Raw genomic sequence first — 53,916 nt, 5'->3', positions numbered from 1 at the left:
GGGGAGGGCGACGGCCCGCCAAAAAAGCAGGAAAACCCCAATAAAACACCCCCCCAAGGGGAGGGTGGGGGTGCCCGCGCCCCCGACGGCAGCCCGGCCGCCTCGCCACAACAGCCCATTTTCCACGACAGCCCATTTTCCACGACAGCCCATTTGCCACGGCTACCAGCCATACCAGATGTACCAGATGGCTAGTCATTCCCGATCCACCCCGCAATCACGCCATCGACTGCCTGCAACCCGCAAAAGCCCCTGCCTGAGCCAACGCGGTCAAAAAGCTGGGAAGGGACTTGCCCCCTCTCCGGTTTTTGCCCGGCCTGGTTTGATGCAATCCTCTTGAATACTTGCCTGATCCTGCGAACTTTCAAGAGTGGAGACTTTTTCTGATAGATAGGCCTTGCGCGTTGGTCTAGAGTTCGACAATAAGCGGCCATCGCAACCTCCTAATTAAAAAGGCCGCACCTACCGTCGATCAGCAGGTGAGCCCCGCCATGGAATTACGTATTAACCAAAAGGCCTATCAGGTCGATGCCGACGCGGACACGCCATTATTGTGGGTGATTCGCGATGACCTGGGCCTGACCGGCACCAAGTACGGTTGCGGCCTGGCCCAGTGCGGCGCCTGTTCGGTGCTGGTGGATGGCAATGTGGTGCGTTCGTGCGTGACGCCAGTGGCCGGCGTGGTCGGGCGTGAGATCACCACCATCGAGGCCATTGAGGCCGATGAGGTGGGCAAACGCGTGGTCAGCGCCTGGGTCGAGCACCAGGTAGCGCAGTGCGGTTATTGCCAGTCCGGGCAGGTGATGGCGGCCACCGCGCTGCTCAAGCACACCCCCGCGCCCACAAATGCACAGATCGACGCGGCGATGGTCAACCTGTGCCGCTGCGGCACCTATAACGCCATCCATGCCGCCATGCATGACCTGGCCGCCGGGAAGGAGACCGCCTGATGAATACGCCTGTCGAAATCCCCGGCGTAGTCTTGGGCGACCCGGTCAACCTGTCGCGCCGACGCTTCCTGGCCAGTACCGCCGTGGGCGCGCTGGTTATCGGTTTTGGCCTGCCGCTGGGTGCGGCCAGGGTGCAGGCGGCTGCCGGCACCGCCGCTGAACGCGGCACCCAGGTGCCGGCATTCCTGGAGATCCGCCCGGACGGCACAATCCGCTTGCTCAGCCCCTTTATGGAAGGCGGCCAAGGCACCCACACTGCCATGGCGCAGATAGTCGGCGAAGAGCTGGATGCCGACCCGGCCACCTTCATGGTCGAAGCCGCACCGCCTGGCGACGCTTACGTGGTGATGGAAAACGGCATGCGCATTACCGGCGGCAGCATGTCGGTGCGCATGAGCTACCCAACCATGCGCCGCCTCGGCGCCCTGGCCCGCGCCATGTTGCTGCAGGCCGGTGCCGAACAGCTCGGTGCGCCTCTGAGTGAGCTGACCACCCAACCTGGTCGCGTGGTGCACGCCGCGTCCGGCCGCTCCCTGGGCTACGGTGAGTTGGCCGGCCGCGCCCTCGATATGCCGGTGCCCGACCCTGCCACCATTACCCTGCGTGATCCCAGCCAGTTCCGCTGGATCGGCAAGCCGGTAAAACGCGTGGACGCCTACGACAAATCCACCGGCAAGGCGCTATACAGCATTGACCTGAAAGTCGACGACATGCTCCACGCCGCCGTGCAGCACGCGCCGCGCCTGGGCCTGACCGTGGGCAGCCTGCGCAACCAGCCGCAAGTGGAGGCCATGAAGGGCGTGCACTCGGTGCATGTGCTGCCCGGCGCAGTGGCCGTGGTGGCCGAACGCTGGTGGCATGCCAAGCGTGCGGTAGAGGCCATCCAGGTCGACTGGCAGGAACCGACCGCCGATTCCAAAGTGCGTGCGATGCCCGCAGACTTCTCCAGCGACAAGTACCGTGACTTCCTCGCGGCCCAGCAAGGCCCGGCGCGTGACGACGAAAACGAGGGCGATGTGGCCGCCGCGCTGAAAAACGCCAAGACCACGGTCGAAGCCACCTACCACAACCAGTACGTCAACCATGCGCAGTTGGAGCCGCCGTCGGCCTTGGCGCGCTTCAACCCGGACGGCTCGCTGGACATCTGGCTGCCCAACCAGGCGCCCGACATGTTCCGCGCCGACATCGCCAAGCGCACCGGCCTGGCGCTGGAACAAATCACCCTGCACTCACCGTTGCTGGGCGGCTTTTTCGGCCGGCATTTTCTCTACGACTCGGCCAGCCCCTACCCGCAAGCCATCGCATTGGCCAAGGCGGTGGGCCGTCCGGTCAAGCTGATCTGGAGCCGTGAAGAAGAATTCCTGCGAGATGTGTTGCGCCCGGTGGCAGTGGTCAAGTTCCGCGCCGCCCTCGACGCCGACGGCCTGCCGGTGGCGATCGAAGCGGTGAGCGCCACCGAAGGCCCTACCGAAGCGATTGCGGGCAAACAGGGCGAGAAACTCGACCCCACGGCCCTCGAAGGGCTTTCAGGCAAAAGCTACGCGATCCCTAACAAACGTATCGCGCAGATCTACGTCAAAGGCCCGGCGATGCTCGGCTACTGGCGCTCGGTGGGCAATTCGCTGAACGATTTTTTCTACGAAGCGTTCCTCGATGAGCTGGCGGACAAAGGCGGCCGCGATCCGTATGAGCTGCGTTTGCACCTGCTGCGCGACAACCCGCGCCTGACCACCTTGCTCAAGGCGGTCGGCGAGTTGTCCGGTGGCTGGAAGCGTGGCCCCTACACCGCCGAAGACGGCAGCCGCCGCGCGCGCGGCGTGGCCATGGCCTCGCCGTTCGGCTCCCACGCGGCGGTGATCGCCGAAGTGTCGATTGAACAGGGCCAGGTCAAGGTGCATGAAATCTGGGAGGCCATCGACCCCGGCAGCATCGTCAACCCGGCGATTGTCGAGGCGCAGGTCAATGGCGCCGTCGCGCTCGGGTTATCGCAGACGTTGCTGGAAGAAGCGGTGTACGTGGACGGCAAGCCACGGGCGCGCAACTACGACCTTTACCCGATCCTGCCGCCCTCGCGGATGGCCAAGGTGCACGTAAAGATTGTCGAGAGTGGCGAAAAAATGGGCGGTATCGGTGAGCCTCCGCTCCCGGCAGTGGCGCCAGCGGTGGCCAATGCGGTGGCGCAGTTGACCGGCCAGCGGATTCGCAGCCTGCCATTAAGCCGACACACCTTCAGCTAACCGAGCGAGACTGCCCATGAACAACCGTCGATTCGCAAGAACCGCAGGCTGGCTGGTGCTGCCCTGCCTGGTCGCAGCCGGTGTGCTGGCCTGGTATGTCACGCGCCAGCCCGCGTCCCCTTTTGAACAAGCGCAAACCGCCAGCGCCGACGCGGCGCTGATCAGCCGTGGTGAGTACGTCGCGCGCCTCAGTGACTGCGTGGCCTGCCACAGCCTGCCGGGCAAGGCACCCTTCGCCGGCGGCCTGGAAATGGCCACGCCGCTGGGGGCGATCCACGCCACCAACATCACCCCCGACCCGTTGACCGGTATAGGCGCCTACAGCCTGGCCGACTTCGACCGCGCGGTGCGCCATGGCGTGGCACCCGGCGGCCGCCGACTGTACCCGGCCATGCCCTACCCGTCCTACGTCAAGCTGAGCGACGACGACATCCGGGCGATGTACGCGTTTTTCATGAAGGGCGTGCAACCTTCCAACCAGGCGAATATCCCCAGCGATATTCCCTGGCCGCTCAATATGCGCTGGCCCATCGCCCTGTGGAATGGCGTGTTCGCGCCCACCACCCCCTACGCCGCCAAACCCGCCCAGGACGCGCTGTGGAATCGCGGCGCTTACATCGTTCAGGGCCCGGGTCACTGCGGCAGCTGCCACACGCCGCGCGGCCTGGCCTTCAACGAGAAAGCCCTGGACGAGTCCGGCGCGCCGTTCCTTGCTGGCGCGTTGCTCGACGGCTGGTACGCACCGAGCCTGCGCCAGGACCCCAACACCGGGCTGGGCCGCTGGAGCGAGCCAGAGATCGTGCAGTTCCTCAAGACCGGGCGTAACAAACATGCGGTGGTCTACGGTTCGATGACCGAAGCGTTCAACAACTCCACCCAGTTCATGGCCGACGACGACCTGGCCGCCATCGCCCGCTACCTCAAGTCACTGCCCGGCGACCCGCAACGCGACGGTACGCCGTGGCAGTACGTCACGGCAGATACGCGTCAGGATATCCCCGGCGCCCACACCTACGCGACGCGCTGTGCGTCCTGCCACGGCGCCGACGGCAAAGGCCAGCCCGAATGGATGCCACCGCTGGCCGGCGCGACCTCGGCCCTGGCCAAGGAAAGCGCCTCGGCGATCAACATCACCCTCAACGGCTCACAACGCATCGTCGCTGCCGGCGTACCGGATGCCTACCGCATGCCGGCGTTTCGCGAGCAACTGTCCGACGCCCAGATCGCCGAGGTCCTGACCTACATGCGCAGCACCTGGGGCAACCAGGGCGGCGCCGTGGACGCCAAGGCGGTGGCCAAGCTGCGCGAGCATACCGACCCGGCCAGCAGCAGCCCGATCATCCTGCACATGCGCTGACCGGCCAGCAGGCTGATAGTGACGAGCGGGCTTGCCCGCGTTGGGTCGCGAAACGGCCCCATTTTTTGTTTAAAGAATGGGACTGCTACGCAGTCCAACGCGGGCAAGCCCGCTCGCCACACAAGCCCGCTCGCCACAACGGCGGGTTTGTTCCAGCCAGCCGACTTCGTCTGACAATCAAAACGGAATCCCACTACACAATGGATTAGCCATTACGCACGGAAACACGTTGGCAGCCTCGGCAAGATAGAGACCCAACTGACGGAGCGGAATATGGCACATCCACACAACCTCTATACATGGCTGGCGTCCTGGCTGAATGACGGTTCCTTTAAGCGCTTTTTTATACATATAAAATATGCATAACGAAAACGTTCAGGATTCAGTATCACGAGGCAAAAAACATCGCTAATCAGCACAAGCACAGAGGCGTAAGCCTGGCCGACGCGGAACCGGTGTTCTACGACGAAGCTGCGCTGACGATACGGGACCACGATCACGATGAAGAACGCTGGGTGACGATGGGCACGGACGCCAAGGGGCGAGTCCTGGTAGTCGCGTATACCTACCGTGACCCGAATTTCGTGCGCATTATCAGTGCCAGACTCGCATCCAAAAATGAACGGCGCCAGTATCTGGAGGCTTGAACCATGAAAGAAGAATTCGATTTCACCCACGGTAAGCGCGGGGCAATTGCTAACAAAAACGGCAAGACCCGCATCACTATCATGCTTGACGATGCGGTGATCGACGCCGCCCGCGAACGTGCGCAAAGCGCCGGCACGGGCTACCAAACTGTGATCAATAACCTGTTGCGTCAGGCATTGATTTCGCCAGAGGCACACGCTCTAGCGCCAGCGCCAAAGAAGCAGGCTAAAACCTTGCACGTCATTAACGCTGGCATCAGCCACTCTGAGGTTGAAGCACTGGAGCAGCAACTTATCGCTGTCGCTGGCGAATTGAATCGAGTGCTGGGCACGTCCAAACCGACCAAACCCAGAACCAAGGCTACGTAATAGGCCGACTCCGCTGTCGGCCCCTCTTTCAACGCCCACCGAACGAATAGGCGCTCCGGCGAGCCTACCCGACCTTGATCACCACCTTGCCAAACGCGCCTCGGGCCAGGTGCTCATAGGCTTGGACGGCCTGATCGAACGTATACACGTGATCAATCACCGGTCGAATCCGGTGTTCATCGAGAAACGCGTTCATGCGGTCGAAGGCGGTGCGCGGGGCTACGGCGATGCCGCGGATCGTGGTTTGGCGGAAGATCATCGGCATCAGGTTCAGGGCCGAGGTCTGGCCGGTCAGGAAGCCGATCTGGGCGATCCGCCCGCCCACCTTGGTGGCTGCGATGGACTGGTTGATCCCGTCACCACCGGCCACGTCGAGCAAGACATCCACGCCTTGGCCATCGGTGAGCTTGAGCACCTGCTCGGCCCATTCGGGGTGGGTGCGGTAATTGACGCCGGCGACGGCTCCCAGTTGCATCAAGGCTTGCAGGTTGGCATCACGGCTGGACGTGACGATGACCCGGGCACCCAGCGCCGTGGCGATCTGCGCAGCAAACACCGACACGCCGCCTGACCCTTGCACCAGCACGGTCTGGCCGGCCTGGACCTGGCCGTAATCCACCAAGGCATACCAGGCCGTCAGTGCGGCAATCGGCAGCGTCGATGCCTCTTCGTCCGACAGCGTGTCGGGCGCGCGCACGGCGCTGTCCTGGTGGATGATCATGTACTCGGCGAGGCCGCCTGGCAGTGGCGAACCAAAGCAATAGTCGGGCTCATCGGGGCCGGGCATGCCGTCCAGCCAACGCGAATACAGATGGGAGTTGACCCGTTCGCCGATCGCAAAGCGCGTGACGCCAGCACCGACGGCCACCACCGTGCCTGCCATATCGCTCACCGGGATCAGCGGCTTGGGCACGCGGTGTGGTTCGTAGATCCCGTCCACAATCGCCTTGTCGCGATAGTTGAGCGACACCGCGCCCACCTTGACCAGCAGCTCACCCGCCTGGGGTACGGGGGTTGCCACCTCGGCCTGCACCAGGTTGTCCAAGCCGAAATCCTGTAAAAGCCATGCTTTCATTGTCTGTCTCCAGGGCGGCCGGCAGCATCAGTACCACCGGCGAAGAACCCAGTGTCGTGGGATCGCCGGGTGGGATAAATGCGCACAATCGGTCAAGATTGTTACCCTGACAGGCAATAATCACCTTTATGGAGCAGCGGATGGAGCTTTTACAGTCGATGCAGGTGTTCGCCAAACTCGCCGAGCTGGGCAGTTTTACCAAGGTCGCCGATGCCCTGCAGACCGGGCGACCGCACGTCACGCGCACCATCCAGGAGCTGGAGGCGTCATTGGGCGTGCGCCTGTTCCAGCGCACCACCCGCAAGGTGCAGCTGACGGCGGAGGGTGAACGTTTTTACGAGCGCGTGAAGGCCATTCTGGCAACCATCGCCGACGCCACGACGATGTTCGAGCGCAGCGGCGCGACGCTGCGCGGCAGGCTGCGCGTGGATATCCCCACGGCATTTGCGCAGCGCAGCTTCATGGAAAGCCTGCGCACCTTTACCGTTGCGTATCCCGATATCGAGCTGGTCCTGGGCGTGACGGATCGCACGGTCGACCTGGTCGCCGAGGGCATTGATTGCGCGTTGCGCATCGGCGAGCTGCCGGATTCAAGCATGGTTGCGCGTGAAATAGGCAGCGCCACGATGGTCACCTGCGCCGCCGCCGACTACCTGGCCGCGTGGGGAGTACCGGACACCGTGGAAAGCCTGGCCAGGCATCGCGGGGTCAATTTCCTCTCGGGGCACAACAAGCGGCCTTTGCCCTGGCATTTTTTGGTTGACGGTGAAGACCAACCTTACGTGCCCAGCGTTGGCATCAGCGTGAACGAATCCAACGCCTACGTGCAGTGTGGGGTTGCCGGCTTCGGCATTATTCAGGCCCCCGGCATCACCGTTGAGACCTTGCTGGCCAACGGCGATTTGGTGGAGGTGTTAGGCGACTTTCGACCGCGCCCGCGCCTGGTGTCGGTGCTGTACCCCAGCCGAACCCACCTTGCGCCGCAGGTCGGGGCATTTGTGGAGTGGCTGAAGGCGCATTTCCCACGGCTGCATCCTGCGTGGTTCAGTGCCCGTCAGCCGTAATTGCTCAGTACGTTCGCACCTGGCACCCCTAACGTGAGGGCATGGCTGACCCAGCCCTCCCCTGTTGTGCCGAGGCGCAGAGCGTTTACAGGTCGTAGCGCACCGCCATACCCAAGGTGCGTGGCGCACCGGCGTCGATGATTTCGTCATCGCGGTTGTTGGTGACGTAGTGCTTGTTGAAGGCATTTTTCACGAAGCCCGACACCGCGACATTCTGGGTCACTTTGTATTCGCTGCTGAAGTTGGCCAGCACGTAGTTGTCACTGCGGCGCTCGCCGGTAACCTTGCCGGCGCCATTGAACTCGTAGGCCGACGGTGCCGCGCTTTGGTACGTGACGTCGGTGTTGAAGGTCAGGCGATCATTGAAGCGATAAAGGCCGCCAACCGATGCCTTGTACTTGGGCGCGTAGTAGAACGCCTGGCCACTGCGGTCCTCGCCATTGCCTGCGACAAAATCCTTGTACTTGCCATCGGTAACGGCGCCCCCAAGGGTCAGCGTCAGTTGCTCGCTGAGGTCTTTCTCGAGGAAGACTTCCAGGCCCTTGATGTCGCTGCGCCCGGCGTTGTACACGTTGATGACATTGCTGTTGGCTTGCCGCACGCTGACCTGCTGGTCTTTCCAGTCGGTGTAATACAGGTTGGCGCGTGCACGCAGGGTGTCGTCGAAGAATGAGCCACGGTACGACAGCTCATAGGTGGTGGTGTATTCCGGGTCATACGCCTCGTGGCCACTGCCGGAGCGTACGTTGACGCCGCCGCCGCGATAACCTTTTTGCACCATGAAGCCCAGGTACTGGCCGGTGGCGAGTTCGTAGTTGAGACCCAGCTTGGGCAACAAGGCTGCAAACGACTTTTTGACCTTTGCCGGCTCGGAGATATCGTCCTGTTTGATGTCGGTGTCGTTGCTCTCATGGTCGTAGCGCAGGCCGGTGATCAGGGTCCAGCGCGGGGCAAAGGTCCAGTCGACCTCACCGAACAGCGCCTTGTTTTCAATGGTCGTGTCGCCTTTGACCGTCGCCGCCAGTACGTCGTCGAACAACAAGCGGTCGTGGAAATTGTTGGTGTTGTGGCCGTAGTAGACGCCCGCGAAGCTCTTCACGGTGTCCGAGGTGTAATTGAGACGCAGCTCCTGGCTGAACAAGTTGCCATCCTGTTTGCGCCGGATCACTTCATTGTCGACAGCGTTCTGGTCGAAGTCGAGGCGGTTGGTGTAGTCCGAGCGCGTGTTGGCGGTCAGGCTGGTGATCGACCATTGGTCATCAAGGCGGTAGTCGACCTTGGCGCTCACGGTGTCCTGGCTGAGGTTGTCGAACGCCTGGGTGTTGGAGGACACCTTGTAGTAACGCACTTTGTCGGGGGTGCGGATCACCGAGTTGTCGCCCTGGCGGTGTTCGTTGTGGGCGTAGGTCAGCAGCACATCAAGATCGTCGTTGGGCAGGATCAGCAACTTGCCGCGCGCGTTGCTGGTGCGATGGGGGTTGGCGTCTTTGTCGAGCGCGATGTTGTCGATGTAGCCGTCGCCATCCTGATAATCCAGGGCGATGCGCCCGGCTATCTTGTCGTCGACGATGGAGCCACCACCGGCCACCGCCGCGCCTTTTTCACCGTAGTTGCCCACATTGGTTTGCGCCGAAAAACTCGGTGTGAACGTCGGGTTGCGGGTCTGGATCACCACCGCGCCGGCCAGGGAATTGCGCCCCTGGGTGGTGGATTGTGGGCCGAGGAAGACTTCGGCCTGCTCCACATCCCACAGGGTGGTCGGGCTCAGGGTAAGGCTGCGGTTGGGCTGCACAGCGCCATCCACATACACCGACACGGCGCCATTGAGGGTGGCCGGGCCCTGGTCGTCGAAACCGGAAACCGGCACGCCGCGAATGCCCCAGTTTTCGTTACCGGCCTGGCTGTACACACCGGGCGTGCGGGCGAAAACATCCACCAGGCTGTGGTCGGCCTTGTCGCGCAGCTGCTGCTCGGTCACCACCACCACACTGGACTGGGTCTGCTCCAGGCTGCGGTTGATTTTTTCCCCGCTGACTGTGATCGGAGCGATTTCCAGGGTGTCCGCTTCGGCCGCCCAGGCACCGCCCGCCACACACACCACCGAGCCTACCGCCAGTGCAATTGTATTCTTTTTGAAATTCACGCCCCGTGCCCCTGTCCCGATCATTATTGTTTTTGCGGCAGGCTCAAAGCAGCCAAACGCCGGCGTGGCGGAGTCTAAGCGATAGGTAACAAGAAGTGAATGCAATTGATAACGGATGTCATTGGAGACAAAACGCATTGATGTATCCGATTGAATACAGATGAGCCGATGAAGCAGCGCGTCATATTGCGCGCGGCAATCCTGAGCATTGCTGAATTCAACTCACAAGATCATGGGGTCTCGACCGGCTAATCCTTGGAGGTCTCCTGGCCTAAAGTGACGGATTGCCCTTCCAGGAGAACTCCCAATGACAGATGTCACCGTAGTCATCGGCGCCGGCTCGATCGGCCAGGCCATCGCTCGACGCGTCAGCGCGGGCAAACACGTGCTGCTCGCGGACCTGCGCCAAGAAACCGCACACGCCGCCGCACAAGTATTGAGGGATGCAGGGTTTGAGGTCACCACGGCAACCGTGGATGTGTCGTCGCGCGCGTCGGTACAGGCACTCGTCACACAGGCTGCGAGCATCGGCGCGATTACCGGTGTGATCCACGCCGCCGGGGTTTCGCCCTCCCAGGCACCTCCCGCCACGATTCTGCGGGTCGACCTGTACGGGACTGCCCTGGTGCTCGAGCTGTTTGGCGAGGTCATCGCCGCAGGTGGCTCGGCAATCGTCATCGCTTCGCAGTCTGGCCACCGCTTGCCGGCGCTGACGGCCGAACAAAACACAGCCTTGGCGTTGACCCCCACCGAGGACCTGCTGGCGTTGCCGATGCTGCAGCCGGACCGCGTGACTGATCCGCTGAACGCCTACCAGCTGTCCAAACGCGGCAACTCGCTGCGCGTGGCGGCGCAGGCGGTGCGCTGGGGCAAGCGCGGTGCGCGCGTCAACACGATCAGCCCCGGGATTATCTTCACGCCCCTGGCCCGGGACGAACTCAACGGCCCGCGTGGCGATGGCTACCGCCGCATGATCGAATCCTGCGCCGCCAAGCGCGGCGGTACGCCCGATGAAGTGGGCGCCGTCGCAGCCCTGCTGATGGGGCCCGAAGGCGGTTTCATCACGGGTAGCGATTTCCTCATGGACGGCGGCGTCACCGCTCAGTACTGGTACGGCGACGACCAGTAAGGCGCGCCTCAGGCGTCGTGCACCCAGTCGCGCAACGCCTGGGCAAACATGCGCAAGGCCATCGGCGGGTGCCGGTTGGCCGGGTAGTACAGACACGCGCCGGCATAGGTCGGGCCCCATTCCGGCAACAGGTGCACCAGGCGCCCATCGCGCAGATGCTCTTGCACCTGATGCTCAGGCACCCAGGCGATGCCCACGCCGGCCAACGCGGCCTCTGTCATCAGGTTGATGTTGTCCATGGTCAGGGGCCCGTCGACGTCGATACTGGCGGAGCGCCCCTCATGCTCCAGGTCCCAGCGGAACAAGGTGCCGCTGGCAAAGCGAAACCGGATGCATCGATGCGCCTTGAGGTCATGCGGCACCACCGGCGCCGGGTGCCGGCGCAGGTACGCGGGCGACGCGACGGCCGCAAAGCGCACATCGGGGCCGAAACGCACGGCGATCATGTCGCGCGGCACATCGTCAAACAGGCGGATGCCTGCATCGAAGCCGTCAGCGACGATATCGACCAGCCGGCTATCGGCCACGCACTCGATGTGGATTTGCGGGTTGTCCTGCAAAAACTGCGGCATGACATGGCGGATCAACAGCGTGAAGGAAGACTCCGAGGCGCTGAGGCGGATCAGCCCCGACGGTGTGTTGCGCTCCGACGTGACATCGTTGACCGCGCACTCCAGCTCACCCAACAGCGGCTGCACGCGCAAAAACAACTGCTCACCCGCTTCGGTCAGGGCGACCGAGCGTGTGGTGCGATTGAACAAACGCAGCTCCAGCCGCGACTCAAGCCCGCGCATCGAGTGGCTCAGGGCCGAGGCCGAAACCCCGAGCACCCTGGCGGCGCCACTGAAGCTGCGCTGTTCGGCGATGGCGACAAAAGCGGTCAACTCGGGAAGGCCGGCACGGATCATTGGTGAGTTACCTTGAGCTGCCCATGAGTAGGGCGATCGATTATTGAATCAAGCACATGAATCTCAAGTGTACCTTTCCAACCCCGACATTGCCTTCCCTGCCCCTCACCCGGCTCAGCTCACGTTGCGCCCTTCAACCGGGTAGCCCGGGTCGGTGAAACCGTGGGTCGACGCGTGGCCCGGCACCACCAGGCTGTCGACCAGTTGTTCGTCCTCCGGCCCCAACTCCAGGCCCAACGCGTGCAGGTAGCTGTCCCAATGCGCCTCGGTGCGCGGCCCGGCGATGGCCGCGCTGACCCGCTGGTTTTTCAACACCCAGGCGATGGCAAAGGCCACGGAGGTGGTACCGCGCTCGGCCGCATGCTGGGCGATGGTCTACGCGATCTTGAGCGACTCGGGACGCCATTCCGTCTGCTGGATGCGCGCGTCACCGCGCCCTGCGCGGGTGTCAGCCGGCGGCGGTGCGTCCACCGGGTATTTGCCGCTGAGTACACCCCGGGCCAGCGGGCTGTAGGGCACCACGCCAATGCCGTAGTGGCCTGCGACAGGCAGTTGCTCGACCTCGGCGATGCGATTGACGATGTTGTACAACGGCTGGCTGACGGTCGGCCGCTGGATCCCCAGCGCGTCGGCGATGCGCACCATCTCGGCGATTTTCCAACCGTGGAAATTCGAAACGCCGTAATAACGGATCTTGCCTTGGCGGATCAAGTCGTCGATGGCGCGCAAGCCCTCTTCCATCGGCGCATCACTCAAGGTGCGGTGGAAATACAGGATGTCGAGGTAGTCACTGCCCAGGCGTTTCAAGCTGGCGTCGACAGTCTGCATGATCCATTTGCGCGACTGGCCCTGTTGATTCGGGCCGGCGTCGGCTGCCGTCGGGTAGCCGAATTTGGTCGCCACCACCCAGTTGTCACGTTGAGCCGCAATGGCGCGGCCGACCACGGCTTCGGAACGACCGCCGTGATACGCATCGGCGGTGTCGATGAAGTTGATGCCCGCGGCACCCGCCTTGTCGATGATGCGCTTGGCCGTTGCTTCGTCCGTCTCGCCGCCGAACATCATGGCGCCCAGACACAACGGCGATACCTTGAGGGCGCTGCGGCCCAGATAACGATAATTCATCAGTCACCCTCGAATGCGTTGAAAAGATCAGTTGATCCTAGCCGCCTTCGAATGAGTGATTAAGCCGCGAAAAAGGGATACGGCCATGAACTCAACTCATGAATGGCTCAGCCCTTGTAGCGCAGTGCGTCCACCACCAGTGCCAGCGCGCGTGACGATTGGCGGCGGCTCGGGTAGTAGATGTGCATACCCGGGAAGGTCGGGAACCACGCCTCCAGCACCCAGCACAGGCGGCCAGCGGCGACGTGCGCGGTCACCAGGTCTTCGGGCAGGTAGGCCACGCCGCAGCCATCCAGCGCAGCGGCGAGCATCGGGTAAGTGCCATTGAACGTCAGTTGGCCCTGCACCCGAACCTGCAGCGCGTGATCACCGTTGGCCAGTTCCCACGGGTAGCAACCGCCATGGGTGGGCAGCCTCAGGTTGATGCAGTTATGCGCCGCCAGGTCATCCGGCACCTGCGGCGCGGGGTGCGTTTGCAGGTACGCCGGCGACGCGACCATGGCCATGCGCAGGTCGGGGCCGACCCGCACGGCGATCATGTCCTGGGCAACCTGGTTGCCCAGGCGCACGCCGATGTCATAACGCTCGGCGACGATATCGGTCAGGCCGTAGTCGGTGGTGATCTCGATGTTGATGTCCGGGTACCGCGGCATGAAGTCCGCCAGGCGCGGCCACAACAGTGCGTTCGCGGCATAGTCGGTTGCCGAGATGCGCAGGGTGCCGCGCGGCGAATCGCGCAGTTCGACCACTTGGGCAAGGTCGGCCTCGATCTCTTCAAAGCGTGGCGCCAACTTGTTGAACAACTGCTCGCCGGCGTCGGTAGGCGCGACGCTGCGGGTGGTGCGCGTCAACAAGCGCACCCCGAGTCGCGTCTCCAGCGCCCGGATGGTGTGGCTCAGCGCCGACTGCGAAACACCCAGTTGGGCAGCGGCGCGAGTAAAGCTGCGTTCCCGCGCGACCGCCACAAATGCCAACAGGTCGCCGTAACCTTCGCGCGCCATTGATGAGCCTCATTCATAAAGTGATCGAGGTACAGCCTATCGCACATCAGCACGAAGGTGTCATGGCAACGCCTGTGTGGCTCAGATCGTTACGGCGCGACGGTGACATCCGCTTGGCCGCTCTGCGCCAATGCACGATGAATAAAGCCTTGGGCTTTTTTGCGTTGGACAAACCCACGCACATACGCCGCCCCGGCATCATGGCCACGCGCAACGGCCATCGCCTGGCGAATCGCGGTGAAGGCATCGGGCAATACCCGATAACGCGAGCCTGCATCGGCGACCTTCTGCAATGGCTGGCGTACACCTGCCGCTGCATCAAGGCTGTGCTCGATAAACAGGTCCACCGCGCCTGCCGATGTGTCGGCGCGCTCCAACTGCGCGTTGCGCAAGGTTCGCGTGAGGAACAGGTCGTATGCCGCGCCCTTGCCTACGGCCAGTTTCACGCCTGCTTGATCGAGATCGGCAACCGTTTGGTAAGGCGAATCCTGTTCGACCAGGTAAGTGCCTTCGATGATCACGTAAGGTTCGCTGAAAGCGAGCTGGGCTTCACGCACCGGCTCGATCGCTAGGAACGCGACACTCCACACGCCCTCCTCCAACGCAGCGAAGACCTTGCCCGCCGCATCATAGGTACGCATCTGCAACGGCACGCCCAATTCCTCGGCAAGTGCCTTGGCCAGCGCCACGGACACCCCTTGCGGGCTCCCATCCGGCGCCAGCTGGGCGAGTACCGGGTTACCCAAGTTGATCGCCGCGCGCAGTACGCCGTCGGGCGCCAGGTCTGCCAATACGGCAGGCAAGACAGTCGTCATCAGTCACTCCAATACAGGTTGGGGCCTGCCAGATTGGCAGGGCCTGAAAAACAATCAAGCCACTTGGCGATTGAACTGAGCAGAAGGTGTGGGGTGCACCCTCATAAAATGCTCGGGACGACGGACTTCTCCGGCGCCCCGTTTTATGATGTCGGGCGGCTTCAGCCTTGCATCCGCGTTCGGACTTGATACGGAGATCCCATGTCCTTTGTTCCAGCCTTTACCGATTTTCTGTTGGCTCACCTGTCAGGCCTAAGGATTTTCATATGCGTGGCATGCTCCTCATCTGATAGCTGGAAGCCGCAACTGATATAAAATGCGGCGCCGCTTGCGGTATCAGTGGCAAGACGCACAACACGAAAGTGCCCGGCGGCGTAGTCCAAAAGCTGGTTTACCAGGGATCTTCCTAGGTTCTGCCCCCTGAATGCTCCTGAGACATACACCCTGCGTAACCTGCCGACGCCTGCCTGACCATAGGGGTCAATTGAAAGGCCCCCAACGCCCACCAAAGAACCGTCCAAAAAGGCGGCCATGAGGCATTCGCCCGGCGCATCGAAGCGATTCGCCCCTGTATTCCATTCGGTGATCAGACGCGTGAGAAAATTAAATCCCTGAGCGATTGCCTCGTCTTCCAGCGCCAGAATCTGCTGGGGAAGCGCGGTGACTTGCGTGATTTCGACCTGTCGCACTCGATGTCCTTGAGCTGCACGTGGTTGGGTTGGTAGCGAGTCCGATGGAATCGATGCGGACCATCGCAGCATAGCCGTGGGCACGAGTACGACCCCTTCTTCATTAACGTCCAAGGAACGACGCTATTCGGGATACCGCGTCATCTAATGGCAGGAGATAGAAAACCAAGTTTCGATTGCAGCACTGATCCCAAGTCGAAATACGCGATAGGGTTGGCTGGTCTGTATGAGATCAACGGCTGTTTATGGAGGATCGTGATCGTGTCACCACCGAGCCGATTTTGAGGGGTGCACTCAGCAGTCTGATCAATGCAAAACCGAGTCAACGACTAGTTTCCACCGCCTAAGACTAATTTTTCTCCAGCATTGACGCTCATTGTCATCAATGCTCTTTGAGCATATCTTGTAGAAAACTTATACAAGGTTAGCCTCATTGTACAAGAACAAGGATTGGCCGCTGACGCTTTATTTTGACGGCCATTGCCCACTCTGCGCTCGAGAAATCAAACTGCTCAGTACGCGAGCGGCGCCGGATCGCCTTCTATTTGTCGATATCCGCCATGAAGCCTTCGACGCAAAATCGTTGGGTTTCACGCTCGTGCAAATGGAGTCATCACTGCACGCCAGGTTCGACGATGGAACCTGGGTAACCGGGTTGGATGCAACACTCTGCAGTTGGCGAGCAGCGGGCCTCGGTATCTGGGCGGCTCCGTTATCATGGCGGTTAACCAGGCCATTTCTAAATCTTGGCTATAGACTTTTTTGCCGCTGGCGTTCGCATTTGGGATGGCTGCCCCATCCTGACGGTAGCGCTCGCTGCCGCGCTGAGCGCTGTGCAATACCAGATACCAAACGCGCCACAAGCAGCAACGCGTCGCCTCCCGGAGGTATTGATGAACAACGCTAGCCGCCTGCGCCTGGTCCTGGGTGATCAGCTGTCGTTCGATCTCGCCTCACTGCAGGGCCTGGATAACGAATGCGATACCGTGCTTATGGTTGAGGTGATGGAGGAAGCCAGCCATGTTCCTCATCATCCGCAAAAAATCACCCTGATCTTCAGTGCCATGCGCCACTTTGCCGAGGCATTACAGGCGCGGGGAGCCCGTGTGCAGTACGTGAAGCTTGATGACCCAGAGAACACCGGGTCGGTGCCGAGCGAATTAGAGCGCTGGCACGCGCGCTTGCAACCCGATGGAGTACACATCACCGAATGCGGCGACTGGCGCTTAGAGCAATCGCTGAAGAACTGCGGCTTAGCGATACAGTGGCATTCCGATAGCCGCTTCCTCTGCTCACGCGCCGAGTTTTCCAAATGGGCGCTAGGCAAAAAACAGTTGCGCATGGAGTTCTTCTACCGCGAGATGCGCCGTAAGAGTGGGTTACTGCTCAATGGCGACGGAAGCCCGGTAGGCGGCGCCTGGAACTTCGATGCGGAAAACCGCAAGGCTTTACCCAAGCAAGTAAGGCCTCCTTCACCCGCGCGCTTTACGCCTACCGCAATCACACGAGATGTTCTTCCGTTGGTTGCTAAAAAATTCACCAGCCACTATGGCTCTCTCGACACATTCGACTACCCGGTTACCCACGCCGAAGCTCAAGCTCTCTGGGATTACTTCCTCGACTGGGGCCTCGCAGCCTTTGGCGACTATCAGGACGCCATGGCCAGCGACGAGCCGTTTCTGTTTCATGCCAGGATAAGTGCCGCGCTGAATATCGGCCTGCTGGATCTTCGTCAACTATGCAGTGATGTGGAGTCGGCGTACCTGTCCGGCAACGTTGCACTCAACGCTGCGGAAGGCTTTATCCGACAGCTTATCGGATGGAGGGAGTATGTCAGGGGGGTTTACTGGTTGAAGATGCCTGACTATGCGCATGGCAATGCATTCGGTAATACGCGGCCACTGCCAGAGTTCTACTGGACGGGCGAGACACAGATGAACTGCATGCGCCAAGCCATCAACCAGAGCCTGGAGTACGCTTATGCTCACCATATCCAACGCCTGATGGTGACGGGAAATTTTGCCTTGCTGGCAGGTATCGCGCCGAGTCAAATATGTGAGTGGTACCTGGCAATCTACATGGACGCGTTCGACTGGGTGGAGCTGCCCAATACACTGGGCATGGTCATGCATGCCGACGGGGGTTATCTGGGCTCCAAGCCTTACTGCGCGAGTGGCCAATATATCAAGCGGATGTCCGATTATTGCCGTGGCTGCGCGTACCAGGTGAACGAAAGCACCACCGACCAGGCCTGCCCTTTCAACGCGCTGTATTGGCATTTCCTGATGCGTCACGCTGACCGTCTTCGCGGCAATCAGCGCATGGCCATGATCTACAAAAACCTGGACCGCATGGATGAATCCAAGCAGCAGGCACTCTGGCAACGTGGGCAGTGGTTACTTGCAGAGCTGGATGAAGGCAGAGCATTCTGAAAAAGCGTGAACTCTCAGTCAACGTCTGCGCGACCGGTACCCATTCATAGCCCTGGTCATAGCTCTGGCCTGCCATCACTCTTCAGGGAGCGATGGCGACGTTGTGAAAGACCGCGTACGAATCATCCTCGCACTCTCCAGGCAGGCGGCCTTGGAAAGAACGAGGACAGTGTTGCGGATACTGCCGAGCTGATTGCGCCCGACTCAGCGGCGAAACAGACGGTCCAGAACCAGCAGAGCAACCGCACCCATTGCAATTGCAGCAACTGGCTTCTCTTTGACGAACGTGGATACGCTATCCAGCGCATCGCCGTAGGTTTGGGTTAACTGACCGGCAGCTTGGCGCCCCGCGCCTTCGGCTTCCAGCTTCGAATCACCAAACAGCTTCCCGACTGCGCTCTGCGCTTTGCCGGCAACCTTTTCTACAACGCCTTCTACCTGTTCGCTCTTCATGATTCACCAAACCTTAATGTGTGATTGAGTAACCCAGGATAAACCTCGGCTTGAGGCAACCTTCACGACATTAGGGGGACTCTGCTATCGATTAGTTCAAACTTGCTGAGGCTCATAGGTAGCCAGCTATCAGTAACTCGAAAAATTCAAGGAAGCCGCCCCCACTGGCGACATGTAGATGCCCTCAGCAATACCCCAAGTGCTTGCTGATCACACCGTTGATCCGTCATGAACCGCACAACGCTCGCGGTGAGTGACGTTGTGTACTCAACTCGCAAAAATCACCTGGTTACGCCCCTGATGTTTGCCTCGATACAACGCCTGATCCGCGCGATTGAGGGCGCTTTCAAAGCTTTCTCCAGGGTGGATTTCGCTCACGGCCAGCGTGGCTGTGACGGTAAGTGGGGAGTCATTCAACTCCCCGACCCATTCGCGGATCCGCAACAGAATTCGATCCGCCACAGCCTTCGCCGCATGTGCGGGTGTGTGTGGCATCAGCACCAGAAACTCTTCGCCACCCCAGCGTGAAGCCACATCTGTAGCGCGCACATTACTGCTGATGGCTTCAGCCACTCGCTGGAGGATCAAGTCGCCCCGCTCATGGCCGAGACGGTCATTAATCTGTTTGAAGTGATCGATATCCAGCAGGATGATCGTCGAGGATCCAGAGTCGGCTAACTGCAGCACCTCGTGCATTACCCGGCGCCGGGTATAGAGATTGGTCAAGCTATCGCGATTGGCGGTCTGAAACAGTTTGGCTTGCATTGACCGCGTGAAACGTACCGACAATGCGGTGCAATGCAACAGCACGCCAAGGGCAGCCAACACATTCACGACGCCAAATATCTCAAGTAATTGTGGCGCCACACCTGAGTCGGTACCAAGGTGCTTACGCAAGGCAAATCCACCCACCGACACGGCCAGGATAGCCAGATAGAGCAACAACCGTGGTAAGCGCGTCTCTTGAAAACTGAACGCAATAATGGGGATCAAGCAGTAAAGGTAAAAATAGAAATTGCCGTCCCAACCCAGCACCCACGTAGCCAGTAACGCGTGCAGAATAATTTCTACACTCATCAATATCCCGGTAAGGCTGTAACGCCCTGCTCGAATAGCCTTCAGGCAGGCGGCATAAACCAGCACGCTCAATACATTACTCAGCGCAAGGGAAGGTAAGTGCATCGCGCCAAAGATGAAAATGAATATGAAGTGAATGCAAAAGCCGAGCTGCACAATGGGGACGATATGCTTCCAGAACTGCGCGGTGGTCTCACGCAATAGTTGTGCATGGTCACTCGGCGACAAGGTCTTCATGAAGCAGCTCCATTAAAGATGACGCATTACTGACCGATGGAGCGGGTCAGGATTGGATTTGTATCTATGTCATCGGCTTACATCTGATTGCCTTTAGGCAGATAACCGCGCAGACGCCTACTCATTTTTTGAGCTGCGTTATGCTGGGCGCTCACGAAGGAGACGCCATCAATACCCGAGCCCTGCGATGACTGGATGTGTATGGCAACGTCTTTCAGCAGGCTTTTGAGTAGGTATTCACGCCTCCCTCGCCCGTGAAAACCCTATTCGCTAACGCTTAAATCACTGTCGATTTCTCGGTGGAGACGTCGGTGTAGTCAGCTTACGATAGCGCGATCTGCATCTGTCTTCTCTCACCGGGGTACCACTGAATGACGCCACTAAGTGCGGTTTTCCGCAACCTTCACCACGATAATTTGTTGGTACTCGCCAACGTGAGCGATGCTGGCAGCGCACGTATAGTTGAGAGCGTAGGGAGTAAGGCAGTCGCGACCAGCAGCGCCGCCGTTGCTTGGGCGCATGGATACCAAGATGGCAATCAACTTCCCCTAAAACTGCTGACTACTACAGTTGAGTCAATGGTTCGAGTACTCACAGTCCCCCTCACGGTCGATGTCGAAGGGGGCTATTCCGACGACCTTGAGTCGGTTGCTAAAGTTATTGACTGCGTAGTTGGGGCTGGAGCCGTTGGCATCAACATTGAGGACGGAACAGGCAGCACCGATCTGATTTTGCGAAAAATCGAAGTGGCAAAGAAGGTAGCAAACAAGCATGGAATCGACCTGTTCGTGAACGTACGAACTGACGTTTATCTGAGATCTTTGGTAGAACCAGCGCGACAATTGGCAGAGACCCTCTTGCGTGCATCGCTGTTCGAGCAAGCAGGTGCAGACGGCATTTTTGCAGCTGGAATGGTTGAGGAAAACGACATTGCTACACTGTGCGAGGCAACGCGGCTACCCGTCAATCTGCTTGCCTGGAACGGCCAACCCGACATGGATGAATTGACGAGTCTAGGCGTGAAACGGCTAAGCGCCGGTTCCAGCATTGCTGAATTCCTATACGGCGCCAACAAGGCGATAGCCAAGAGCTTCTTGCGAACGGGAAAGCTTTTCGAGTATCCATTGGATGCATATACCTACAGCGACCTGAATAGCCTTATGGCAGCTAAAAAACACCTCAGCGGAAAGTGATTTTCGCCTTATTAATCTGTGATCCGCATGAAAATCGCCGCTGTTTTCCGCACCTCGAAAGCGATTTTCACACCCATTCGAGGACGAGGCTACGGTCTATGAGATCTTACAATCACGCTCTTCCGCCCAGAAGCGAGATGGTAAATGCGATGCTATGCAGCGACACCGCCTATGAGGGCGTTTTTTTCACTGCTGTCAAAACTACAGGTATCTTTTGCCGCCCTACATGTGGTGCACGTAAGCCAAAGCCAGAGAATGTAGAGTTTTTTTCGCAGGCCAACGAAGCGATGGCAGCAGGTTATCGGCCTTGCTTACGATGCAAGCCATTGGATCTCGCGGCTTCTGCGCCAGATTGGGTCAAGGGGCTACTGGCCTCTGTATCTGCCTCACCTGACGCTCGCTGGAGTGATGCTGAACTAACTACGCGTGGTATCGATCCGTTACGCTTACGCAGGTGGTTCAAACAAAATTTCGGCATGACTTTTCATGCATGGTTGCGTTCTAGAAGGCTCGGTGTCGCCCTAGGCCGGATTTCTTCGGGCGAAACGCTGGATAACACAGCATTTGACTCAGGATACGAGTCATTGAGTGGCTTTAGAGATGCTTTCAAAAAAACATTTCAAATGCCCCCCGGTAAGGCAGCTGAAACGTCGCTCCTGCTTTATCGCCATCTGACTACACCGTTGGGCCCAATGATTGCCATGGCAGAGGAACGAGGTTTGGTACTCCTCGAATTTCTTGACCGCCCGGCCCTAACCGCTGAATTAAATGAACTGCGTGGGCGTCATGGGTATTCAATTGCGCCTGGCGAGCATCCCTATATCAAGCAGGTCGAAGTGCAACTAAAACTTTATTTTGATGGAAAGCTAAAGAGATTTTCAGTACCGCTCCATATGCCCGGCAGCTCTTTTGACAGGCTTGTGTGGGCAGAGCTTCTAAAAATCGACTACGGAACCGTTTCAACCTACGGTGCCATCGCTAGGGGCATCGGTAAGCCAAGTGCAAGCCAAGCAGTGGGCAATGCGAATGGACACAATCGCTTGTCTATTGTCGTGCCCTGTCACCGTGTCATAGCGACAAATGGTGCACTCGCCGGATATGGCGGAGGACAGCCCCGGAAAGAATTTTTACTGCGTTTGGAGAAGGCTGCTTTGCAACTAACTCAACAGAACGAACTCCTGTTGAGTTAGTTGCCAAGCAGAATATACGCAGGCACAACGACTCCTCAGAGCGTCTTGTGTAAAGATCCGTGGACACTTATTTGTTAGCTGAACCAATGATATGCGTCCGAGCATCACGCCTTGCGTCATTAAACTGACTGCCAGTTATGCGGCAGCAACAATAAACGCACCTGAAACCTCAATTCGCTCTACGCGGTCATCAAGCTGCACATCATGTTGGGTTGACGTCAGGCAGAAGTGCGCATCGGCCACGGCATGGCTTCAGGGATGTCGGATGTGCAAGCCCTCCCCTGGCTGAGGACACGTAGCGACTGCCTCTCGTGATCCTTGAAAATCGCGTCTCAAGCTAGCTGATTAGCGAATTTTCCTACCGCGTCGACTACCCTCCTCGCACCATCCTGAATCTCCACTATGACCTCGCCTGCCTGGGTAGCAAGTGCAAGACCCTGTTCCGCCTGGGACTTACTGTTTGCCATTTCACCGACGGTTTCATCGACCAACTTCTGGTTCTGCAAGACCACAGAAGCAATCTCTTCTGTCGCGCTGCTGGTGCGTCCAGCTAATTGCCTGACCTCATCCGCTACTACGGCGAAGCCTCGACCCTGTTCGCCTGCCCGGGCAGCTTCAATCGCAGCGTTCAAAGCCAACAGGTTGGTTTGTTGAGCGATACTACTGATGGTCTGAATGATCGAACTGATCAACAATGACTGCTTACCGAGCGCTTCGACCCCACCCGAGGCAGCCTGCATATCAACGGCGATCTTGCGCATTGTGTGCATCGTGTCGTTGACTACGACTGCTCCATGCTGAGCACTAACATCAGTCTGCTGGGAAATTTCAAATGCAGTTCGGGCTGCGTCACTGACCTCTTGTTCTCGGGCAACCTGGTCAGTGACTACCGTTGCAAACTTAACGACCTTGCACAGCGTGCCTTCAGTGTCATACACCGGATTGTAGGTCGCTTCCAGCCAGATGGTCTGACCGCGACTATCAACACGTTCAAAGCGACCAGCAACGAACTCTCCCTTGTTCAAGGTTAGCCAAAAATCTTTGTATCCTTGGGACGAGCTTTCTTCTGGCTTGCAGAATATACGGTGATGACTGCCTTTCGCTTGTCCCAGGCTGTAGCCCATCGCGTTCAAGAACTGGTCATTCGCCTTGAGTACGTGCCCGGAGAGGTCGAACTCGATTACCGCGGTTGAACGAAGTAATGCATCGATGAATGACGCATTCTCAGAAGCCTGTTCAAGACGAGAAGTAATATTCGTCGCACAACATGCGACATGGCTCAGCTTGCCCGCTACGTCCGTTACGGGCTGCCAATGCGCATGGATCCAGACCAGTGAGCCGTCAGCATGCAAGTACCGATACTCGTCTGTGATTGATTTGCCTGAGGCGACGGCAGCGCGAAAATTATGAAAACAAGGAAGCTTCGATACGTAATGTGGAACAATTTCCGACATTGCGCGCCCAAGGAGACGCTCCTGGGTATAGCCTAAAGCCGCTGCGAAATTATCGTTGCATGCAATAATTTTAAACGTTGAATCGATACTCAGCGTCAGCATTTCACGGTTGAGGCCATCGCGTAACTGGCGTAGCTCCGACAACTCCGCTTCCTGGGAAATGAGCTGGTTTTTGAGCTTGGTATTAAACATGGAAAACCGCCTCTTGGGTTATGAGAGGCTATCGGCACTCCCCCCCTACATATTGAGGAAATCCGACGGACGTACCGCGCATGCGTTTGCCCATCAAAATGCGAGTGGTTGGTTAGCGCGCCCGCCGATCACTGGCTCAATTGGTAATCGCCAGCGGGTTAGAGAGCAACCAAACGCGCAAACTCAGGCACGGTCAAATCAGTCGGCGCCTCATACGCCACCAGCATTGCCAGGCGCTCACGCTGTATATGCGAAACCAACGACTCATCCGCCGCCACGGACGCCTAAGCGTCTATTGCCTAAATCACAGGCAAAAAAAAGCCACTCTATTGAGTGGCTTTTTCTTAATACTTGGAGCGGGAAACGAGACAGGCATTGAATGGCTTACTCATTGTTTTATATAGTTTTTATTTTATTACACTAATGCAAGAATACTTGATGATGGACTTGTTTTTTGGCGCTTTCAAACGCGAACGGACCAACTGTGACTGGAGGCCACGCTTGCGGCGAACGGGAAAGATTAAGCGAGTTTAATCGCGTGGCAAACGATGACGTAATTAAGAGCGGCAGATCTCCTCAGTGAAGCTATGGAGGTGTCATTGCACCTGCCAACCGGATAATCCAGCACCGCCATGAGTGAGCCGCGCTCGTAATAGATCATCCCTTTGTGCTGATAAAACCCTTCGACTTGTCATCGACTGATTTCCCTGATGATGCTGTTGTCACCGATCTGGGTCTCTACGTTTCTCTGACCGATAAATGCTCCAGCAGTCAATCATCCGTCAACCCCGCCCACTACAACGTAAAAAGAGTTTTCTTATCAATAGATTGGCGCTTGTCATTGGTCAATCTTTTGAGGGTTTTACGTCAAAAGTTTTAATAGCGCGGTCATTTGACGCACCCTAAACTCCCCGCTCGAAACATTCTGAATCACCCCGCTCGTTCTCCTTGCGCCATCCATGTTCGTGTGATTGCCGCGGGCTTCAAGCCCTGCGGGCGCTGCCGTGCGCGCGCGGGAAACGTGCCTGAGCCTCTAAGGAACCCTCATGCAGCGCAGAGACTTCTTATCGTCGGCCATCGCGCTGGCGGCTGCGTCGACATTACCCGTTGCCCGTGCCGAAGAAATCACCGGTGGCCAACCCTGGGAAACGGGAACGGCTAGCCTGCCGACCTTACCCAACGTACGTCAGGGCGGGCTGGCGTTTTTCAATCAACATGAATTTCAGACCACCGAAGCGATTGCCGAACGGTTGATCCCAACGGACGAGCTGTCGATCGGAGGCAAGGAAGCCGGTTGCGCGACGTTTATCGACCGCCAATTGGCCGGTGACTACGGCAAAGGCGCCACGCTTTATCGGCTGGGACGTTTCGTCAAAGGGACATTCGAGCAAGGCACTCAGTCGGCACTTACCCCCGCTGACCGCTGGCGCAAAGGGCTGGTGGCGATTGATGAGTACTGCCAGGCGCATTTCGCAAAACCTTTCATCCAGTTGCAAGGCGAGCAACAGGACGAGGTGCTGCGGCGCTTTGAGAAGAACGCAGTGAAGGTCGGGGCGGAGTTCGACGACGGCGCCAAGGAAATCTTCGAACAGGTGCTGGCCAACGTGCGTGAAGGCTTCCTGTCCGATCCGATCTACGGCGGCAACAAGGGTATGGCCAGCTGGAAGATGCTCGGCTTCCCGGGCGCGCGATATGACTTCCGTGACGTCATCGCCAAGAAGGGGCAGAAGCTCAGCATCATCCCCACCAGCCTGATCGACAACACACTTTGATCCACCCCGAACACTTGAGCGTTGTGGCACCGCCAACAGCGCCGACTCACCGTGATTTGTTGCATTGAAGAGGAATTGTGCCATGGCCAATGTACGCCCCAAAGCCGACGCAGTGATCGTCGGCCTCGGCTGGTGCGGCTCGCTGATTGCCGAAGAACTGACCCGCGCCGGACTGAATGTGATTGCCATCGAACGCGGCCCCTGGTTCGAAACAGCTACCGATTTCCCGCCCTCGGTCGACACCGACGAACTGCGCTGGGACACCCGCCGCAGCATGCTGCTGCCGCCGGCCATCGAGACCACCACGTTCCGCAACAACCGCTCTCAGACGGCCCTGCCCACCCGCGACTGGAGCATGAACGAGCTGGGCTATAACGTCGGCGGCTCGGGGACCCACTGGGCCGGTATGGCCTGGCGTTTCCTGCCGTTCGACTTCGAGCCTTACAGCTTTACGCTCAAGCGCTATGGCAAGCAGCAGATTGAAAAGGGCCTGATCGTGCAGGACTGGGGCGTGACCTATGACGACCTGGAACCCTTCTACGAACGCTTTGAAAAAATCGCCGGTGTGTCGGGCAAGGCTGGAGTGTTGAATGGCGAGAAGATCGACGGCGCGAACATCTTCGAAGGCAACCGCAGAAGTGAATTCCCGCTACCACCACTGGCCACCACTCGGCTTACCGACCTGTTTACCGAAGGCACCAAAAAGCTTGGCCTGCACCCGTTCATGGTGCCTGCCGGCCAGGCGTCGCAGGCCTACACCAACCCTTTGGGTGTGCGCATGGGGCCGTGTACCTACTGCGGTTACTGCCTGTATTACGGTTGCGGCAACTTTTCCAAGTCGAGTCCCAACGCCTGCGTGATTCCTGCACTGATGCAACGCAGCAACTTTACCGTGCTGACCGAGTCTGCCGTGCTTCGCGCCAACCTCGCCGCAGACGGAAAAACGGCCACCGGTGTGAGCTACCTGGACCGCAATAAAATGGAGTGGGAACAACCGGCAGACATTGTCATTTTCTCTGCCTTCCAGATGCAAAACGTACGCTTGCTGTTGCTCTCGAAAATCGGCAAACCCTATAACCCCGAAATCCGCACCGGGGTAGTGGGCCGGGCCTATAGTTTCCAGACCGTATCCGGCGCCAACCTGTTTTTTGAAGACGAGCAACTCAACCAGTACATCGGTGCGGGCGCCCTCTCCGCCCAGGTAGACGACTATAACGGCGACAACTTTGACCACTCCGACAAGGACTTTATCGGCGGTGCCGGGATCCTCGTGGTCGCCCGCGGCGCACGCCCCATCGGCAACGCCGATGCAACACCGCCGGGGACTCCGCGCTGGGGCAGCGAGTGGAAAAAGGCCTATAACCATGCCTTCCAGAACGGCACGTTCATCTTCAACCAGGGTACCAGTTTTTCCCACGACGAGTGCTATCTGGATCTGGATCCGGAGTACCAGGACGCCAACGGCGATCCGTTGATTCGCGTGACCTTTGACTACAACGAAAACGACCGGCGCATGGCCAGGTTCACCGAAGAAAAGGCTGTAGAAATCGGTAAGGCCATGGGCGCGAAAATCGTTAACGGCTTTGATGCCGCCGCCGTCAACTACGGGCCGTACTTGCCGTCCAGCGACCACACCATCGGTGGCGCGGTCATGGGCCTGGACCCGAAAACCAGCGTACTCAACCGCTATCAGCAGAGCTGGGATGTGCACAACGTATTCGTGCTGGGCGCCTCGTCGTTCCCCAACAACGCCGGCTACAACCCAACCTCGACCATCGGGGCCCTGAGCCTGTGGACCGCCAAGGCGATCATCGATCAATACCTGGCCAAACCCGGCCCACTGGTGGAGATGCCAGTATGAACCCGCGTCTTCGCATGGCCCTGACGGCCACCGCCGTGTTGTCCCTGGGCTCGGCCATTGGCCTGTACGGTGCATTCAGCGTTGCCGATGCAGCGGACAGCATTGCCCAGCCAGGGCAACAGGCAGACCACAGCGCCGGAATCAAGGCGCCAAGCACTCAGCCCCAGGAAGACCCCGCCGTAGCGCGCGGCCGTTACGTGGCCATCGCCGGGGACTGCGCGGCCTGTCATACCGATCCCCGTCATGGAAAACCTTTTGCTGGCGGCTATGCACTGGAAACGCCGTTCGGCAAATTGCTCGCCAGCAACATCACCTCCGACAAAAACACCGGCATTGGTGCCTGGACCGAGCAGGAGTTCACCCGTGCGGTGCGTGAAGGCAAAGGCCGACATGGCGAGAACCTTTACCCGGCGATGCCCTATAACGCCTATGTCAAAGTCAGCGACCAGGATATGCACGACCTCTGGGCGTACATGCAAACGGTGCCGGCGGTGAATAACGAAGTCGTTTCCAATCAACTGCCCTTCCCGTTCAACATCCGCCTGATGATGATGGGCTGGAACCTGCTGTTCTTTGATAACACGCCGTTCAAACCGGGGGCAGACGCTACCGAGCAGATCAACCGCGGCGCCTACCTTGTCGACGGCCTCGGGCACTGTGCGGCTTGCCATACACCGAAAAACTTCCTCGGCGGTGACAAGGGTGGCGCGTACCTGCAAGGCGGCGAACTGGCCGGCTGGCACGCACCGGAAATTACCGGCAACCCCTACGTGGGTATCGGCGGTTGGAGCGATGCGCAACTGGTGCAATACCTCAAGACAGGCAGTAATCATGTGGCCGTAGCGTCCGGGCCTATGGCCGAAGCGGTTACCAACTCGACCCAGCACATGCGCGACGAAGACCTGTACGCCATCGCCGCTTATCTCAAGACCCTGCCCGGTTCGGATACCCTCAGCCCGCGAGCGCTCAAAGCGCGTACACCATTGATGCAACAAGGCGCCAACGTGTACTCGGCCAATTGCTCGGCGTGCCACAACAGTGACGGCAAGGGTATCAATCAACTGGCGTCGAGCCTGGCCGATAACCCCGGCATCCAGGCTGAGAATGCGCAAAGCTTGATCACTACGGTGCTGGAAGGTGGCCGCGGCGCGGTGACCCTCACCAATCCCACCAGCGGTGCAATGCCCAGTTTTGCGTGGAAGCTGTCGGACCAGCAGATTGCGGCAATACTCTCCTACATCCGCAACAGCTGGGGTAACGCCGCGCCGGAGGTGACCACCAATCAAGTTGCCGAGGTACGCGAGGCGCGCAAATTGCCGGCGCAATTGCGCGCGGACGGTACCTCTCACTGACGCCGTATAGGGCCTGCCGGTACACTCACAGGCCCACCCCTCACAGGAAGCGTGCTTGGCATGAGCAGCACACTCAAGCGTCACGGGCTGTTGAAGGTCGCAGAATTGGCGGGCGTCAGCCTGAGCACCGTGGACCGTGTGCTCAATGACCGTGGCAAGGTGTCCGATGTTAAACGACGCAAGGTCCTGACCGTGGCACGCGCCCTGGGCATACGCCCGGGGCTGCCCACGCCATTTACCGGCCCAATGATTGTCGATGTGCTGCTGAGCGACAGCGCCACCGACCACTTCAAGCGGCTGGTCGCAGCCTTCGAACGTCAGACCCAACGTCTCAGTGCCCACCTTACCCTGCGCCATCAACGCTGGGCGGAGGGCGCACCGCAGCAACTGCTAGACGCCCTGCGCAAACCGCGCTCGCGTCGCCACGGCATGATCGTGGTCGCCCCCGATACACCCACCGTGCACCAGGCGTTGAACGCCATCGTGCAGGGCGGTACGCCCACCGTATTACTCACCAGCAACCTCACCGATGTACCAGGTGCAGTGTATGTCGGCATCGACAACCATGCCGCCGGGCGCAGCGCAGGAAGGTTGATGAGCCAGTGGGTAGGCAATCGGCCGGGGGTGGTACTGCTGGTGGTCAACTCACTGGCTTTTTTTGCTCACCAGGAGCGGGCCAAAGGCTTTATCGACGTGATGACGCAGCATGCCCCCAACACGCGCGTCATCGGCCCGATCGAGTGCTTCGACGACGATGAACTTACCCGCGCAGCTGTCGCGCAATGCCTTGCAGATCAACCTTTGGCGGGGCTATACGACACCGGCAGCGGATCGTTGGGGATTCAGGCGGCCCTCACCCAGGCGGATGCACACCCCGTGTGGATCGGTCACGAAGCCAGCGCATTGCATGCAAGCCTGCTGCGCCAGGGCATGATGTCGCTGGTATTGGACCAAGATCCGGAGGGCCAGGTGCAAGCCTGTATCGACTACCTGCTGCATCAGCAGGGGATAATCAATGCGCCCCCCGTACTGCCGCTGGTGATGAAGATCGTTATCGACGAAAACCTCTGACCTCCAATCCCGTTCTGCCATTCAGCCTCAATCAACACGCCACAATCCATACAACAATAATATTGACACATTGTAATACAATTAATTAGATTGTTTTGCGCACTTATTGGCGACGCGTGGCGTTTGCTTTTACGTGGTGATTGGCTCCATTCACCCCCTCAACGGCGACTCACGTCGCAATAAGGGCGAAATCAATCAACTTATAAAACAAGAAGAACGTGATGAAAAATGAGCGCACTGCAATGGGTAAAAAGATACTTGGGCTGGGCTTGTGCATGGCGGCTGCGCTATGCAGCGCAGGGTGGGTCAATGCCCAAACACTCCCCTCTTCACCCGCTCAGCATCGGCCTGCGATGGCTCCGCTGCCGATCGTAAAAACCTTGCGCGTCTACGTGCTCGATTGTGGACAACTGATCTACAACCACCCGGAATCGTACAACCTCACACGTGAGGAAGTGGTCGATACCAACATGCCCGTCACCTGCTACCTGGTCGTGCACCCCAAAGGCGTTTTGTTGTTCGACACAGGACTGTCTGACCGCTTGATCGGACGACCGGTGTATGAAAATGCCATCGATGGCTATGGGCAAATCGTCACCAAGACACTGCTCAGCCAGTTGGCCGACATTGGGGTCGCACCAACGGACATCAACTACCTCGCGCTTTCACATTCGCATTTCGATCACGTGGGTAACATCAGCGAATTCCCGAGCGCAACGTGGCTGACTTCCAAAGCCGAGCAGGGTTTTATGTTCAGCGCACAAGCCACTCCTGAAAACGCGGCGTCCTTTGCCTCACTTCAACACAACCCCAAGCAGCTATTTAAGGGCGACTACGATGTCTTCGGCGATGGCTCAGTCATTTTGAAACAAACCCCGGGGCATACCCCCGGCCATCAATCGCTGTACGTGAAGCTCAAGCAATTCGGCGGGGTCTTGATTTCCGGTGACCTTTACCACTACCCCGAAGAACGCACGAAAAACCGCATGCCGGACAAGGAAAAGCACGCCGGCACACCTGAATCGCGACAAGCCATGGAAGATTTCCTCAAGCAGACCCACTCGCAATTGTGGATCGGTCATAGCACTGAGTTCGTGCGGAATGCGCTGAAATCGCCGGCCTGGTATGAGTAAGCAATAACGCCCGGCAACGAGGGCCAATGCAGGTACTGGCCCTCATCTTGGGCGCTCGTCAGGTACGGAAACACCGGACCAGGCTGTCCAGCTCCGCAGACAACCCGGCCAAGCCCGATGAATTCAAACGCGCCGATTCAGCCAACTCTGCGACACGTTGCGCATCGCCATGGATCTGACTGATATGCAGATTGATGCCTTCGGCGACTTGATGCTGCTCCTCAGCTGCCGTGGCGATTTGAGTGTTCATGTCTCGAATCACATCCACAGAATCGCGAATCAGGCCGAAGCTGGTACGCGCCACGCCGATTCGGCTAACCGACTGTTGCGAGACATCCAGACTGGCACGCATCTGGTGCGTGACAAGGCCCGTGCGCTTGGCCAAGGTGCCCAGCAGGCCGTCGATCTCGGCGGTGGAGTCGGCCGTGCGTTTGGCCAGCGCCCGGACCTCATCGGCGACCACGGCAAACCCACGGCCCTGCTCGCCAGCGCGGGCAGCCTCGATGGCGGCGTTCAGTGCCAGCAGGTTGGTTTGCTCGGCGATTGAGCGAATGGTGCCGAGGATCGACTGGATATCGTTGCTGTCACGTTCCAGTTGTTGCATTGACTCGGCGGACTTCTCGATTTCATGACTCAGTTGGTCAACGCTGCTAACCGCCGCATCAATCTGCTGCTGACCCTCGCGTGCTTTTGTCCAGCCGCTGTCGGCTGACTCGGCAGCTTGACTGCAGGCACGCGCAATCTCGTTGGCGGTGGCCACCATTTCATGGAATGCCGTGGAGACCATATCCACGGCCTCTCGCTGGCGCCCTGCAACCTCAGCCATGTCGCTGGATACCTGCGTGGCAGCGTTGGATGTGGTCAGAATGTTATGTGCAGCCTGGCCGATGCTGCTGATCATGCTGCGGATCGCCGCCAGGAATTGGTTGAACCAGTTGGCCAACTGCGCCGTTTCATCTTTGCCGCGCACGTTAAGGCTTTGCGTCAGATCGCCGTCGCCTTCGGCGATGCCTTGCAAGCCGCTGGCGACGCTGCGGATCGGTCTTACGATCACGCCTGCGAAGCTCGCTCCCACCAAGGCAAAGACCAGCGCCAGCACGCCGGCAATGATCGCAATCACCCACGCCAAGTGGGTCGCAGAGCTCATCACTTCCTGTTGTTTGATCAGGCCCACAAAGCTCCAACCCAATTGGCTGGAGGGCCAGACGTTGGCCATATAACGTTCACCGTTGAGCTCAACTTCAAACGCGCCTTTCCCGGAGTTGGCCATCTGTTCATAGCCGCCGCCGATCTCTGTAAGCGTTTTGAAGTTGTGCGCAGGTTGCTGAGGGTCAACCAACACCTTGCCGTCGCGCTCGACCAGCATCAGGTAACCACTCTCGCCGAGTTTGATGTGTTTGATGATTTCGGTGAGTTGCTGCAACGACACATCGATGCTGATCACGCCGCTGTTGCTACCCAGTTGGGTATCGATGCTGCGCACAACGCTGACATACACCGCATCTTTAGGCGCGTAGTAGTAAGCATCGGTACGCAGGGTCTTGCCTGGACTGCTCAACGCAGACTTATACCAAGGCCGCTCGCGGGGGTCGTAATTGGCCCGGTTCGGGTTGTCGGGCCATGACACAAAACCGCCGGCGCTGTTACCGAAAATAATGTTGGAATACGCCGAATGGCTATTGGCCAAGTGCGCATAAAAATCAAAGATCTGCTTATCCAGTACGCCTTGCGCAATCGTGGGAGCGTTAGCGCCGCTGTAGTTTTTCAGGCTGCCGTCAGCGTTGCGCAATAACGGCTGAGAGGCGAGGTAGTCGACGTTCTGGCGAATGCTTTCGAAGTACAACTGCATCGCCGTTTCAACCTGGCGTATTTCGCGGCTACTGCCCTCGATAAAATCGTCGCGGGCGTCATTGCGCAAATCCATGACCACCAGTGTCGCAATCAGGCAGACAGGCAAGCAGGCGATCACAACAAACGCCCAGGTCAATTTCTGTTTGACGTTCATCTGCACTCCAGAATGTTATCGAGTCATTTTTATAAGAGGATTGCGTAGAACGAGGTGGCCTTGAGTCAGGCGGCGACTTGGTTACGCGCGGGTTGGACAGTAGCGGGCAGCCGGCAGGAATAAAAACAATAAGATTTACTGATTCATATAAATAATATTGATCAAACACCGACAGCCAAGACCGTCAGGAATCACCGATATGTGGGGGACTCATGGAGCACGCAGATCGAGCCTTCCGACGCGCCAGCAAGCGGTGGATAGCGATTCATCACCAAGGGATCATGCCCCGGGACAATGTGATGCTCGGAATCGGCCAACGATCTGATTCGGGCCCAGCCACTGCGCATATCGTCCACATTGAAGACGATCGCGAATGGACGGTCCTCGATAAAATTGCGGTAGTAGTGGCTGGCGTCGGAGGCCAGTACCACCCAGCCTCGGCGGGTAAAAATGCGCACTACTTGCAAGCCCATGGTATGCCCTCCCACCAGGTGCACCGACAGGCCGGGCGTCAACGTGGCGTCACCGTCATGGAACTGCACACGCCCGCGGTAAACCTCGCGGACAATCCCAACCACATTCTCGACGTCATAGGCCTCGTGCACACAGGTGTGCGCCATGTGCCGCCCGGTTGCGAACGCCATCTCATGGTCTTGAAGATGATAAGTGGCCGAAGGGAACAGATCGAAGTTGCCCACGTGATCGTAATGCAGGTGGGTAATGATCACATTGTCGACAGCGGCCGCATCAATACCGAGCATCCGCAACGATTCAGCCGGGCAACGAATAAAGTCTCGCCCGCGCTGGCGGGCCGTGGCCCGGTTGAAACCGGTATCAATCACCCATGTGCCGGTGCTGTTGGTCGCGACCCAGACAAAGTAATCCATGGGCATCGGCCCATCGTGCGGGTCACCGCCCAGGAAGTTCGAGGAAGCGGTGCGTCGATGCTCGGCATATTTCACCGCGAACACGTCAAAAGGCTCAATCGCGGGGGCGATGTGCATGGTGCGGATACCCACGGGTTGGTCGAGGAGCCGAGGCGTAGCGATGACGCCTCGGAAGGTTACGCGCAGATCGTCGACTAGCCGTGGGCGTCGATAATGCGGTACATCTCGGTATGATCGGTTTGAGGCGTGGTGCTTTGCGCCGCTTCCTGCCAGACCGCCAGGCACTCATGGCCGAGCTTCATCTGCTGTCCCATCTGCTCTGCCAGGGTGACGGCGATTTTCAGGTCCTTGACCATCAGTTGCAACGCGAAGCCCGATGCGTAGGTGCCGCTCAGCATGAACTGGTTGACCTTGTTGGCCGTGGTGAAGTTACCGCCGGAAGCATTATTGAGAACGCTGGTCATCACTGCAGGATCTACGCCGAATTTCTCGCCAACATGCAGCGCCTCAACGGTGGCCAACAACCCGGTGGCAGACACAAAATTGTTCAGCGCCTTGACCGCATGACCTGCGCCATTTGGGCCAACATGAGTTGAGCTACCCATGACGTCCAACAGCTCGCGGTGTTGCTGGAGCACGTTGGCATCCCCTCCCACCATGATTTGCAGGGTCCCGGAAATAGCGCGTTTCACGCCACCGGAAACCGGCGCATCAAGGAAACACAGCGACAGCTCATTCAGTTGTTTGCCCAGCGCTTGGGTTTCGAGCGGCTCCGAGGAACTCATGTCGATCACGCAAGCGCCCTGCGCCAGGCGTTTGGCGACACCATAGTCGCCTACCAGCACCTGATTGACGATCCGGGAGTTGGGCAACATCGTGATGACGATACGGACATTGGCCAGCGACTGCGCGTTTTCCAGACGACGGGCGCCCACTTGGGTACACAGCTCGCTGACGGCCTGATCATTGGTGTCGCTCACCAATAACGGGTAACCGGCCTTGGCAATGAGACTTGCCATCGGGCGCCCCATCATCCCCAGGCCGATGAACAGGACTGTAGGACGCATGCCTTGGTTAACGTCGTTCATATCGTATCTCGCTTGTAAAATTATTCTCTGGCCACTTCGCACACGTAACGTGGCCTGCTTTGTGAGAACACCCTAAGCATTGTAATACAATCTGTCAATAATACATTCAGGCCATTAATCGTTACTTTCCAGCATGCCTAGCGCAGCATTTTCGGCATTCTTAATGTGCAGTTGCGCGGCCTCGCGAGCACCTTCAGCATCGCGGGCCTTGATACGAGACACCATTTCGTCAATTTCCGCCAGGCTCTCGGCCAAGCGCTCAGGCCGGGAAAACGAGGTAGCGCGCAGCAGGTTGATACGCGACAGGAGCCCCTGGAGCACTTCGTTGATCAGGCGGTTACCGCTACCACCCAGCAGTACGTCGTAAATTTTTGTCTTGGCGACCAATAGCGCACGGCGATTGGGAATCTTCGCTTGCGCGTGCAACTCCTTCACGGTGCGCTCCAGCGCTTTGATCTGCGCCGCATCCGCCAGGCGCGCAAACTCATGCACCGCGAAGCCCTCAAGCAAGGCGCGCAACGCATAGAGTTCCTTTGCTTCGCGGATGTCCAGACTGGCGACCACAGGCCCCTTGTGAGGCACGATCACCAGTAGTTTTTCCGCTTCAAGTCGACGCAGTGCTTCACGCAACGGCGGCCGACTCACCTGCAAAAGCTCGCACAGTTCACGCTCTACAAGCCTCTCACCTGGCGCGAAGCGACCATTCATGATCGCTTCACGCAGAAAAGTCTCGACTTGACCGCGCAAGGTTTCCGGCCGACCCATCACCGGCATTTCTTCGTTTTCCATACCTGTCTCCATGGCCTTTGGTGACACGAGGCGCACCTACGATCTGATTGATTGATCGGATTATTGTATTGCAATTTTTTCATAGCCGCTGCGCAACAACCATGTTGTTGACCTTGTAAGATTGTAATACAGTGATACGAAGCGAGTGATTAACCTCACTCCACAAAAACAATTGATTCAGAGGGAACCTCACATGCAAATCAGAGCCGCCGTGCTGGACCAGATGGGTTTGCCCGCACCGTTTGCCCAAAGCCAGCCCTTGCGCATCTCCAACATCGAACTGGGCGATCCAGGACCTGGTGAGGTATTGATCAAGATCGCCGCAGCGGGCATCTGCCATTCCGATCTGTCCGTGATCGAAGGCGTGCGCCCACGTCCGCTGCCAATGGTGATCGGGCATGAAGCTGCGGGTGTGGTCATGGCGGTCGGGCCTTATGTCGACGACTTGGTTGTGGGTGATCATGTCGTGACTGTGTTCGTCGCCTCCTGTGGCCATTGTGTTGAATGTTCGGGCGGGCGCCCTGCCCTTTGCGCCCCGGGTGCGGTAGCAGGCGCGGCCGGCACGCTGTTGCGCGGTGATCGACGAATGCAGCGCGCAGAACAAGTCCTCAATCATCACTCGGGCATCTCCGCATTCGCCGAATACGCTGTCGTGTCGACACGCTCTCTGGTGCGCGTTGCCCGAGATATTCCCTTGGAACATGCTGCACTGTTCGGCTGCGCCGTCTTGACCGGCGTTGGCGCAGCGACCAATACCGCCAGTATCAAACTGGGCTCGACCGTCGCAATCGTCGGCATGGGTGGCGTAGGCCTGGCGGCGCAGCTAGGCGCGCTAGCGGCGGGTGCAAGCCAAGTGATCGCCATCGATACCAATGCGGAAAAACTGGCGATGGCCAAATCGTTGGGGGCACAACATGTGTTCAATGCGGCCGACCCGGACCTGGTCGAAGCCATCCGCGACCTCACCGGCGGCGGTGTGGATGTGGCGCTGGAATTCGCGGGTGCATCCGCGGCGTTGCAAACGGCCTGGAAAGTCGGCAAGCGCGGCAGCGAGGTCGTCACCGCCGGCCTGGCTCGACCGGACGCGACATTCGAGGTGCCGATGGTCGGCCTGGTGGCTGACGAGCGCACCTTGCGCGGGAGCTACATGGGCAGCAGCGTGCCCAGCCGTGACATCCCGCGCTACCTGGAATTATTCCGTCTCGGTCGCCTGCCGATCGACAAGCTGGTGACGCACCGATTGACCCTGGATGAGATCAACGTCGGCATGGATCGCCTGCGTGACGGTGAAGCCGTTCGCCAGATCATCACGTTCGATTGAGCAGGAGTGTCGCCATGTACCCTACAGACAAGTTCTACATCGATGGTCAATGGGTCGAGCCGATGGGCAAGGCCACGTTTCCCCTGATCAACCCGGCTGACGAGCAAGCCTACGGCGAACTGGCCATGGGCAACGCCGACGATGTGGAGCGCGCAGTAAACGCTGCACGCCGTGCGTTCGCGGACTATTCACGCTGGACACCGGAGCAGCGCATCGATTTGCTTGAGCGGGTATTGAGCATCTATAAGCGTCGATACGAAGAGTTTGCCCAGGCGATGACCCTGGAAATGGGCGCGCCGATTGCCTTCTCCCGGGCAGCCCAGGCGGCACGGGGCTCGCTGCATATCGAAGAAATCATTCGTGTGCTGCGCAGCTTCGAGTTCGCCGAGCAGCATGGCACTACCCAGATACGTCGCGAAGCGATCGGCGTATGCGGGTTGATCACTCCGTGGAATTGGCCGATCAACCAGATCGTGGTGAAGATCGCCCCGGCGCTGGCTGCCGGCTGCACGATCGTCCTCAAACCCAGCGAATTCTCTGCGCTCTCAGCCTTGCTGTTTGCCGAGGTGCTGGACGAAGCGGGCGTACCGCCGGGGGTCTTCAACCTGGTCAATGGCGACGGACCCAACGTGGGCCACGCTATCAGTGCGCACCCGGACATCGACATGGTGTCTTTCACCGGCTCTACCCAGGCTGGCATTCGCGTGGCGAAAACCGCTGCCGACACGGTCAAACGCGTTGCTCAGGAGCTGGGGGGCAAGTCGGCCAATATACTGCTGGGCGATGCTGATTTCAGCCAAGCAGTCTCCAAGGGTATCGCCGCGTGCTTCACCAACAGCGGGCAGTCCTGCTCGATCCCGACCCGCATGCTGGTGCCGGCAGAACGCATGGCCGACGTAGTAGAAATTGCTCGGGTCGAGGTCGCTAAGTACCGTGTCGGTGATCCGCAGGATGAAAGTACTCAGTTGGGGCCGCTCGTCAACAGGGCTCAGTTCGAGCGCGTACAAACCCTTGTACAACGCGGCATCGATGAAGGCGCCGAATTGGTCTGCGGTGGCGTCGGCCGTCCCGAGGGCCTGCAACAGGGCTATTACGTCCAGCCCACGGTGTTCGCCAACGTAACCCCGCACATGACCATCGCCCAAGAAGAAATCTTTGGCCCGGTGCTGTCGATCATTGCCTATCACAGCGAAACAGAAGCAATTGAAATTGCGAACGGCACGCCCTACGGCTTGGCGGCCTATGTGCAATCCGCTGATTTGAACCACGCCCGCGACATGGCCGGCCGCCTGCGTGCCGGCCAAGTCCACCTGAACTATCCGCCGGCCGATATCGGCGCGCCATTCGGTGGCTTCAAACAGTCCGGCAATGGCCGAGAGTGGGGGGCACACGGGCTGATGGAATACCTGGAAACCAAGGCCATCGTGGGCTTTGCACCTGCCAACTGAACACGCCAATAAAAACAATACAGGTTGTGAAAAAATGAAAACGACTGCTGAGTCGGTGGACTTGAAATCCACCCAAGGTGTAGACCGCTCTACGCTCAAAGTAATCGCTGCCGCGTCCTTGGGCACCGTGTTCGAATGGTACGAATTCACCCTCTATGGCGCGTTGGCGTCGGTGATCGCACTTAATTTCTTCTCCGGCCTGGACACCGCCACTGGGTTTATTTTCGCGTTGCTGACCTTTGCGGTCGGCTTTGTGATGCGACCGGTTGGGGCAGTGGTATTCGGGCGTATCGGCGACCGCATCGGGCGCAAGAAGACCTTCCTCATCACCATTGTGATCATGGGTATTTCTACCGTGGCGGTGGGCCTGCTGCCGACCTATGAATACGCCGGGATCATTGCACCCAGTCTGTTGATCGCACTGCGGATGCTGCAAGGCCTTGCGCTGGGCGGCGAGTATGGCGGAGCGGCGACCTACGTCTCCGAGCACTCGACCAATCGCCAGCGCGGCCTCAATACGGCGTGGATCTCGGCCACCGGCACCCTGGGGCTGCTGCTGGCTTTCGGTGTGATCCTGGCGTGCCGTTACATCAGCGGCGACGACTTCAATACCTGGGGATGGCGCATCCCATTCCTGTTCTCGCTGGTGCTGCTGGGCATCTCGATATCCGTGCGCATGGGCATGGAAGAGTCGCCGGCGTTCAAGAAAATGAAAGCCGAGAAACGCCTGTCGAAATCACCGCTGCGCGAAACCTTTCTGGACAAGGCCAACCTGCGCCGCCTGGTAATCGCCTTGTTCGGCATTTGTGGCGGGATGACCTGCGCTTACTACATCGCGGTGCTGTACCCCACGTTCTTCATGACCCAGAACCTCAAGGTCGATCCCCAGCAAGCCAACACCACGCTGACGCTGGCGTTGATGACAGCACTGCCGATGTTTTTGCTGGCGGGCTGGCTGTGTGATCGCCTCGGACGCAAACCCGTCCTGTTGGCGGGTTTCCTGATGTCGGCACTGTCTATCTTCCCTATCTACAAAGGCGTGGCGCTCTACGCCAACCCTGACTTAATGGCCGCTGAACAGCGCACGCCGGTGACATTGGTCACCGACACGTCCCAATGCTCATTCATGTTCAATCCGACCGGTACCCGAACCTTCAGCAGCCCGTGCGACGTTGCCAAACAAGCCCTCTCCGCAACCGGCATCAGTTACGAAACCCAATCACTGCCTGGCCAAGCCCACGCGGTGATCAAAGTGGGTTCGGCACAACTGGTCTCTGAAGGCACCGTAGGCCTCGACGCGGCGGTCGCCAAGGATCACATGGGCGCGCTGAAAACCTCGTTGCAGAGCCAATTGGACCAGGCGGGATACCCCCTCAAAGCCGACCCGGAGAAGTTCCAGCGCGGCAAGGTCTTCCTGCTGTTGATGGCGTTGGTATTTTGCGGCGTGATCTCGTTGACGCCGGTCGCGCCCATGCTGGTGGAAATGTTCCCGGCGCGTATTCGTTATACGTCCATGTCGTTCCCCTACCACTTCGCCAGTGGCTGGATCGGTGGACTGTTACCCACCATCGCTTTCGCCCTTTCAGCACAGATGGGCAACATCTACTTCGGCCTGTGGTATCCGGTGGCGTGGATCGGCGTGTCGTTTGTAGTCGGTCTGTTTTTCCTGCGCGAGACGCGTGATATCGACATCAACCTCTAACCTCCCCTCAGCCAGGTGAAACCATGAGCAATAACGAACTGTTTGATAAAGGCTTCGAGAATCGCAAAACCGTACTAGGTGCCGCCCATGTCGAGAAGTCCTGGTCGTCGGCAGACGACTTCAATAAACCCATGCAAGCGCTGGTAACCGAGTATTGCTGGGGCGCCGTGTGGGGGGATGAGACCTTGCCGTTCAAAACCCGCAGCCTGCTCAACATCGGCATGCTGACGGCCATGAACCAGCACCATGAGCTGGGCGTGCACGTGAAGGGCGCGCTGACCAATGGCGTGTCCGTCGAGGAGATTCGCGCAGCGTTGATGCAGGCTGCAATCTACGCGGGTGTGCCGAGCGCATTGGCGGCGTTCCGAGTTGCCACGGAAGCCATCAAGGCCTGGGACACCGAACATCGCCGTTAAGCCTCGAAAACCAAAACGCAGCCCTCGGGCTGCGTTTTGCGTTGTGATTACAGTGCCGCGATTTGTCGACAGCCATCAAACGACATCAATAACCACCTTCCCAACCATCTTGCCCGACTCCTGCAACCTATGAGCTGCGTGTGCGTCGGCCAGGGAGAAGCGCTGCTCGTCCAGCAATGGAGCGAGCCTGCCCGCCTCGGCAAGGCGTGTGGCATGCCGCAGAATCTCAACGTGATGCGCACGCCCTTCCCCGCTCAACATCGGCAACAATACGAATATCCCGGACACCGTCACGCACCGCAACGAGCTTGGCGCCAGGTTGTGAGTGCCGAACGCAAAGCAACTCAGTACATGACCATAGGCACGAGCGGCTACCAGCGAATCATCAAGGGTCTGACCGCCGACGGTATCGTAAACCAGGTCGAAACCTGCCCCATCCGTATGCTGTTTTACATACTGCTCAACCGTACCGCTGCGGTAATCGATGGCCGTTGCACCATAGGACTCAACAATTGCGCGCTTCTGGGATGATGCTGTGGCGAACACCTTGGCGCCATGGGCAACCGCGATTTGCACCGCCATGTGCCCTACTCCGCCGGCGCCGCCTTGCACCAGCACAGACTGCCCCGCTTGCAGGCCAGCACGGTCAATCAGCCCCTCCCACGCGGTCAGGAATACCAACGGTATCGCCGCGGCTTCGCGCATGCTGAGGTTGTTCGGCTTGAGGGCCAGCAGATCAGCGTCTACGGCGGCGTACTCCGCCATGGAACCTTGAAGGCCACGCACGCCACCTGTCAGCCCATACACTTTGTCCCCAACCTTGAAGCGGGTGACGCCATCCCCCACGGCTTCCACCACGCCGGCGAGGTCCGTGCCGAGAATCGCGGGAAGTTCAGGCATCGCATAGGGCGCCTGCCCCTTGCGAATCATGAAATCAATCGGGTTGACCCCGCTCGCCGCTATCTTGACAAGCACTTGGCCGGCTCCAGCCAAGGGGCGATCAACCTGGGTCAGGGTGAATGTACCTTGGGCATAATCGCTCAAGACCTGAGCCTGCATCTGTGTCTGTATGCTCATGACGCTCTCCTGTTTACAGCCTGGTAAATCGCCCGTCTTTACCTTTGAGTAACAATGGTTGGCGCAGTGTGGAGACCTCGTGTCAGCGCGGGAAATTGCGGCACGATGAACTCTGCCAATTCGTCCAGAACCTCCTGGGCCGGGCGCTGCCCATATTTGAGCTGGATCATCACATGGTTAACCCCGAAGGATTGCAGGGTGTGCAGCATCTCCAGCAGCGCATTGCGGCCTAACCTGAAGCCTTGGTGAATAGGTGTGGGGGCGGTATCGGGGTCGTGGGTCAGATCGATAAAGAGGGACTGACTGAATGGTTTGAAGGCATCGCCTGCCTGCTCGCGCACAGTCTCGTGCCAGAGGCGAACGATATCCCTTTGCTTATCCAAGGCGCGCGGGTAAGAGATCCAACCGTCGGCTTCCCTGGCGATCCACTGCAATGTCTGGCGACTACTGCCGGTGATAAGTAATGGAATGGATTGGCCTGAGGGTTTGGGCACCAGGTCTGCATGCCTCAACTCGCCCTCGCTCCAGCGAATCGGTTCGAACTGAGTGCCGAGGGATTTGCGCATAACCTCCAGATGCTCGACGAATCGCTCCCCACGGCTGTGGGACTCCACATTGAAAGCCGGGTATTCCACCGGACGGTCGCCAGACGCCACGCCGAGCAAAAACTTGCCGCCGCTGAGTTGATCGATGCTCGCTGCAGCCTTGGCCAAATGGAGCGGATGACGAATGGGAACAACGATCGCGGCGGTTCCCAGTGCGATATCCCGGGTTTGCCCGGCAAGATAGCCCAGGTAAGTCCAGGGGTCGTAGATTTGCCCGACATCGCCAAACGTCGGATCGCGCAGCGGAACATCACGAAACCATAAGGAGGCAAAACCGGCCTTTTCCGCCTGCTGAGCGAGCGATACCTGGTTGCGCATTGTGGGCATATCGCCCTCGTAGGCCTCTATCGGAAAAAACAAACCCAAGGTCAGTTTCCCTGGCTGGAAGGTCCGACGAAAACCCGGTAACGCCTGGTACGGTGTACTGGACAACGAAAACATAAAAACTCCTTATTGATGATCGACGTGACGGGCCCAATGCGGGAATTTGCGCACGCGCTCGTCCATGCTGCGAAGGGCCTCCAGCGACTTGCGCAGCTTGGTGAAGGCATCGCCGCTTTCATCCCATCCTTGCCAACCGATATAGCCGTCGTAACCCAACCGTTTCAGCAGCGCCATGACCGCAAAATTGTCCATTTCGCCCTGGTCGAGGGTTTCAATGGTCGCGGTCTGGCCCCAGCCCAGCGGGCTGCGGCGTGAACCTGAAAGATTCACTTGCTTGAGAAAGGGCAGCGCACGCCTGAGCGTGGCGCCCAGCCGCTCGCCGTCGCCGGCGTACCAGTGGTAGCCGCAGAAAACGATACCCAGATTGGGGTGATTGAGTCGCTCACAAATGCGCAGCGCGTCGTCGTGCTTTTCGCTCCAGTGCAGTAAATGCGAGTAGATCAGGATGCGGATATTGCGCTGCTGCGCGATAGACAAAGCTTCGGCCAACCAGCGCACTACGGGCTCATCGCCTCTAGGGTCCGAACGCGGGAAGTCCCCTGCGGTTTTGATCGCCAACTCAACGGTGGAGCCTGGCGGAGCCACTTTCAGCATCTGATAGATGCCCGCGTTCTGCTCCGCCTCTACGCCAAGGCGCAGGTTGAGCACGACATAGATGCCCGCTACCTCAAGGTCGTAACGCTCCTTGACGCTGCTCAATTGCTGGACAGCTGCCCAGTTGCGTCCATCCCAGATTGAAAGATAGGTGGCGTCATAACCCACCGCCTTGGTGATCTCGCACCTGTCCTCAAAACTGTAGGTGCCCATGGAGCTGTAGAAACAGGTGTCCTGTGCGTAAAACTTTTGCGTCATGGTGTCCTCCAGCAGGCCGTCAAGTATTGGTCGCAAAGCACCGTCGAACGTCCACTTCGCCTTCACCAACACCGACAGCAAATGTCTTGACACTAACTGTAGTGATCACTATAAAATACACACGTTATGTAGTGATCGCTAGACAAATGGCTTTCAGTGATGTGCCGGACGGGAAGCGTTCCCTCCGATCGAATGAATGGGATGGGCAACGTGATAGACCTGGCGGTACACCACATCGCGCAGTGGATCGAGATTATTCGCTCGCTCGGCGTCGTCGGGATTGCGCTCTATGCCGCGATGTTTGTGGCGGGCACTGTCGCCTTTGTACCCGCCTCGATGCTCACGGCGCTCGCCGGTTTTTTGTACGGCCCGATGTGGGGAACGCTGCTCATCTCGCCCGCTGGCTTGCTGTCTGCAGCGGTCGCGTTCGCCTTGGGCAGATCGCTTCTGCGCCCTTGGGTCAAACGACGCCTGGCGAACAGCCCCACATCAGCGGCGGTCGACCACGCTATCGAGTCGGGAGGTTTTCGGATTGTTTTCCTCTTGCGCCTGGCTTCCATCGTGCCGTTCGCTCCGCTGAGCTACGGCCTCGGAGCCAGCCGAATCGCACGTCGAGATTTCCTCCTGGCGACCTGGATCGGCCTGCTTCCTGGAACATTTCTGTATGCGTATCTGGGCTCTCTGGCGGCTGATTTCGCACAGATAATCAGTGGCGAGGTAACGACCAATCGCTCGACTCAAATGATGACTTGGGCGGGACTGGTCGTTGCATTGATCGCCTTACTGACCATCGCTCGATATGCACGTAAAGCAATCAACCAAGCCCTTCTTCAACCCTCTTCAAACTAGGAGTAACACCATGAGCAACCCAACTTACGTCGAAGACTACAACGCCATCGTCACGGTGCTGAACCACTACAACGAAGGTGGCAAGCAAGCCAAAAGCAGCCTCATGAAACCTGCGTTCAGCGAGCAGGCCACCATCTTTGGTGTAGATGGCGAAGGCAAGCTGACCGGAGGCCCGATCCAGGGTCTGTTCGACATCATCGACAGCGCCTTCCGCCCGTCACCGGAAGCCAAAGGTGCAATCGTCAACGTCGATATCGTGGGCACCGCTGCCAGCGCACGTATCGATACCAATGACATCTCCGGCTTCTGCTTCACCGACTTCTTCAACCTGCTGAAGGTTGATGGAAAGTGGACCGTCATCAGCAAGATCTACCACACCCACGTTGCTCCTTAACCCACCTGTTTGAACCGCGCCCCCATTGGTGCCAAAACCATGTAAAGGAGTTTGACCATGAGCAAAAACATCAAAGCAGTACCCACCCAGGACTACAACGCCGTTGTCGCCGTGGCCCAGCAATACGCAGACGGCCTGCGTGCCGGCAGCCCGGAAGTGCTGGAGCAGGCCTTCCACAAGGAAGCGGTGATGTACGGTTTCACCAACGGCAAACTGTTGGGCGGCCCGATCAGCAACCTGTTCGACTTCGTCCGCACCAATGGCAAGGCACCGGATATCAGCACACGCCTGGACGTGCTGGCGATCACCCCAACCACCGCCGTGGTACGTGTGGACATGGAAAAGGACGCGATTGGCGCCGACTACAACGATTACCTGACACTGATCAAAATCGACGGCACCTGGAAGGTGATCGCCAAGGTTTATCACCAGTTCGAAGGCTGATCCGAGCGGCCTGAACGCAATGATGTTTATTAAGGTGATGAATCATGGCAAAAGTTGAATACAGCGCCGTTGTGGACGGCGACGCCGAGCGCGTTTGGGATGTACTCAAGCGCTTCGGGAAAATCAGCCAGTGGCACCCGGCGATCCCCCAGAGCGTCATCGAAGACGGTCAGCCGGACGGTCTGGTCGGCTGCATCCGCCGGCTGACGTTGCAGGATGGCGCCATTCTGCGCGAGCAGTTGTTGTCGGTAGACGCGGTGAATCTGCAGTTCTCCTACCGCTTCGTTGAAGCGCCACTGCCCGTCGACAACTACGTGTTGACCGTGCGCCTGATCCCGTTGACGGGCAAGGACGAAACCGTGATTCTGTGGTCTGCGACCTTCGATACGCGCGAGCCTGACCCAGAGGGGCAATGGACTTCGACCATCGAGTCGCTCATTGTCGGCGGGCATGAAAGCCTCCAAGTTTACCTGAATCAAACCGCCACCGCGTGAATGTGCACTACCCCGCTCCAGTAATGGATGCGGGGTTCAATTTTTCTGGAGTTACGATGCACGACCACATTGCCGAAGTGCCGCTTGAAAAAGCCTATCGGCTGATCAACCACGGCCCTACCGTGCTGGTTTCTGCTCAACACGAGGAGACTCGAAATGTGATGGCCGCGGCATGGGCCTGTGCATTGGATTTCTCACCGCCCAAAGTCACTGTGGTGCTGGACAAGATCGCCAAAACCCGCGAACTGGTAGAGCGTAGCGGCGTGTTTGTGATTCAGGTTCCCACCGTGGCACAGCTGCAATTGACCCGCGATGTCGGCAGCGTCAGCCTGCAGGAAGATCCACAGAAGCTGGCTCATAGCGGCGTCGAGCTGTTCAGCATCAGCGGCCATGACGTGCCATTCGTGGCGGGCTGCTCGGCTTGGCTGGTGTGCAAGCTGCTGCCCGAACCGCACAACCAATCGACGTACGACCTGTTTATCGGTGAAGTCGTCGCTGCCTGGGCCGACACACGGGTATTCAGCGACGGCCATTGGCACTTTGAGCGTGCGCACCCGGATTTTCGTAGCCTGCACTACATCGCAGGCGGCCATTTTTATGCGATCGGAGAAGCGTTGGACGTCGCGCCAAAGGAGGACACTCAGTGAACCCGATCGAGAAACGCCCGCTCGGTCAATCCAGCGTGGCACTCAGTGCCGTCGGCTTGGGCACGGTGCAGATCGGCTATAACGCCCACATCGATTACGACCAGGCGCTGGCCATCGTGCAGTCAGCTTATGAAGCGGGTATCCGCTATTTCGACACGGCACCGATGTATGGCACTGGCCGCGCGGAATACACCTTGGGTCGTGCGCTACGCGAACTGAATATACGCAACGATGTGGTCGTCAGCACCAAGGTAGGCCGCGTACTCGACACCGGCGACATCCCGGCTGCCCAGCGCCCGACGGACTCAAGGTGGTTCCTGCACAACCCTCACTATCAGTACGACTATACCTATGACGGATTCATGCGCTCGGTGGACCACAGCCTTGAGCGCTCCGGCCTGGATCGTATCGACGTACTCCTGGTGCACGATCTGGGACGTGCCTGGCATGGTCGGCGGGCAGAGGTTTACTGGAATCAGATCCGTGAGGGTGGATTCAAGGCACTGGACGAACTGCGCAGCACAGGGGTGGTGTCTGCCGTAGGCCTGGGTGTCAATGAAACCGAAGTGGTCGTGGAGGTTGCGCGGGAGTTCGCCATCGACTGCGCGATGATCGCCGGCCGTTATACGCTGCTCAATCATGAGCCACTCAACGGGCACTTTGATGAATTGCAACGTCGCGACGTATCGATCATCGCGGCAGGCGCTTTCAATTCAGGCGTGCTGGCGATGGGTGCACGTCCCGACGCAATGTTTGATTATCGTGCCGTCCCGGCCGACATCGCAGCGCGTGTGGCCGTCATACAGTCGATCTGCGCCGACCATGGTGTGGCGATGTCGGCTGCAGCGTTGCAGTTTTGCGCCTCCCACCCAGCTGTACGGGCGCTGGTGTTCGGCGCTCAGTCGGTGGCGGAGGTTCAGCAGAACGTCGCAGCGTTTTCGACACGGATCCCCGGCGCATTTTGGGCACAGCTCAAACATCAGAAACTTATTCCCGAACACGCACCGGTGCCTGGCGAAATCCCGCGCTGACACGCTCAGAGCGCAGTCCACAAGGCGCTGCGCTCTCCCAGTCAATGACCTAGTGCAGTTTCAACCGAGGCGCGGTGCCTCGTCCCAAGCGGTTACCCAACATCAGCAATGCGGTAGGCACCAGTCCATAGAGCGCGACCTGGTGCATGCGGTACAGCGATGCATAGAACACCCGCGCCAACCATCCTTCCAGCGTCACACTGCCCGTCAGTTTACCCAACAGGTTACCCACCGCCGAAAAGCGTGACAGCGAGACCAGCGAACCATAGTCCTTGTAGACATAAGTCGGCAGGGCTTTGCCTTCAAGCCGGGCTTGCAGGCTCTTGACCAGCATCGACGCTTGCTGGTGAGCGGCCTGAGCACGCGGCGGCACATTCTGCTCACTCCCCGGCTGAGGACACGCGGCGCAGTCACCGAAGGCAAAAATATTATCGTCCAGCGTGGTTTGCAGGGTGGGTCGCACCCTCAGCTGGTTGATGGGGTTAGTCTCCAGGCCATCAATATCCTTGAGGAAGGAAGGTGCACGAATACCGGCCGCCCAAACCTTGAGGCTGGCCTCGATCAATTCCCCGTTGCGGGTTTTAAGGTGCTCGGCGGCGACCTCACTGACGGCGGCGTTTGTCATCACGGTCACCCCCAGTTTTTCCAGCGTGCGGTGCACGGGATCGCTGATGCGCTTGGGCAGCGCTGGCAGCACACGGGGACCTGCTTCTATCAAGGTGATGTGCATGTCATGCGGCTGAATGCGATCCAGCCCGTAGGCGGCCAGCTCATGGGCAGCGTTGTGCAACTCGGCAGCCAGCTCCACGCCCGTTGCGCCTGCACCGACGATCGCCACACGGATATTCTCACCCGCAACGCCGAGCGCTTGTGCACGCAGGTAATGGTTGAGCAACTGCTGATGGAAGCGTTCGGCTTGCTCGCGGGTGTCGAGGAACAGGCAGTGCTGTGCCGCACCGACGGTGCCAAAATCATTGGTGGTACTGCCGACGGCGATGACCAGGGTGTCATAGTTCAAAACACGTTCAGGCACCAACTGCCGGCCGGCGCCATCCAGGGTAGGTGCAAGCCGAACGGATCTGGCGGCACGGTCCAGGCCGCTCATGCGGCCGAGTTGGAAATGGAAGTGGTTCCACTTGGCCTGGGCCACGTAGTTCAACTCGTCATCGTGGGCATTGAGTGAGCCCGCCGCGACTTCATGCAACAGTGGCTTCCAGATGTGCGTGAGGTTGGCGTCAACGAGGGTGATGTGAGCGGTGCCGCGCTTGCCAAGGGTCTTGCCCAAACGCGTCGCAAGTTCCAGACCGCCAGCGCCACCGCCGACAATCAAAATACGGTGTGTCATTGAAGGGTCTCATTGCTTTTACAGGGGGAGACAGGACGGATCCTGTAGCGCCCAGGCACACGGCGTTGCGCCGGTGCCTGGGCGGGGTGATTTCAACGTTTATGACTTACCAATCCTGACGGGTCGGCGAAATGATCAGGTCGTTGACGGTGACGTTTTCAGGCTGATTCAGTGCATACACCACTGCGCGACCAATATCGTCCGGCGAGATAGCAATTTTATTCAGCTCTTGAGCCGCTTTACGGCCTGCCGGGTCGGTGACTTTATCGGCCCAACCGGTGTTGATCACACCCGGGCTGACCGTGTTGACACGGATGCCGTGCTGCACGCCCAGCTCTTTGCGCATCGACTCAGTCATGGCCTGCACGAAGAATTTGGTGGAGCTGTAGATACCCGCAGCAGGCCCCACCTGGTGACCGGCGACCGAATCCATATTCAGGATCTGGCCCGACTTCTGTTTCAGCATGAACGGCAACACCGCGGCGATACCATGCAGGTAGCCTTTGATGTTCACGTTGATCATCTTTTCCCAATCATCGGTGGCCAGGTCGACCCAGTTGGAAAACAGCATCAAACCTGCGTTGTTGATCAGGATATCCACCGAACCGAAAGAGTCCTGAGCGAATTGCGCGAGCGCTTTCATATCCTCAGGGTTGGTAACGTCGCTGACGCGACCTACCGCTTCACCGCCCTCGCCTTTCAGTTCGCTGACGATGGCGTCCAGGCCTTGCTGGTCCAGGGCTGCTGCGACAATTCGAACGCCTTTCTCGGACAAGGCACGTGCCGATGCAGCACCCAGGCCGGATGATGCGCCAGTGATGATCGCGGTTTTATTCTGCAGATAGTTCATGGGCGTTCCTCTCATTGGTGACTGCCCGTCTGTGCGGGCAGTTTTTGGGTTATCGCGGATATCAGGGGATCAGTAGTTGCCGACAGGCCAGTCGGTGTACCCCTTCGCGCCGCCGCCGTAATACGACTCGCGCGGTGCGATGGTCAGTTCGGCCCCACGGCGCAAGCGCTCGACCAGGTCCGGGTTGGAGATGAACAGGCGGCCAAACGCTACCGCGTCGATCTTGCCTTGGGCGCGGCGCTCAATAGCCATGTCCAGGTCGTAGTTGTTGTTGCCGATGAAGGGCCCGTTGAACTGCGCGCTCAATGCGTCCATGTCCACGCCTTCCGGTACTTCACGCGAGGTGGCGGTAGCGCCTTCAACGAAGTGCAGGTAAGCCAGATCGAATGCATTGAGTTGCTGGATCAGGTAGCCATACATCGCCATGACATTGCTGTCGGGCGGCGTGTTGCCGGCATCAGGCGTCACCGGCGACAAACGAATGCCAACACGGTCGTTGCCCCAGATTTTGACGATTGCTTCGGTCACTTCCAGGGTCAGGCGCGCACGGTTCTCGATGGAGCCGCCGTACTGGTCGGTGCGATGGTTGGTCGAGTCCCGCAGGAACTGGTCCAGCAGGTAGCTGTTAGCCGAGTGAACCTCTACACCATCAAAACCGGCACGCTTGGCATTCTCGGCAGCACGCTTGTACTGCTCGATGATCCCCGGGATCTCATCGGTTTCAAGCGCCCGTGGCATCGACACCGGAACGAAGCCGTTGGTGGTATAGGTGTCGCCTTCAGCCTTGATCGCGGAAGGTGCGACTGGTGCGGCACCGTCAGGTTGCAACTCGACACTGGAGAACCGCCCCACATGCCACAGCTGGCTGACGATCTTCCCGCCCGCGGCATGCACGGCGTCCGTGACTTTCTTCCAGCCCGCAACCTGCTCTTCGCTCCAGATGCCGGGCGTGGCCGCATAACCGCGACCTTGGGCGGAAATGTTGGTGGCTTCAGCGACGATCAAGCCGGCCGTTGCGCGTTGGGCGTAATACTCGGCGTGCATCTCGTTGGGAATGCCATCTTCGGCATAGCGGCTACGGGTTACAGGCGCCATCAAAATACGGTTGGCGAGTGTCATCGCGCCCAGATTGATGGGGGTGAACAAGTCGGTACGCGTGGCGTTGTCTGTCATGAAAGACCTCATTTAAATAGACCGGTCGTCTAGTAAGTTGGTAAAAAAATAGCTACGACAAAAGTCGTTTTGCCAGAGTCAGAGACGTTTCAAAGGCGTCGTCGCGCTTGCCGATCTTCATCATCAACGAAGCGCCGAGCCAAACCTGATAGAGCGATTGCGCAAGCGTCGCGCTTGGCGCCGTGGACGTGATCGAGCCATCGACAAGCCCTTGCTCAATACAGCGCTCAAGCTTTGCGTGGATAGCCTGCGTGCCTCGGTCGAGCACCAGGCGCATGCCCTCCGAGAGGTCACAGACCTCGGCGCCCAACTTGACCACCAGGCACTTGTCGGTAGGCAAATCAGAGCACTGGGTTTGCGCCCAATACTGGAAGTAACTCAGCAACCTTTGCGCGGCGGGTGCAGAGCCCATCAACAGCGTGTCGACCGTTGCGAGGTAGTCGGAAAAATACTGTTCAAGCAATGCCTGACCAAATTCTTCCTTGGATTTGAAGTAGTGGTAGAACGAACCCTTAGGCACGCTCGCAGCCGCTACCACCTCAGCTAACCCTACGCTGGTGTAGCCTTTGTGAGTCATTAACGTCCTGGCGACATCCAGGATGTGTTGGCGTGTTTCAGAGTGATGCTTTTTCATAATGCAGCCACTCTAATTAAAACTAGACCGGTCGTCTAGTAAATTTTAGAATAGCCTCACGTTCTACGACCAACGGCGAACGAAGACAAATGACAGGGTAAATCTCATGAACACCCCTCCCCCCACGTCAACGTTCAACACCGAGTACCTTGCGCGTTTCAACCTCAATTGCCTGGTGATATTCGCTGCGCTTTACCAGGAAAAAAGTGTCACCAGGGCGTCCGAGCGCTTGAACATTGGGCAGCCCGCGGTCAGCAACAGCCTGTCCAAACTCAGGCTGATTTTTCAGGACCCACTGTTTTTTCGCCGAAACGCAGAGATGGTGCCCACCGCAGTCGCCGATGATATTGCGAAGCATGTGATACCGCTATTGAGCGGTATTGGGCAGGTGCTAGAGCGACACACCGTACCGCCCTTTGGACACGCGTCGCGGTCGACCTGAAAGCTCGGAATGACGCTACGCAACCGAAAATTTCATTTTGTGTATCATTGGGCAGAACTTTCTTCCAGGCATGCTCGTCTGGCGATACGCCCCCAAGGTGCTGCACTCAATGACCAACTCCACCCCAATCCCTGTTCCACGCGCAAAAGGCCGCCCGCGCGCGTTCGACCGCGACCAGGCTCTGCTGCATGCGCTGGCAGTGTTTTGGAAGCGTGGCTACGAGCCGGCCTCTGTGGCGGAATTATGTTCAGCCATGAACATCAGCCCTCCCAGCCTGTATGCGGCGTTTGGCAACAAAGCCAAGTTGTTTCTGGAAGCGGTTGCCTACTACGAAGCGACATTCTGGGATGCCACGTGGGAGCGCATGGACACCGAGACAGACATCGTGCGCGCCATCAGCGACTTCTTCCACACCTCAGCGTCGATCCTGACCGAACCCGAAGCCCCCTGTGGCTGCATGGTCGTACTCGCGGCCGTCAATGTCTCCGACGATGCCGGTGAAGTCACCGCCACGCTCAAGGCTTTACGCCAGGAAGGCCGTGACTATTTACAGCAGCGCCTGGATCGCGCGGTGGAACAAGGTCAGCTCAAACCGAACACCAACACGCGACTGCTCGCCGCCGCCCTGAATACATTGCTTGAAGGCATGTCCCTGCAAGCACATGACGCTGCCAGCCGGGAAGATCTGCAAGGCATCGGCGCAACCGCCATCGCGATGCTGAGCCCTTCCCTCTCAGCTTGACGGAAATCGACGCCGCCATACCCGGCTTTGTGTTCAGGCAAGCTGCTCACATGCAGTCTTGATGCGCGCGCACGCCTGCTCCAACAGCGCTGTGGAGGTTGCAAAGGAGATGCGGAAATAACCCTCCAATCCAAATGCACTCCCCGGCACTACCGCCACCTGCGCGGCCTCGAGCAGGTATTGGCAAACCTCCACGTCATTGGTCAGCACTACGCCCGCAGGGGTTTTGCGGCCGAACAGCCCCGCGCAGGCTGGGAAGAGATAGAACGCGCCCTCCGGACAGCGACACTCCAGACCGGGTGTGTTGTTGAACGCTTCGAGGCAAAGGTCTCTGCGCTGACGAAACACTTCATTGCGCTCAGCCAGAAAATCGATAGGCCCATCCAGCGCGGCCACCGCAGCAGCCTGGGATATCGCGCAGGGGTTGCTCGTGGTCTGGGATTGAATGGTGGCCATGGCGGCGATCAACGGTTTAGGACCGCCCGCATAACCAATGCGCCAGCCCGTCATTGAATACGCCTTTGAAACGCCATTCACGGTCAGCACGCGATCGTGTAACGCCGGTACCTGCGAAGCCAGGGTGGAAAATACCCATCCGTCGTAACTCAGGTGCTCGTACATGTCGTCCGTCAGCACGTAGACCTGCGGATACTCCAACAATACGGCGCCCAATCGATCAAGCTCAGTCGCGCTATAACCCGCACCCGTCGGATTGCTTGGGGAATTCAAAATCAGCCACTTGGTACGCGGAGTGATTGCCTGCTTGAGTTGCTCGGCAGTGATCTTGAAATGCTGATGGGCCGCACAAGGAACCTCAACGGGTGTGCCCCCTGCCAGGCGCACCATGTCCGGATAGGACACCCAGTAAGGCGCAGGAATGATGACCTCATCCCCAGGGTTCAGAGTTGCCTGCAGTGCGTTGATCAGCACTTGCTTGCCGCCGGTGCCGACGCTGATTTCGTCGGTCGTGTAGGTGATGCCGTTTTCACGCTGAAACTTGCGAACGATCGCCGCTTTGAGCTCCGGAGTTCCATCCACATCGGTATAGCGGGTCTGGCCTGCATCAATCGCCGCTTTGGCAGCGGCATTGATGTGATCAGGGGTAGGAAAGTCCGGCTCACCGGTCGACAAGCTGATGATATCTACCCCATTGCGGCGCAGCTCCGCGGCCTTGCGCGTGATTGCCAACGTTGGCGAGGGTTTAACCGCTTTAAGCAGATTTCCGAGCAATTGCATGGGCCTACTCTTTCAGCTTTTGTTGATGGTGCATCAATGCTAACGGCCTCCGGCAGACAATTAAAACAATATATA

The 53,916-nt window shown here is 58.8% G+C and carries 47 protein-coding genes and 5 pseudogenes; 28 read left to right on the top strand and 24 right to left on the bottom strand.

Annotated features, from left to right (window positions below):
• Positions 1-491 precede the first annotated feature (491 nt).
• The 5 genes from GIW02_RS15390 to GIW02_RS15370 all read left to right on the top strand — a co-directional run bounded on the left by GIW02_RS15390 (position 492) and on the right by GIW02_RS15370 (position 5,560).
• Positions 492-950 (top strand): (2Fe-2S)-binding protein, encoded by a 459-nt coding sequence (locus GIW02_RS15390; RefSeq protein ID WP_236414404.1) that lies wholly within the window; start codon positions 492-494, stop codon positions 948-950.
• Positions 950-3,187 carry a molybdopterin cofactor-binding domain-containing protein gene (locus GIW02_RS15385; protein ID WP_236414417.1) on the top strand — a complete coding sequence of 746 codons (2,238 nt, stop codon included), beginning with the start codon at positions 950-952 and terminating at the stop codon, positions 3,185-3,187. The genes GIW02_RS15390 and GIW02_RS15385 overlap by 1 nt, the downstream gene beginning before the upstream one ends.
• A 16-nt stretch (positions 3,188-3,203) precedes the next feature.
• Positions 3,204-4,544 (top strand): cytochrome c, encoded by a 1,341-nt coding sequence (locus tag GIW02_RS15380; RefSeq protein WP_236421925.1) that lies wholly within the window; start codon positions 3,204-3,206, stop codon positions 4,542-4,544.
• A 362-nt stretch (positions 4,545-4,906) separates the two neighbouring features.
• Positions 4,907-5,191, top strand: coding sequence for a BrnT family toxin (locus GIW02_RS15375; protein WP_236420060.1), 285 nt, complete (start codon positions 4,907-4,909; stop codon positions 5,189-5,191).
• A 3-nt stretch (positions 5,192-5,194) separates the two neighbouring features.
• Positions 5,195-5,560, top strand: coding sequence for a BrnA antitoxin family protein (locus GIW02_RS15370; protein ID WP_236420058.1), 366 nt, complete (start codon positions 5,195-5,197; stop codon positions 5,558-5,560).
• 64 nt (positions 5,561-5,624) lie between these two features.
• On the opposite strand, the gene GIW02_RS15365 is transcribed toward GIW02_RS15370, so the two are convergent.
• Complete coding sequence (locus GIW02_RS15365; RefSeq protein WP_236421924.1) at positions 5,625-6,635, bottom strand: zinc-dependent alcohol dehydrogenase family protein; 1,011 nt, start codon at positions 6,633-6,635, stop codon at positions 5,625-5,627.
• A 158-nt stretch (positions 6,636-6,793) separates the two neighbouring features.
• Here GIW02_RS15365 and GIW02_RS15360 point away from each other — a divergent pair, with 158 nt between their 5' ends.
• A complete protein-coding gene (locus GIW02_RS15360) occupies positions 6,794-7,699 on the top strand; it encodes a LysR family transcriptional regulator (protein WP_236414626.1) in 906 nt (301 codons plus the stop codon).
• An 85-nt stretch (positions 7,700-7,784) separates the two neighbouring features.
• Here GIW02_RS15360 and GIW02_RS15355 read toward each other — a convergent pair whose 3' ends face one another.
• Entirely contained in the window at positions 7,785-9,842 is a 2,058-nt protein-coding gene (locus GIW02_RS15355) for a TonB-dependent receptor (RefSeq protein WP_236414619.1), read from the bottom strand.
• A gap of 307 nt (positions 9,843-10,149) precedes the next feature.
• Here GIW02_RS15355 and GIW02_RS15350 point away from each other — a divergent pair, with 307 nt between their 5' ends.
• Positions 10,150-10,971: an SDR family oxidoreductase gene (locus tag GIW02_RS15350; RefSeq protein ID WP_236414617.1), complete on the top strand. Its 822-nt coding sequence runs from the start codon at positions 10,150-10,152 to the stop codon at positions 10,969-10,971.
• Between the two features lie 8 nt (positions 10,972-10,979).
• On the opposite strand, the gene GIW02_RS15345 is transcribed toward GIW02_RS15350, so the two are convergent.
• From GIW02_RS15345 to GIW02_RS15325, 5 genes and pseudogenes are all read right to left on the bottom strand, one after another.
• Positions 10,980-11,879, bottom strand: coding sequence for a LysR family transcriptional regulator (locus GIW02_RS15345; RefSeq protein WP_236414615.1), 900 nt, complete (start codon positions 11,877-11,879; stop codon positions 10,980-10,982).
• A 114-nt stretch (positions 11,880-11,993) separates the two neighbouring features.
• Positions 11,994-13,004, bottom strand: a pseudogene (locus GIW02_RS15340) (aldo/keto reductase).
• 107 nt (positions 13,005-13,111) lie between these two features.
• On the bottom strand, positions 13,112-14,005 hold the full coding sequence (locus tag GIW02_RS15335; protein WP_236414613.1) for a LysR family transcriptional regulator: 894 nt from the start codon (positions 14,003-14,005) through the stop codon (positions 13,112-13,114).
• Between the two features lie 89 nt (positions 14,006-14,094).
• Entirely contained in the window at positions 14,095-14,820 is a 726-nt protein-coding gene (locus GIW02_RS15330) for a transporter substrate-binding domain-containing protein (protein ID WP_236414611.1), read from the bottom strand.
• 239 nt (positions 14,821-15,059) lie between these two features.
• Positions 15,060-15,509, bottom strand: a complete 450-nt coding sequence (locus GIW02_RS15325; RefSeq protein ID WP_236414609.1) for a GNAT family N-acetyltransferase — start codon at positions 15,507-15,509, stop codon at positions 15,060-15,062.
• A 433-nt stretch (positions 15,510-15,942) separates the two neighbouring features.
• On the opposite strand from GIW02_RS15325, the gene GIW02_RS15320 reads away from it, so the two are divergent.
• Together GIW02_RS15320 and GIW02_RS15315 are read left to right on the top strand one after the other, a co-directional pair.
• A complete protein-coding gene (locus GIW02_RS15320; protein ID WP_236414607.1) occupies positions 15,943-16,416 on the top strand; it encodes a thiol-disulfide oxidoreductase DCC family protein in 474 nt (157 codons plus the stop codon).
• Positions 16,403-17,941: a cryptochrome/photolyase family protein gene (locus GIW02_RS15315; protein ID WP_236414605.1), complete on the top strand. Its 1,539-nt coding sequence runs from the start codon at positions 16,403-16,405 to the stop codon at positions 17,939-17,941. Before GIW02_RS15320 ends, GIW02_RS15315 begins: the two co-directional genes overlap by 14 nt.
• A 204-nt stretch (positions 17,942-18,145) precedes the next feature.
• Here GIW02_RS15315 and GIW02_RS15310 read toward each other — a convergent pair whose 3' ends face one another.
• Positions 18,146-18,394, bottom strand: coding sequence for a CsbD family protein (locus GIW02_RS15310; RefSeq protein WP_236414603.1), 249 nt, complete (start codon positions 18,392-18,394; stop codon positions 18,146-18,148).
• A 267-nt stretch (positions 18,395-18,661) separates the two neighbouring features.
• Positions 18,662-19,708 (bottom strand): GGDEF domain-containing protein, encoded by a 1,047-nt coding sequence (locus tag GIW02_RS15305; RefSeq protein WP_236414601.1) that lies wholly within the window; start codon positions 19,706-19,708, stop codon positions 18,662-18,664.
• Positions 19,709-20,079: 371 nt separating this feature from the next.
• Between GIW02_RS15305 and GIW02_RS15300 the strand changes: the two genes are divergently transcribed.
• Positions 20,080-20,901 (top strand): isocitrate lyase/PEP mutase family protein, encoded by an 822-nt coding sequence (locus GIW02_RS15300; protein ID WP_236414599.1) that lies wholly within the window; start codon positions 20,080-20,082, stop codon positions 20,899-20,901.
• 98 nt (positions 20,902-20,999) lie between these two features.
• On the top strand, positions 21,000-22,091 hold the full coding sequence (locus GIW02_RS15295; protein ID WP_236414597.1) for a bifunctional transcriptional activator/DNA repair protein Ada: 1,092 nt from the start codon (positions 21,000-21,002) through the stop codon (positions 22,089-22,091).
• Between the two features lie 332 nt (positions 22,092-22,423).
• Here the strand turns inward: GIW02_RS15295 and GIW02_RS15290 are convergent.
• Together GIW02_RS15290 and GIW02_RS15285 are read right to left on the bottom strand one after the other, a co-directional pair.
• A pseudogene (locus GIW02_RS15290) lies at positions 22,424-22,858 on the bottom strand (methyl-accepting chemotaxis protein); the annotation flags it as partial.
• Between the two features lie 150 nt (positions 22,859-23,008).
• Positions 23,009-23,647, bottom strand: a pseudogene (locus GIW02_RS15285) (PAS domain-containing protein); the annotation flags it as partial.
• 1,136 nt (positions 23,648-24,783) lie between these two features.
• Between GIW02_RS15285 and GIW02_RS15280 the strand changes: the two are divergent.
• From GIW02_RS15280 to GIW02_RS15260, 5 genes are all read left to right on the top strand, one after another.
• Positions 24,784-25,509, top strand: a complete 726-nt coding sequence (locus tag GIW02_RS15280) for a gluconate 2-dehydrogenase subunit 3 family protein (protein WP_236414596.1) — start codon at positions 24,784-24,786, stop codon at positions 25,507-25,509.
• An 82-nt stretch (positions 25,510-25,591) separates the two neighbouring features.
• On the top strand, positions 25,592-27,370 hold the full coding sequence (locus GIW02_RS15275) for a GMC family oxidoreductase (protein ID WP_236414593.1): 1,779 nt from the start codon (positions 25,592-25,594) through the stop codon (positions 27,368-27,370).
• Complete coding sequence (locus GIW02_RS15270) at positions 27,367-28,722, top strand: cytochrome c (RefSeq protein ID WP_236414591.1); 1,356 nt, start codon at positions 27,367-27,369, stop codon at positions 28,720-28,722. Before GIW02_RS15275 ends, GIW02_RS15270 begins: the two co-directional genes overlap by 4 nt.
• Before the next feature lie 60 nt (positions 28,723-28,782).
• Positions 28,783-29,793, top strand: coding sequence for a LacI family DNA-binding transcriptional regulator (locus GIW02_RS15265; protein WP_236414589.1), 1,011 nt, complete (start codon positions 28,783-28,785; stop codon positions 29,791-29,793).
• A gap of 221 nt (positions 29,794-30,014) precedes the next feature.
• Positions 30,015-30,926 (top strand): N-acyl homoserine lactonase family protein, encoded by a 912-nt coding sequence (locus tag GIW02_RS15260; protein WP_236416857.1) that lies wholly within the window; start codon positions 30,015-30,017, stop codon positions 30,924-30,926.
• A gap of 58 nt (positions 30,927-30,984) precedes the next feature.
• On the opposite strand, the pseudogene GIW02_RS27325 reads toward GIW02_RS15260, so the two are convergent.
• From GIW02_RS27325 to GIW02_RS15240, 5 genes and pseudogenes are all read right to left on the bottom strand, one after another.
• Positions 30,985-31,581, bottom strand: a pseudogene (locus GIW02_RS27325) (methyl-accepting chemotaxis protein); the annotation flags it as partial.
• A gap of 261 nt (positions 31,582-31,842) precedes the next feature.
• Positions 31,843-32,775, bottom strand: a pseudogene (locus tag GIW02_RS27320) (cache domain-containing protein); the annotation flags it as partial.
• A 347-nt stretch (positions 32,776-33,122) separates the two neighbouring features.
• On the bottom strand, positions 33,123-33,935 hold the full coding sequence (locus tag GIW02_RS15250; RefSeq protein ID WP_236416861.1) for an N-acyl homoserine lactonase family protein: 813 nt from the start codon (positions 33,933-33,935) through the stop codon (positions 33,123-33,125).
• A gap of 77 nt (positions 33,936-34,012) precedes the next feature.
• Positions 34,013-34,906 (bottom strand): NAD(P)-dependent oxidoreductase, encoded by an 894-nt coding sequence (locus tag GIW02_RS15245; RefSeq protein WP_236416863.1) that lies wholly within the window; start codon positions 34,904-34,906, stop codon positions 34,013-34,015.
• Between the two features lie 114 nt (positions 34,907-35,020).
• Entirely contained in the window at positions 35,021-35,695 is a 675-nt protein-coding gene (locus GIW02_RS15240; protein WP_236416865.1) for a GntR family transcriptional regulator, read from the bottom strand.
• Between the two features lie 193 nt (positions 35,696-35,888).
• On the opposite strand from GIW02_RS15240, the gene GIW02_RS15235 reads away from it, so the two are divergent.
• From GIW02_RS15235 to GIW02_RS15220, 4 genes are read left to right on the top strand one after another with little or no spacing between them, the layout of a single operon-like run.
• Positions 35,889-37,016 carry a zinc-dependent alcohol dehydrogenase family protein gene (locus GIW02_RS15235; protein ID WP_236416866.1) on the top strand — a complete coding sequence of 376 codons (1,128 nt, stop codon included), beginning with the start codon at positions 35,889-35,891 and terminating at the stop codon, positions 37,014-37,016.
• A 14-nt stretch (positions 37,017-37,030) separates the two neighbouring features.
• Entirely contained in the window at positions 37,031-38,464 is a 1,434-nt protein-coding gene (locus GIW02_RS15230; protein ID WP_236416869.1) for an aldehyde dehydrogenase family protein, read from the top strand.
• 34 nt (positions 38,465-38,498) lie between these two features.
• Complete coding sequence (locus GIW02_RS15225) at positions 38,499-40,166, top strand: MFS transporter (RefSeq protein ID WP_236416871.1); 1,668 nt, start codon at positions 38,499-38,501, stop codon at positions 40,164-40,166.
• A 23-nt stretch (positions 40,167-40,189) separates the two neighbouring features.
• Positions 40,190-40,582: a carboxymuconolactone decarboxylase family protein gene (locus GIW02_RS15220; RefSeq protein ID WP_236416873.1), complete on the top strand. Its 393-nt coding sequence runs from the start codon at positions 40,190-40,192 to the stop codon at positions 40,580-40,582.
• Positions 40,583-40,657: 75 nt separating this feature from the next.
• On the opposite strand, the gene GIW02_RS15215 is transcribed toward GIW02_RS15220, so the two are convergent.
• Genes GIW02_RS15215 through GIW02_RS15205 form a run of 3 tightly spaced genes read right to left on the bottom strand, consistent with a single transcriptional unit; the run spans position 40,658 to position 43,632 of the window.
• Entirely contained in the window at positions 40,658-41,659 is a 1,002-nt protein-coding gene (locus GIW02_RS15215; protein ID WP_236416875.1) for a zinc-dependent alcohol dehydrogenase family protein, read from the bottom strand.
• A gap of 38 nt (positions 41,660-41,697) precedes the next feature.
• Positions 41,698-42,705, bottom strand: a complete 1,008-nt coding sequence (locus tag GIW02_RS15210; protein WP_236416877.1) for an LLM class oxidoreductase — start codon at positions 42,703-42,705, stop codon at positions 41,698-41,700.
• Positions 42,706-42,714: 9 nt separating this feature from the next.
• The gene (locus GIW02_RS15205; protein ID WP_236416886.1) at positions 42,715-43,632 is read right to left on the bottom strand and encodes a TIM barrel protein; all 918 of its coding nucleotides are present in this window, start codon (positions 43,630-43,632) and stop codon (positions 42,715-42,717) included.
• A gap of 129 nt (positions 43,633-43,761) precedes the next feature.
• Between GIW02_RS15205 and GIW02_RS15200 the strand changes: the two genes are divergently transcribed.
• The 6 genes from GIW02_RS15200 to GIW02_RS15175 are packed head-to-tail and all read left to right on the top strand — an operon-like array spanning position 43,762 to position 47,419.
• A complete protein-coding gene (locus GIW02_RS15200; protein ID WP_236421923.1) occupies positions 43,762-44,409 on the top strand; it encodes a TVP38/TMEM64 family protein in 648 nt (215 codons plus the stop codon).
• A gap of 10 nt (positions 44,410-44,419) precedes the next feature.
• Complete coding sequence (locus GIW02_RS15195; protein WP_010656555.1) at positions 44,420-44,803, top strand: nuclear transport factor 2 family protein; 384 nt, start codon at positions 44,420-44,422, stop codon at positions 44,801-44,803.
• 57 nt (positions 44,804-44,860) lie between these two features.
• Positions 44,861-45,247 (top strand): nuclear transport factor 2 family protein, encoded by a 387-nt coding sequence (locus GIW02_RS15190; RefSeq protein ID WP_064052537.1) that lies wholly within the window; start codon positions 44,861-44,863, stop codon positions 45,245-45,247.
• A gap of 44 nt (positions 45,248-45,291) precedes the next feature.
• Positions 45,292-45,741, top strand: a complete 450-nt coding sequence (locus GIW02_RS15185) for an SRPBCC family protein (RefSeq protein WP_236416885.1) — start codon at positions 45,292-45,294, stop codon at positions 45,739-45,741.
• 56 nt (positions 45,742-45,797) lie between these two features.
• Positions 45,798-46,388 carry a flavin reductase family protein gene (locus GIW02_RS15180; RefSeq protein ID WP_236421921.1) on the top strand — a complete coding sequence of 197 codons (591 nt, stop codon included), beginning with the start codon at positions 45,798-45,800 and terminating at the stop codon, positions 46,386-46,388.
• Positions 46,385-47,419 carry an aldo/keto reductase gene (locus tag GIW02_RS15175; protein ID WP_236417420.1) on the top strand — a complete coding sequence of 345 codons (1,035 nt, stop codon included), beginning with the start codon at positions 46,385-46,387 and terminating at the stop codon, positions 47,417-47,419. Before GIW02_RS15180 ends, GIW02_RS15175 begins: the two co-directional genes overlap by 4 nt.
• Positions 47,420-47,468: 49 nt before the next feature.
• On the opposite strand, the gene GIW02_RS15170 is transcribed toward GIW02_RS15175, so the two are convergent.
• The 4 genes from GIW02_RS15170 to GIW02_RS15155 all read right to left on the bottom strand — a co-directional run bounded on the left by GIW02_RS15170 (position 47,469) and on the right by GIW02_RS15155 (position 51,421).
• The gene (locus GIW02_RS15170) at positions 47,469-48,764 is read right to left on the bottom strand and encodes an NAD(P)/FAD-dependent oxidoreductase (protein WP_236417418.1); all 1,296 of its coding nucleotides are present in this window, start codon (positions 48,762-48,764) and stop codon (positions 47,469-47,471) included.
• A gap of 106 nt (positions 48,765-48,870) precedes the next feature.
• A complete protein-coding gene (locus GIW02_RS15165; RefSeq protein ID WP_236417416.1) occupies positions 48,871-49,614 on the bottom strand; it encodes an SDR family oxidoreductase in 744 nt (247 codons plus the stop codon).
• 69 nt (positions 49,615-49,683) lie between these two features.
• Entirely contained in the window at positions 49,684-50,787 is a 1,104-nt protein-coding gene (locus tag GIW02_RS15160) for an alkene reductase (protein WP_236417414.1), read from the bottom strand.
• Positions 50,788-50,839: 52 nt separating this feature from the next.
• Positions 50,840-51,421: a TetR/AcrR family transcriptional regulator gene (locus GIW02_RS15155; RefSeq protein WP_010656561.1), complete on the bottom strand. Its 582-nt coding sequence runs from the start codon at positions 51,419-51,421 to the stop codon at positions 50,840-50,842.
• A gap of 106 nt (positions 51,422-51,527) precedes the next feature.
• On the opposite strand from GIW02_RS15155, the gene GIW02_RS15150 reads away from it, so the two are divergent.
• Together GIW02_RS15150 and GIW02_RS15145 are read left to right on the top strand one after the other, a co-directional pair.
• Positions 51,528-51,863: a LysR family transcriptional regulator gene (locus tag GIW02_RS15150; RefSeq protein ID WP_236417405.1), complete on the top strand. Its 336-nt coding sequence runs from the start codon at positions 51,528-51,530 to the stop codon at positions 51,861-51,863.
• Between the two features lie 109 nt (positions 51,864-51,972).
• The gene (locus tag GIW02_RS15145; RefSeq protein WP_236417403.1) at positions 51,973-52,605 is read left to right on the top strand and encodes a TetR/AcrR family transcriptional regulator; all 633 of its coding nucleotides are present in this window, start codon (positions 51,973-51,975) and stop codon (positions 52,603-52,605) included.
• A 33-nt stretch (positions 52,606-52,638) separates the two neighbouring features.
• On the opposite strand, the gene GIW02_RS15140 is transcribed toward GIW02_RS15145, so the two are convergent.
• Positions 52,639-53,841 carry a pyridoxal phosphate-dependent aminotransferase gene (locus tag GIW02_RS15140; protein ID WP_236417401.1) on the bottom strand — a complete coding sequence of 401 codons (1,203 nt, stop codon included), beginning with the start codon at positions 53,839-53,841 and terminating at the stop codon, positions 52,639-52,641.
• Positions 53,842-53,916 lie beyond the last annotated feature (75 nt).

It is taken from the genome of Pseudomonas syringae (assembly GCF_021606685.1).
Taxonomy (GTDB): Bacteria; Pseudomonadota; Gammaproteobacteria; order Pseudomonadales; family Pseudomonadaceae; genus Aquipseudomonas; species Aquipseudomonas syringae_R.
This window is presented reverse-complemented; position numbering and strand designations above follow the sequence as displayed.

Excerpts from the sequence above, each read along its gene's own strand:
- GIW02_RS15390 (WP_236414404.1), top strand. The coding sequence starts at position 492 with ATGGAATTACGTATTAACCAAAAGGCCTATCAGGTCGATGCCGACGCG.
- GIW02_RS15385 (WP_236414417.1), top strand. The coding sequence starts at position 950 with ATGAATACGCCTGTCGAAATCCCCGGCGTAGTCTTGGGCGACCCGGTC.
- GIW02_RS15380 (WP_236421925.1), top strand. The coding sequence starts at position 3,204 with ATGAACAACCGTCGATTCGCAAGAACCGCAGGCTGGCTGGTGCTGCCC.
- GIW02_RS15370 (WP_236420058.1), top strand. The coding sequence starts at position 5,195 with ATGAAAGAAGAATTCGATTTCACCCACGGTAAGCGCGGGGCAATTGCT.
- GIW02_RS15365 (WP_236421924.1), bottom strand. The coding sequence starts at position 6,635 with ATGAAAGCATGGCTTTTACAGGATTTCGGCTTGGACAACCTGGTGCAG.
- GIW02_RS15360 (WP_236414626.1), top strand. The coding sequence starts at position 6,794 with ATGCAGGTGTTCGCCAAACTCGCCGAGCTGGGCAGTTTTACCAAGGTC.
- GIW02_RS15350 (WP_236414617.1), top strand. The coding sequence starts at position 10,150 with ATGACAGATGTCACCGTAGTCATCGGCGCCGGCTCGATCGGCCAGGCC.
- GIW02_RS15345 (WP_236414615.1), bottom strand. The coding sequence starts at position 11,879 with ATGATCCGTGCCGGCCTTCCCGAGTTGACCGCTTTTGTCGCCATCGCC.
- GIW02_RS15335 (WP_236414613.1), bottom strand. The coding sequence starts at position 14,005 with ATGGCGCGCGAAGGTTACGGCGACCTGTTGGCATTTGTGGCGGTCGCG.
- GIW02_RS15330 (WP_236414611.1), bottom strand. The coding sequence starts at position 14,820 with ATGACGACTGTCTTGCCTGCCGTATTGGCAGACCTGGCGCCCGACGGC.
- GIW02_RS15315 (WP_236414605.1), top strand. The coding sequence starts at position 16,403 with ATGAACAACGCTAGCCGCCTGCGCCTGGTCCTGGGTGATCAGCTGTCG.
- GIW02_RS15310 (WP_236414603.1), bottom strand. The coding sequence starts at position 18,394 with ATGAAGAGCGAACAGGTAGAAGGCGTTGTAGAAAAGGTTGCCGGCAAA.
- GIW02_RS15305 (WP_236414601.1), bottom strand. The coding sequence starts at position 19,708 with ATGAAGACCTTGTCGCCGAGTGACCATGCACAACTATTGCGTGAGACC.
- GIW02_RS15300 (WP_236414599.1), top strand. The coding sequence starts at position 20,080 with ATGACGCCACTAAGTGCGGTTTTCCGCAACCTTCACCACGATAATTTG.
- GIW02_RS15295 (WP_236414597.1), top strand. The coding sequence starts at position 21,000 with ATGAGATCTTACAATCACGCTCTTCCGCCCAGAAGCGAGATGGTAAAT.
- GIW02_RS15280 (WP_236414596.1), top strand. The coding sequence starts at position 24,784 with ATGCAGCGCAGAGACTTCTTATCGTCGGCCATCGCGCTGGCGGCTGCG.
- GIW02_RS15275 (WP_236414593.1), top strand. The coding sequence starts at position 25,592 with ATGGCCAATGTACGCCCCAAAGCCGACGCAGTGATCGTCGGCCTCGGC.
- GIW02_RS15270 (WP_236414591.1), top strand. The coding sequence starts at position 27,367 with ATGAACCCGCGTCTTCGCATGGCCCTGACGGCCACCGCCGTGTTGTCC.
- GIW02_RS15265 (WP_236414589.1), top strand. The coding sequence starts at position 28,783 with ATGAGCAGCACACTCAAGCGTCACGGGCTGTTGAAGGTCGCAGAATTG.
- GIW02_RS15260 (WP_236416857.1), top strand. The coding sequence starts at position 30,015 with ATGAAAAATGAGCGCACTGCAATGGGTAAAAAGATACTTGGGCTGGGC.
- GIW02_RS15250 (WP_236416861.1), bottom strand. The coding sequence starts at position 33,935 with ATGCACATCGCCCCCGCGATTGAGCCTTTTGACGTGTTCGCGGTGAAA.
- GIW02_RS15245 (WP_236416863.1), bottom strand. The coding sequence starts at position 34,906 with ATGAACGACGTTAACCAAGGCATGCGTCCTACAGTCCTGTTCATCGGC.
- GIW02_RS15240 (WP_236416865.1), bottom strand. The coding sequence starts at position 35,695 with ATGGAAAACGAAGAAATGCCGGTGATGGGTCGGCCGGAAACCTTGCGC.
- GIW02_RS15235 (WP_236416866.1), top strand. The coding sequence starts at position 35,889 with ATGCAAATCAGAGCCGCCGTGCTGGACCAGATGGGTTTGCCCGCACCG.
- GIW02_RS15230 (WP_236416869.1), top strand. The coding sequence starts at position 37,031 with ATGTACCCTACAGACAAGTTCTACATCGATGGTCAATGGGTCGAGCCG.
- GIW02_RS15225 (WP_236416871.1), top strand. The coding sequence starts at position 38,499 with ATGAAAACGACTGCTGAGTCGGTGGACTTGAAATCCACCCAAGGTGTA.
- GIW02_RS15220 (WP_236416873.1), top strand. The coding sequence starts at position 40,190 with ATGAGCAATAACGAACTGTTTGATAAAGGCTTCGAGAATCGCAAAACC.
- GIW02_RS15215 (WP_236416875.1), bottom strand. The coding sequence starts at position 41,659 with ATGAGCATACAGACACAGATGCAGGCTCAGGTCTTGAGCGATTATGCC.
- GIW02_RS15210 (WP_236416877.1), bottom strand. The coding sequence starts at position 42,705 with ATGTTTTCGTTGTCCAGTACACCGTACCAGGCGTTACCGGGTTTTCGT.
- GIW02_RS15200 (WP_236421923.1), top strand. The coding sequence starts at position 43,762 with ATGGGCAACGTGATAGACCTGGCGGTACACCACATCGCGCAGTGGATC.
- GIW02_RS15195 (WP_010656555.1), top strand. The coding sequence starts at position 44,420 with ATGAGCAACCCAACTTACGTCGAAGACTACAACGCCATCGTCACGGTG.
- GIW02_RS15190 (WP_064052537.1), top strand. The coding sequence starts at position 44,861 with ATGAGCAAAAACATCAAAGCAGTACCCACCCAGGACTACAACGCCGTT.
- GIW02_RS15185 (WP_236416885.1), top strand. The coding sequence starts at position 45,292 with ATGGCAAAAGTTGAATACAGCGCCGTTGTGGACGGCGACGCCGAGCGC.
- GIW02_RS15180 (WP_236421921.1), top strand. The coding sequence starts at position 45,798 with ATGCACGACCACATTGCCGAAGTGCCGCTTGAAAAAGCCTATCGGCTG.
- GIW02_RS15170 (WP_236417418.1), bottom strand. The coding sequence starts at position 48,764 with ATGACACACCGTATTTTGATTGTCGGCGGTGGCGCTGGCGGTCTGGAA.
- GIW02_RS15165 (WP_236417416.1), bottom strand. The coding sequence starts at position 49,614 with ATGAACTATCTGCAGAATAAAACCGCGATCATCACTGGCGCATCATCC.
- GIW02_RS15160 (WP_236417414.1), bottom strand. The coding sequence starts at position 50,787 with ATGACAGACAACGCCACGCGTACCGACTTGTTCACCCCCATCAATCTG.
- GIW02_RS15155 (WP_010656561.1), bottom strand. The coding sequence starts at position 51,421 with ATGAAAAAGCATCACTCTGAAACACGCCAACACATCCTGGATGTCGCC.
- GIW02_RS15150 (WP_236417405.1), top strand. The coding sequence starts at position 51,528 with ATGAACACCCCTCCCCCCACGTCAACGTTCAACACCGAGTACCTTGCG.
- GIW02_RS15145 (WP_236417403.1), top strand. The coding sequence starts at position 51,973 with ATGACCAACTCCACCCCAATCCCTGTTCCACGCGCAAAAGGCCGCCCG.
- GIW02_RS15140 (WP_236417401.1), bottom strand. The coding sequence starts at position 53,841 with ATGCAATTGCTCGGAAATCTGCTTAAAGCGGTTAAACCCTCGCCAACG.